Source organism: Paracholeplasma vituli, assembly GCF_025446935.1.
In the GTDB taxonomy this organism is placed as follows: domain Bacteria; phylum Bacillota_I; class Bacilli_A; order Acholeplasmatales; family UBA5453; genus Paracholeplasma; species Paracholeplasma vituli.
In genome coordinates, this window is the sequence record NZ_JAOEGN010000007.1 from 1 (window position 1) to 57671 (window position 57671).

At 37.8% G+C, this 57671-nt stretch carries 63 protein-coding genes, 1 other RNA gene and 1 riboswitch (1 of these 65 running past the window's edge); of the genes, 39 read left to right on the plus strand and 25 right to left on the minus strand.

The features are described from left to right. The 3 genes from N7603_RS04490 to N7603_RS04500 form a co-directional block, all read right to left on the minus strand. Positions 1–229, minus strand: a 229-nt coding sequence (locus tag N7603_RS04490; RefSeq protein WP_262096161.1) for a helix-turn-helix domain-containing protein, incomplete at its 3' end; no start/stop codon positions are given. Positions 230–444: 215 nt separating this feature from the next. Next, on the minus strand, positions 445–1053 hold the full coding sequence (locus N7603_RS04495; protein ID WP_262096162.1) for a hypothetical protein: 609 nt from the start codon (positions 1051–1053) through the stop codon (positions 445–447). Between the two features lie 123 nt (positions 1054–1176). Next, entirely contained in the window at positions 1177–1833 is a 657-nt protein-coding gene (locus tag N7603_RS04500) for a DUF975 family protein (protein ID WP_262096163.1), read from the minus strand. 218 nt (positions 1834–2051) lie between these two features. On the opposite strand from N7603_RS04500, the gene N7603_RS04505 reads away from it, so the two are divergent. From N7603_RS04505 to N7603_RS04515, 3 genes are read left to right on the plus strand one after another with little or no spacing between them, the layout of a single operon-like run. Beyond that, positions 2052–3050, plus strand: a complete 999-nt coding sequence (locus N7603_RS04505; RefSeq protein WP_373425368.1) for an ABC transporter ATP-binding protein — start codon at positions 2052–2054, stop codon at positions 3048–3050. A gap of 50 nt (positions 3051–3100) precedes the next feature. After that, positions 3101–3856, plus strand: coding sequence for an ABC transporter permease (locus tag N7603_RS04510; RefSeq protein ID WP_262096165.1), 756 nt, complete (start codon positions 3101–3103; stop codon positions 3854–3856). Position 3857: 1 nt separating this feature from the next. After that, entirely contained in the window at positions 3858–4643 is a 786-nt protein-coding gene (locus N7603_RS04515) for an ABC transporter permease (RefSeq protein ID WP_262096166.1), read from the plus strand. A gap of 29 nt (positions 4644–4672) precedes the next feature. Here N7603_RS04515 and N7603_RS04520 read toward each other — a convergent pair whose 3' ends face one another. Next, positions 4673–5707, minus strand: a complete 1035-nt coding sequence (locus N7603_RS04520) for a mechanosensitive ion channel family protein (RefSeq protein WP_262096167.1) — start codon at positions 5705–5707, stop codon at positions 4673–4675. 148 nt (positions 5708–5855) lie between these two features. Between N7603_RS04520 and N7603_RS04525 the strand changes: the two genes are divergently transcribed. From N7603_RS04525 to N7603_RS04535, 3 genes are all read left to right on the plus strand, one after another. Then, on the plus strand, positions 5856–6392 hold the full coding sequence (locus N7603_RS04525; RefSeq protein ID WP_262096169.1) for an NADPH-dependent FMN reductase: 537 nt from the start codon (positions 5856–5858) through the stop codon (positions 6390–6392). Between the two features lie 74 nt (positions 6393–6466). Continuing rightward, a complete protein-coding gene (locus N7603_RS04530; protein ID WP_262096170.1) occupies positions 6467–7987 on the plus strand; it encodes a sensor domain-containing diguanylate cyclase in 1521 nt (506 codons plus the stop codon). Between the two features lies 1 nt (position 7988). After that, positions 7989–9236 carry a ClbS/DfsB family four-helix bundle protein gene (locus N7603_RS04535; protein WP_262096171.1) on the plus strand — a complete coding sequence of 416 codons (1248 nt, stop codon included), beginning with the start codon at positions 7989–7991 and terminating at the stop codon, positions 9234–9236. Between the two features lie 73 nt (positions 9237–9309). On the opposite strand, the gene N7603_RS04540 is transcribed toward N7603_RS04535, so the two are convergent. From N7603_RS04540 to N7603_RS04550, 3 genes are read right to left on the minus strand one after another with little or no spacing between them, the layout of a single operon-like run. Next, positions 9310–10128, minus strand: coding sequence for a MetQ/NlpA family ABC transporter substrate-binding protein (locus N7603_RS04540; RefSeq protein WP_262096173.1), 819 nt, complete (start codon positions 10126–10128; stop codon positions 9310–9312). Positions 10129–10146: 18 nt separating this feature from the next. Beyond that, complete coding sequence (locus tag N7603_RS04545; RefSeq protein WP_262096174.1) at positions 10147–10812, minus strand: methionine ABC transporter permease; 666 nt, start codon at positions 10810–10812, stop codon at positions 10147–10149. Beyond that, positions 10802–11776, minus strand: coding sequence for a methionine ABC transporter ATP-binding protein (locus tag N7603_RS04550; RefSeq protein WP_262096175.1), 975 nt, complete (start codon positions 11774–11776; stop codon positions 10802–10804). Before N7603_RS04550 ends, N7603_RS04545 begins: the two co-directional genes overlap by 11 nt. 67 nt (positions 11777–11843) lie before the next feature. Next, a riboswitch (SAM riboswitch) is annotated at positions 11844–11930 on the minus strand. Between the two features lie 160 nt (positions 11931–12090). On the opposite strand from N7603_RS04550, the gene N7603_RS04555 reads away from it, so the two are divergent. From N7603_RS04555 to N7603_RS04580, 6 genes are all read left to right on the plus strand, one after another. Further along, on the plus strand, positions 12091–12645 hold the full coding sequence (locus N7603_RS04555; RefSeq protein WP_262096176.1) for a hypothetical protein: 555 nt from the start codon (positions 12091–12093) through the stop codon (positions 12643–12645). Positions 12646–12747: 102 nt separating this feature from the next. Further along, entirely contained in the window at positions 12748–13260 is a 513-nt protein-coding gene (locus tag N7603_RS04560) for a glutathione peroxidase (RefSeq protein WP_262096177.1), read from the plus strand. Further along, complete coding sequence (locus tag N7603_RS04565; RefSeq protein ID WP_262096178.1) at positions 13261–13695, plus strand: MarR family winged helix-turn-helix transcriptional regulator; 435 nt, start codon at positions 13261–13263, stop codon at positions 13693–13695. Further along, on the plus strand, positions 13692–14774 hold the full coding sequence (gene ribD / locus N7603_RS04570; protein ID WP_262096179.1) for a bifunctional diaminohydroxyphosphoribosylaminopyrimidine deaminase/5-amino-6-(5-phosphoribosylamino)uracil reductase RibD: 1083 nt from the start codon (positions 13692–13694) through the stop codon (positions 14772–14774). The genes N7603_RS04565 and ribD overlap by 4 nt, the downstream gene beginning before the upstream one ends. Position 14775: 1 nt before the next feature. Continuing rightward, positions 14776–15978 (plus strand): GTP cyclohydrolase II, encoded by a 1203-nt coding sequence (gene ribA, locus N7603_RS04575; RefSeq protein ID WP_262096180.1) that lies wholly within the window; start codon positions 14776–14778, stop codon positions 15976–15978. Positions 15979–15981: 3 nt separating this feature from the next. Next, the gene (locus N7603_RS04580) at positions 15982–16629 is read left to right on the plus strand and encodes an HAD family hydrolase (RefSeq protein WP_262096181.1); all 648 of its coding nucleotides are present in this window, start codon (positions 15982–15984) and stop codon (positions 16627–16629) included. Between the two features lie 38 nt (positions 16630–16667). Here N7603_RS04580 and N7603_RS04585 read toward each other — a convergent pair whose 3' ends face one another. The 3 genes from N7603_RS04585 to N7603_RS04595 are packed head-to-tail and all read right to left on the minus strand — an operon-like array spanning position 16668 to position 18879. Then, positions 16668–17402 (minus strand): alpha/beta hydrolase, encoded by a 735-nt coding sequence (locus tag N7603_RS04585; RefSeq protein WP_262096182.1) that lies wholly within the window; start codon positions 17400–17402, stop codon positions 16668–16670. 2 nt (positions 17403–17404) lie between these two features. Next, positions 17405–17905 carry a hypothetical protein gene (locus tag N7603_RS04590; RefSeq protein WP_262096183.1) on the minus strand — a complete coding sequence of 167 codons (501 nt, stop codon included), beginning with the start codon at positions 17903–17905 and terminating at the stop codon, positions 17405–17407. Beyond that, positions 17902–18879, minus strand: a complete 978-nt coding sequence (locus N7603_RS04595; protein WP_262096184.1) for a Gfo/Idh/MocA family protein — start codon at positions 18877–18879, stop codon at positions 17902–17904. The genes N7603_RS04590 and N7603_RS04595 overlap by 4 nt, the downstream gene beginning before the upstream one ends. A gap of 168 nt (positions 18880–19047) precedes the next feature. Here N7603_RS04595 and N7603_RS04600 point away from each other — a divergent pair, with 168 nt between their 5' ends. Further along, positions 19048–19296, plus strand: a complete 249-nt coding sequence (locus tag N7603_RS04600; protein WP_262096185.1) for a hypothetical protein — start codon at positions 19048–19050, stop codon at positions 19294–19296. A 20-nt stretch (positions 19297–19316) separates the two neighbouring features. On the opposite strand, the gene trhO is transcribed toward N7603_RS04600, so the two are convergent. Further along, positions 19317–20210, minus strand: coding sequence for an oxygen-dependent tRNA uridine(34) hydroxylase TrhO (trhO, locus tag N7603_RS04605; protein ID WP_262096186.1), 894 nt, complete (start codon positions 20208–20210; stop codon positions 19317–19319). Between the two features lie 235 nt (positions 20211–20445). On the opposite strand from trhO, the gene N7603_RS04610 reads away from it, so the two are divergent. Genes N7603_RS04610 through N7603_RS04625 form a run of 4 tightly spaced genes read left to right on the plus strand, consistent with a single transcriptional unit; the run spans position 20446 to position 23281 of the window. Next, a complete protein-coding gene (locus tag N7603_RS04610; protein WP_262096187.1) occupies positions 20446–21663 on the plus strand; it encodes a BaiN/RdsA family NAD(P)/FAD-dependent oxidoreductase in 1218 nt (405 codons plus the stop codon). Continuing rightward, complete coding sequence (locus N7603_RS04615; protein WP_262096188.1) at positions 21656–21979, plus strand: TfoX/Sxy family protein; 324 nt, start codon at positions 21656–21658, stop codon at positions 21977–21979. The genes N7603_RS04610 and N7603_RS04615 overlap by 8 nt, the downstream gene beginning before the upstream one ends. 19 nt (positions 21980–21998) lie before the next feature. Beyond that, positions 21999–23054 (plus strand): GGDEF domain-containing protein, encoded by a 1056-nt coding sequence (locus N7603_RS04620; RefSeq protein ID WP_262096189.1) that lies wholly within the window; start codon positions 21999–22001, stop codon positions 23052–23054. Next, positions 23051–23281, plus strand: coding sequence for a hypothetical protein (locus tag N7603_RS04625; RefSeq protein ID WP_262096190.1), 231 nt, complete (start codon positions 23051–23053; stop codon positions 23279–23281). Before N7603_RS04620 ends, N7603_RS04625 begins: the two co-directional genes overlap by 4 nt. Before the next feature lie 19 nt (positions 23282–23300). On the opposite strand, the gene N7603_RS04630 is transcribed toward N7603_RS04625, so the two are convergent. Continuing rightward, entirely contained in the window at positions 23301–24086 is a 786-nt protein-coding gene (locus N7603_RS04630; RefSeq protein ID WP_262096191.1) for a pseudouridine synthase, read from the minus strand. Between the two features lie 150 nt (positions 24087–24236). On the opposite strand from N7603_RS04630, the gene N7603_RS04635 reads away from it, so the two are divergent. From N7603_RS04635 to N7603_RS04660, 6 genes are all read left to right on the plus strand, one after another. Then, positions 24237–24650 carry an SRPBCC domain-containing protein gene (locus N7603_RS04635; protein WP_262096192.1) on the plus strand — a complete coding sequence of 138 codons (414 nt, stop codon included), beginning with the start codon at positions 24237–24239 and terminating at the stop codon, positions 24648–24650. A gap of 73 nt (positions 24651–24723) precedes the next feature. Then, entirely contained in the window at positions 24724–25137 is a 414-nt protein-coding gene (locus tag N7603_RS04640; protein WP_262096193.1) for a hypothetical protein, read from the plus strand. A 117-nt stretch (positions 25138–25254) separates the two neighbouring features. After that, the gene (locus tag N7603_RS04645) at positions 25255–26514 is read left to right on the plus strand and encodes an HlyC/CorC family transporter (RefSeq protein WP_262096194.1); all 1260 of its coding nucleotides are present in this window, start codon (positions 25255–25257) and stop codon (positions 26512–26514) included. 87 nt (positions 26515–26601) lie between these two features. Next, entirely contained in the window at positions 26602–28002 is a 1401-nt protein-coding gene (locus N7603_RS04650) for an MFS transporter (RefSeq protein ID WP_262096196.1), read from the plus strand. Beyond that, complete coding sequence (locus N7603_RS04655) at positions 27999–29159, plus strand: lysophospholipid acyltransferase family protein (RefSeq protein WP_262096197.1); 1161 nt, start codon at positions 27999–28001, stop codon at positions 29157–29159. The genes N7603_RS04650 and N7603_RS04655 overlap by 4 nt, the downstream gene beginning before the upstream one ends. Continuing rightward, positions 29122–29469 (plus strand): iron chaperone, encoded by a 348-nt coding sequence (locus N7603_RS04660; protein ID WP_262096198.1) that lies wholly within the window; start codon positions 29122–29124, stop codon positions 29467–29469. The genes N7603_RS04655 and N7603_RS04660 overlap by 38 nt, the downstream gene beginning before the upstream one ends. Positions 29470–29485: 16 nt before the next feature. Here the strand turns inward: N7603_RS04660 and N7603_RS04665 are convergent, their stop codons facing one another. Genes N7603_RS04665 through N7603_RS04675 form a run of 3 tightly spaced genes read right to left on the minus strand, consistent with a single transcriptional unit; the run spans position 29486 to position 32336 of the window. Further along, positions 29486–30187, minus strand: coding sequence for a hypothetical protein (locus N7603_RS04665; RefSeq protein ID WP_262096199.1), 702 nt, complete (start codon positions 30185–30187; stop codon positions 29486–29488). A 59-nt stretch (positions 30188–30246) separates the two neighbouring features. Then, positions 30247–31650 (minus strand): sensor histidine kinase, encoded by a 1404-nt coding sequence (locus N7603_RS04670; RefSeq protein WP_262096200.1) that lies wholly within the window; start codon positions 31648–31650, stop codon positions 30247–30249. A 17-nt stretch (positions 31651–31667) separates the two neighbouring features. Continuing rightward, a complete protein-coding gene (locus N7603_RS04675) occupies positions 31668–32336 on the minus strand; it encodes a response regulator transcription factor (RefSeq protein ID WP_262096201.1) in 669 nt (222 codons plus the stop codon). A gap of 154 nt (positions 32337–32490) precedes the next feature. Between N7603_RS04675 and N7603_RS04680 the strand changes: the two genes are divergently transcribed. The 9 genes from N7603_RS04680 (at position 32491) to N7603_RS04720 (ending at position 42598) form a co-directional block, all read left to right on the plus strand. Beyond that, the gene (locus N7603_RS04680; RefSeq protein ID WP_262096202.1) at positions 32491–33279 is read left to right on the plus strand and encodes a DUF4349 domain-containing protein; all 789 of its coding nucleotides are present in this window, start codon (positions 32491–32493) and stop codon (positions 33277–33279) included. 9 nt (positions 33280–33288) lie between these two features. Then, complete coding sequence (locus N7603_RS04685; RefSeq protein WP_262096203.1) at positions 33289–34803, plus strand: vWA domain-containing protein; 1515 nt, start codon at positions 33289–33291, stop codon at positions 34801–34803. A 121-nt stretch (positions 34804–34924) separates the two neighbouring features. Next, complete coding sequence (locus tag N7603_RS04690) at positions 34925–37276, plus strand: helicase C-terminal domain-containing protein (protein WP_262096204.1); 2352 nt, start codon at positions 34925–34927, stop codon at positions 37274–37276. Positions 37277–37336: 60 nt separating this feature from the next. Then, positions 37337–38809 carry a glycoside-pentoside-hexuronide (GPH):cation symporter gene (locus tag N7603_RS04695; protein ID WP_262096205.1) on the plus strand — a complete coding sequence of 491 codons (1473 nt, stop codon included), beginning with the start codon at positions 37337–37339 and terminating at the stop codon, positions 38807–38809. Further along, a complete protein-coding gene (locus tag N7603_RS04700; RefSeq protein ID WP_262096206.1) occupies positions 38806–39636 on the plus strand; it encodes an aldo/keto reductase in 831 nt (276 codons plus the stop codon). The genes N7603_RS04695 and N7603_RS04700 overlap by 4 nt, the downstream gene beginning before the upstream one ends. 366 nt (positions 39637–40002) lie before the next feature. Continuing rightward, positions 40003–41154 carry a cytochrome c biogenesis CcdA family protein gene (locus N7603_RS04705; protein WP_262096208.1) on the plus strand — a complete coding sequence of 384 codons (1152 nt, stop codon included), beginning with the start codon at positions 40003–40005 and terminating at the stop codon, positions 41152–41154. A 10-nt stretch (positions 41155–41164) separates the two neighbouring features. After that, positions 41165–41470, plus strand: coding sequence for a hypothetical protein (locus N7603_RS04710; protein WP_262096209.1), 306 nt, complete (start codon positions 41165–41167; stop codon positions 41468–41470). Next, entirely contained in the window at positions 41467–41967 is a 501-nt protein-coding gene (locus tag N7603_RS04715) for a cysteine desulfurase family protein (protein ID WP_262096210.1), read from the plus strand. The genes N7603_RS04710 and N7603_RS04715 overlap by 4 nt, the downstream gene beginning before the upstream one ends. Beyond that, positions 41948–42598, plus strand: coding sequence for a cysteine desulfurase family protein (locus N7603_RS04720; RefSeq protein ID WP_262096211.1), 651 nt, complete (start codon positions 41948–41950; stop codon positions 42596–42598). The genes N7603_RS04715 and N7603_RS04720 overlap by 20 nt, the downstream gene beginning before the upstream one ends. A gap of 29 nt (positions 42599–42627) precedes the next feature. Here the strand turns inward: N7603_RS04720 and N7603_RS04725 are convergent, their stop codons facing one another. Together N7603_RS04725 and N7603_RS04730 are read right to left on the minus strand one after the other, a co-directional pair. Beyond that, on the minus strand, positions 42628–43641 hold the full coding sequence (locus tag N7603_RS04725) for a threonine aldolase family protein (protein ID WP_262096212.1): 1014 nt from the start codon (positions 43639–43641) through the stop codon (positions 42628–42630). A 72-nt stretch (positions 43642–43713) separates the two neighbouring features. Further along, on the minus strand, positions 43714–44685 hold the full coding sequence (locus N7603_RS04730) for a sensor domain-containing diguanylate cyclase (protein WP_262096213.1): 972 nt from the start codon (positions 44683–44685) through the stop codon (positions 43714–43716). Positions 44686–44837: 152 nt separating this feature from the next. Between N7603_RS04730 and N7603_RS04735 the strand changes: the two genes are divergently transcribed. Further along, a complete protein-coding gene (locus N7603_RS04735; protein ID WP_262096214.1) occupies positions 44838–46001 on the plus strand; it encodes an MFS transporter in 1164 nt (387 codons plus the stop codon). Positions 46002–46024: 23 nt separating this feature from the next. Here N7603_RS04735 and rsmH read toward each other — a convergent pair whose 3' ends face one another. Beyond that, positions 46025–47059, minus strand: a complete 1035-nt coding sequence (gene rsmH / locus N7603_RS04740) for a 16S rRNA (cytosine(1402)-N(4))-methyltransferase RsmH (RefSeq protein ID WP_262096215.1) — start codon at positions 47057–47059, stop codon at positions 46025–46027. 89 nt (positions 47060–47148) lie between these two features. Further along, positions 47149–48789, minus strand: coding sequence for a hypothetical protein (locus tag N7603_RS04745; protein WP_262096216.1), 1641 nt, complete (start codon positions 48787–48789; stop codon positions 47149–47151). A gap of 188 nt (positions 48790–48977) precedes the next feature. Here N7603_RS04745 and N7603_RS04750 point away from each other — a divergent pair, with 188 nt between their 5' ends. From N7603_RS04750 to N7603_RS04770, 5 genes are all read left to right on the plus strand, one after another. Next, positions 48978–49205 (plus strand): PadR family transcriptional regulator, encoded by a 228-nt coding sequence (locus N7603_RS04750; RefSeq protein WP_262096217.1) that lies wholly within the window; start codon positions 48978–48980, stop codon positions 49203–49205. A 94-nt stretch (positions 49206–49299) separates the two neighbouring features. Further along, entirely contained in the window at positions 49300–50505 is a 1206-nt protein-coding gene (locus tag N7603_RS04755) for an MFS transporter (protein WP_262096218.1), read from the plus strand. Beyond that, positions 50506–51687, plus strand: coding sequence for a chromate efflux transporter (chrA, locus tag N7603_RS04760; RefSeq protein WP_262096219.1), 1182 nt, complete (start codon positions 50506–50508; stop codon positions 51685–51687). 21 nt (positions 51688–51708) lie between these two features. After that, positions 51709–52074, plus strand: coding sequence for a YkvA family protein (locus N7603_RS04765; protein ID WP_262096220.1), 366 nt, complete (start codon positions 51709–51711; stop codon positions 52072–52074). A 94-nt stretch (positions 52075–52168) separates the two neighbouring features. Next, positions 52169–52861 (plus strand): DsbA family oxidoreductase, encoded by a 693-nt coding sequence (locus N7603_RS04770; protein ID WP_262096221.1) that lies wholly within the window; start codon positions 52169–52171, stop codon positions 52859–52861. 698 nt (positions 52862–53559) lie between these two features. Here the strand turns inward: N7603_RS04770 and N7603_RS04775 are convergent. The 6 genes from N7603_RS04775 to N7603_RS04800 form a co-directional block, all read right to left on the minus strand. Then, a complete protein-coding gene (locus N7603_RS04775; protein ID WP_262096222.1) occupies positions 53560–54390 on the minus strand; it encodes a hypothetical protein in 831 nt (276 codons plus the stop codon). 112 nt (positions 54391–54502) lie between these two features. Then, positions 54503–54652, minus strand: coding sequence for a hypothetical protein (locus N7603_RS04780; RefSeq protein ID WP_262096223.1), 150 nt, complete (start codon positions 54650–54652; stop codon positions 54503–54505). Positions 54653–54719: 67 nt separating this feature from the next. After that, on the minus strand, positions 54720–54881 hold the full coding sequence (locus N7603_RS04785; protein WP_262096224.1) for a hypothetical protein: 162 nt from the start codon (positions 54879–54881) through the stop codon (positions 54720–54722). Positions 54882–54986: 105 nt separating this feature from the next. Beyond that, entirely contained in the window at positions 54987–55415 is a 429-nt protein-coding gene (locus N7603_RS04790) for a hypothetical protein (RefSeq protein ID WP_262096225.1), read from the minus strand. Positions 55416–55683: 268 nt separating this feature from the next. After that, positions 55684–56030, minus strand: a transfer-messenger RNA (tmRNA) gene (gene ssrA, locus N7603_RS04795). 35 nt (positions 56031–56065) lie between these two features. Then, entirely contained in the window at positions 56066–56773 is a 708-nt protein-coding gene (locus tag N7603_RS04800; RefSeq protein WP_262096226.1) for a DNA alkylation repair protein, read from the minus strand. 260 nt (positions 56774–57033) lie between these two features. On the opposite strand from N7603_RS04800, the gene N7603_RS04805 reads away from it, so the two are divergent. Further along, a protein-coding gene (locus tag N7603_RS04805; RefSeq protein WP_262096227.1) for an ABC transporter ATP-binding protein crosses the window boundary here: on the plus strand, positions 57034–57671 show its 5' portion. 421 nt of this gene lie beyond the right edge of the window; only the first 638 of its 1059 coding nucleotides appear in the window; it begins with the start codon at positions 57034–57036; its stop codon lies beyond the right edge, outside the window.

The window sequence follows — 57671 nt, forward strand, 5'->3', positions numbered from 1 at the left end:
GAATAACCATTTGAGCTTGAGTAGTACTTAAGTAACGATAATGCTCACTATCTTTTAGTAGCTTATAGTTTTCGTTATAGGGTAAGTATTTTTGGGTTTGGATGAAATGTTGTCTAACATTATAAAGGGCTTGATTGTATAAACTTCTAGAAGCACGCATTAGGGATAAGAGAAACTGATGTTGATTAGGATTCAAATAGAGTCTAGTTTTTAGGGCTTTATAAGGCATAAATCGTTTCCTCCTTTCTACTTAAATTATACCATAAATGACTCATAAAATGTATATTTTATATGAATATTTAATTATGTATAATTATTAGAAACAAGGTGGTTTATAGAACCAATTAGCATGAATTTTATAAAACTTATAGAGTCTATATTCGATAAGTGAACAATAAAAGACGAACTTTCCTAACAGATAAAAAAAGCGAACACAGGGTTCGCTTAGAAATCATCAAACTTCACTTCAGTTGGGGCGGAAACAGTTTTTTTAACTTCAGCGTTTATATGATAGACCATCACATAACCGATGGCGAGTAACGAAGCTAAAATGGAATCTACAGTTGATACGGTATTGGCTAAACCAATTACGGGGAATTGAGTGAATATTAATAGTGTATAGCTAGGTGTATTGATTAAACCTAGAAGGATCGAAATCCCTTGAATGATAATAATCGCGTACATCGCACTACGTTTCTTAATAAATATCCAAGAAATCAATAGCGCAACACTTAGGCCTAATCTAAATAGGTTTTGAATGATTGGCCAGATGTGTTGAGATAACTTAAACACGTTATCCAAATTTACGATACCTGATAATACAGATATACCGGATAGAATGATGTACCCAATCAGAATATGATTTTTATCCTCACGAAAGAATCCAATGGTGAAGAAGACCATGACTGCGAGGTTAATCAACAATCGAATAACATACCAAAAGTTTGTAAAGCTCGAGGAGTAGGTGAGGAATACCCAAATACTCATCAAAATCGAAAGAATCCCTGTAATTAAAACGACTATCGCACCAATCTTTAAAATGTCTTTGTTCATAGTTAACTCCTTATAATCTGTAATGTAATAATTTCATTTCTATCATATCACAATCACAAAGATTTATAACGAATTTTTACGAATTAAGTAAAAAAAGATGCTTTCGCACCTTTCTGAAACAATTTATTTTGCAGTTGGATTTGTTTCTTCTTCGTTAGGTTCTTTATCGATTTCGATTGCCTTTGGTAATTTGACGACTTTATGGGGTTCTTCATCTATCTTTTTGGGTGAGGTGATTTCCCTGAAGAACATCATATCCACGATCATAATTTCCGCGAAGATGAGTGGTGTGATGAGCATATAGATAAAACCGAATAGACCACCAATCACAGGTAAGAAACGTCCAATGATGGCGATGACCAAACTTAAGATCATCGGTACTAAAAGGCCTAATAATCTCAACAAAAACAAATTAATCTTGTTTCCATTCATAACCTCAAACGATTGTTTAAACGCTTCGGAAGTCGTAATCTCAGGATTTAAAGTAATAAGATAAAACAGTGGTGCAAGTGCAAATGCAAAATAGATCCCAGGAATGAAGAATAAGAAGAACCCAGCTGCAACCACAACCATTTGTAATAAAGAAGTAATCAATAATCTTAAATAACGGTCAGCAGTCATATCAATCCCACGTAGGGTTTCAAATAAATCGGCTTCCCCTTTTTCTAGGAAGGATTTAAAGAACGATACCGACGCAATCAACGCGATCGGTGTTAAGATCGGAATGAATAAACAGAGGATAAAAATCACAGAAAACAACATGAGTTTCAATAAGTTCATGAAACCCTTCTTAAAGACGAGCCTATAAGCCTCGATATGGTAATTCACTAAACGCATAATGCCCCTTTCTCCCTCAAAGGAAAACGTCTTTACGAGGACGTTCTTGTCAAGTATATTATAGCCTACTAAATTAAGTTTTACCAAAAATAATCCATCCTATTTAGAAATGATGATGTTATAATGGTTTTGGACTCGATAAAAGAGGTGTCGTTATGGAAATTATTAAAGTCGAACATTTAAAAAAGGATTTTATCATCTACGAAAAAGAACCCGGTCTTAAAGGGGTTATTAAAAGTTTTTACAACGCAAAGAAAATCATTAAAAAAGCAGTGGATGATGTCAGTTTTACCATCAATCAAGGTGAAATCATCGGGTACATTGGACCCAATGGCGCTGGTAAGTCAACTACGATTAAAATGCTTACAGGGATACTTACCCCTACCTCAGGAGAGGTAAAAGTAGATTCTGTCATTCCTTATCAAAAAAGAACATTAAATGCTAAGAAAATTGGGGTTGTCTTTGGTCAACGTACCCAGCTTTGGTGGGATTTACCCTTAATTGAGTCTTTTACAGTTTTAAAAGAAATTTATGAGATCAGCGATATCGATTACAAAGAACGCCTTTCGTACTTTAGCAATCTATTTGGTCTCGATGAATTCATCAAACAACCGGTTAGACAGCTTTCCCTCGGACAACGCATGAAAGCGGACATTGTCGCATCCTTATTACATAATCCAAAAATTCTATTTTTAGATGAACCCACCATTGGATTAGATGTGATTGCGAAAGAAAATATCCGAAAAACGCTAAAAGATATTCATGATAAATATCAAACCACCATCATCTTAACCACCCATGATCTAGCCGATATCGAAGAACTTTGTGACCGAATCATGATGATTGACCAAGGTAAGATCATTTACGATGGCAGTCTTGAAACCATCAAAGCGAAGTTTGGTTCAAAGAAAATTGTGTGTTTCACCCTAAAAGCGGATTCTATGATGGATTTAACCGTATTTGATCGTTTAAAGAAAAAAGACCCCGATTTGATAGCCTCTATCGAAGATTCTAAATTGACTGTAGTATTCAATAAACTCAAAATTAAAGTCGGGGATATCATCACACCTGTCCTCGCTCAAACCGATGTCTTAGATATTGATATTTCCGATGACCATCTCGAAAATATCATCAAAGCCATCTATAAGAATGGGTTTTAATGTCTAAAATTAGAAAGTATATACCGTTTTTTAGAACGAGTTTAATGAATATGCTCATATACCGGGGTAGCATCGTTTTATGGCTTTTACTCGATGTATTCCAGTTCTTCATGATGGTCTTTTTATGGATGAGTGTATACAACCACAGTGACAGTATTCAAGGGTTTACGCTTAATGAAATGTTACTGTATTACTTATTAACCAACTTGTTTTTTGTGTTTTCAGATACAGAAACCATGTATATGATGAATGAAGAGATTAGAGAAGGTCGAATCAGTATGATGCTGATCAAACCCATTTCATATAAAGCACGACTGTATTCAGAAGTATTCGGAAGAGTAATCGGGATTTTCTCGCTCACTCTGCCGATTGTCTTATTGACAGGCACCGTTATAGTACTCGCTTTTAATATGCCATTAGATATTCGTATTTTGAATGTTTTGATTGCCGTATTATTCATACCTTTAATTTTTATGATGATGTTTGAACTTTCCTATTTTTTCGGGACCATCTCCATCCACATCACCAATGTGTTTGGACTTGCCATTCTATTCAATGTCATGATTAGAGTCTTATCTGGTCAACTGATACCTTTAGCACTGTATCCAAAAAGTTTGCTAAACATACTATCTTATTTACCATTTAAGTACATGAGTTATCCTGTTTTAATTATTTTAAACAAAATTCCTCTAAGTGAAGCTTACACAGGCTTAGTCCTATTAGCCATTTGGGTCGGCATATTCTTTATGCTCAGTTCATTAACCTTTAAAGCCTCGATGAAGAAAATTGTGGTATTTGGAGGCTAATATGAGATATCTAAAAATATACAGTTTGTTCTTTAAACAATATTTAAAAGGTTTAATGGAATACCGTGTCGATTTTATCATCGGCATGGTTGGGTTCTTATTCACCCAAGGTACAGGTTTATTATTCTTATATGTTATTTTCCAAAACATTCCTAACTTAGATGGCTTTAGCATCCATGAAATCTTGTTGATGTATGGGTTATCCTTAATACCAAAAGGCATTGATCACTTGTTTTTTGATAACATTTGGCTACTGCCTCGCTATGTTAGACAAGGTGGAATGGACCGCTATTTATTAAGACCAATCAACGCCTTGTATGTGTTTTTAATTGAACGCTTTCAACCGGATGCGTTTGGAGAAATTATATTAGGGACTTTCTTAGTCATCACCACGCTATCGAACTTACAACTTCAAATTGGGCTAGTTCAAATCTTGGTAATTCTATTGACCTTGTTCCTAGGGATCATTATATATACGTCGTTAAAACTGGCTACCGCATCCACATCATTTTGGCTTAAAAACAGTTATCCACTCATTCAAGTAACCTATAATTTGAGTGATTTCATGAAATATCCGATTACGATATTCCCTAAAGTCATGCAGATTATATTAACCTTCATCATCCCATTCGCATTGGTTTCATTTTATCCAACGATGTATTTATTGGGTCGAATCCACATTATTGAAATGCTATCACATATTATTTTGATTACAGCAGGGATGATATCTTTAGGCTTATTTGTTTGGCATAAAGGTTTAAAACACTACGAATCAGCAGGCAGTTAAGGAAAGAAAAAAGGGAGTGTTCGCTCCCTTTATTTTTTTTGTGTAACTACTATTTGTGGAAATGGAATTTCAATGTTGTTCGCATCCAAGATTTCTTTGATCATTTTGCGCATGCCACGTTCGACAGCGTAGTGTTGTTCATTTTCTGTTTTCGCGATTGCCCTTAAAGTCACTTGAGAAGCTTCTAAAGCGGTCACACCAACCACCGTTGGGTCTTCAACAACTTGAGGAAAATCCTTTTTTAAGACTTGAAGTTCTTTGGATAATAAATCGATAACCTGTTGGACATTTTCTTTATAACCAATACCAAACTCAACAACAGCGACTGAAATATTTCTAGAATAGTTGATGAGATTGTTGACTTCACCATTTGATAAAATCATCACATCCCCTTTCCAGTTACGAATACGGGTTGTTTTGAGACCGATGTCTGATACTGTACCTTTAAAGCCTTTGACTTCAACAGTGTCTCCAACATCAAAGTGTTGTTCAAAAATGATGAAGAACCCAGCAATTAAATCATTGATGAACTTTTGAGCCCCTAAACCGATGACCAATCCCATGATCCCTAATCCAGCGAGAGCTGGCAAAACATTGACGCCCCAAATGGCTAAAACAATTAAAATTGTGAGTAACGCTACAGTGTAACGAATGATGCTTAAAGTGACTTTCGCAATCGTTTTTTTACGTTTTTGAGCGGGTGTTGGTTTAACCCAAACTTTCTTCAAAGCGACTTTCGCGATTCTTGTAATCATCATTGAAATGAAAATAATCAATAATGAACCAATGATGCGTGAGAGTGACGATTCAATTGTTTCGATGGCAGAAGTACTGAAGTCTTGAATGAGGGTGTTGTAGTCAAATGACCAAATCCATAGAATCAATAAAAGCCCAAAAGTCATCAAGAAGAATGAAAAAATATAAATCAATATAATGAGGTATTTATTTAAACGATCCTCGCGTTTCTTAATCCATTTGTTTTCTAGTATAAAGAACACGACTAAGAGTGCAATCACCCCTAGGCTTGCTCCAAGATTAAGATAGGTTGAATTGGATAGTAACATAGATATCCCGCCTTTCTAGAAATAGTATAACACAGTTATAAATAATTCGTAAACAAAGCTCATCGAAACTAATTTCGATTTCGAAGCAAATAGTTTGAAATCGAAATAGTTGTAGGGTATACTGTAGTTATTATGGAGGAAATTATATATGAACACATTAAACATCGGGATTATTACAGGATCGACAAGAGAAGGCAGAGTCTCCCCACAAGTTGCGAAATGGGTATTAGATTACGCAAACGCACAAGGCAAAGCGAACTTTGAAGTCATCGACATCAAAGACTACAATCTTCCATTTTTAGGTGAAGGCTTTAACGCAGGCGTTACAGAATTCCAAAACAAACTTAAAGCCATGGACGGCTTCATTTTCGTGGTTGCAGAATACAACCACTCGATCACTGGCGCATTGAAGAATGCATTAGACTGGGCTAGAGAAGAATGGAATAACAAATCTGCAGGGATCGTATCATACGGGTCTGTAGGTGGTGCAAGAGCAGCGGAACATTTAAGAGGCATCTTAGGTGAACTTCAAGTTGCTGACGTAAGAAGCCACGTTCTATTAAGCTTATTCACAGACTTTGATGGGCAAACCTTCAAACCACAAGCCCTTCACAAAGCAAACTTAGATGCGTTACTCGATCAAGTTGTATTGTGGGGAACCGCTTTAAAAACCGTTAGAAAATAACTACCTCCGGGTAGTTTTTTTTTGGCTTTTATTCAGAATAAGATATACTATATATAGACATTGGGGGTGTTCTTATGAGTTTCGATGTTAGAACACTGTTTTTAGCAAACTTGATCATTTATTTGGTGAATATGGTTGCCATTATTTTACTTTGGGTAAATAACCGAAAACGTTATAAAGGGATTTTCGAGTGGGTAGTTGCAATCGTATTGGTATTTATTGGGAATTACTTAATTTTATTTAGAGGTCAAATTCCCGATTTCATTTCCATCCTGGTCGCAAATATTCTGATTATGATTGGTTTTCAGTTTAATATTTATGGGATTGTCAAATTTTTTCACATCAAATACCACATCTTTTATCAATGCTTCTTTAGTTTCTTATATACAGCTTTATTCACCTACTATACCTTTGTTGAACCAGACCTCAATGCGCGAAACGCACTAGTTGGGTTATTAGGTTTATTCACATTTGGTAGTATATTTTATTATATTCACTTTCAGTTATCTGCCTACTTTAAGCGGTTAACCAGACAGTTTGAAGTGATGCTCGTGTTATTCATGGGTTCGAATTTATTCAGAATCGTTTATTCGATTGTGTACCCATCGAACCACGACGACCTGTTCTCCAATCACCCACGTGATGTCTTATCGAATGTGTTTGTAACGGTATTCGCGATTATACTGCCATTATCCTTAATAATATTAGTCAATAGAAGAGCACTGGATGAAGTCGATATTGAAGAAGATAAATTCAGAAATGCCTTCGAACAATCCCCAATTATGATGATCATCTCTAGACTTCAATCGGGTGAAATTTATGATGTTAATGAAGCTTTTCTAAATACATTTGGATATAAAAAAGATGAGATTATTGGTAAGACTACGAACCAACTAAAGATGTGGGGACCAGACTTACAAAGAAGAGACGAAATCATTAAACATGTTCAAACAAAAGAAGGCATTTTCAATATGGAGGTCACCTTCTATAAGCCAAATGGTGAATCTATTGATGCGGTCTATTCTGCGCGTATGATCAATATGTTTGGTGAAGACTTCTTGATTTCAACCGCTTCAGATACAACTCTCTTGGGTAGAGCGAAGCGTGAACTCATCTATATCGCTACCCACGATGCGTTAACAGGCTTACTGAATCGTCACGAACTCGAGCACTACTTTCAAGAACTTAAAGAGCAGTTTACGAAGAATCAAAAATCCTTCTCGCTCATTCTCATTGATTTAGACCGCTTCAAAGCAGTTAACGATACCTATGGACACAATGTCGGGGATAATTTATTAGTACTGATTGCGAGAAAGTTAAATCAGTTGTTTAAAGATCACTTTGTCGCTAGATTAGGTGGCGACGAATTCATCATCTTAATTAAGAATTTAAGTTCAGAAACCGAACTGATTAAATTCATCATCAAAGCGAGAAACGATATTACGAATATCAATAATATTGAGGGGAAACCCATTGATATTGGCGCTTCCATCGGGTTTTCTGTTTATCCAAAAGATGGTGTTTACTTAGAGGATTTGGTTCGTACAGCGGATAAGATGATGTACAATGAAAAGGATTCGAAACGGAGGGTTTAAGATGGAATACAGAAAAGAATCTCTAATTGAAGAAGCAAATAAAGTTTATCAAGAATTGATGAGTCTTGTTCGAGATACCGAAACTACACCCTTTTTATACAAGGGCAGAGACTTTAATCACCGTGACGTTTTATATCACCTCATCGCGTGGCACAAAATCTTATTAGATTTGTATAAAACCAATCCTAACCCACCCATTGAACTTAAAAAAGGGTATACCTGGGCGAATCTAGAAGCCCTCAACTATACGTTTTTAGATGAAGGTCGAATTTACCCACTTCATGAAGTTAAAAGGATGTTAGACCATAGTCATGAAAGTGTTATACAGTTAGTGATGACCCTTAGTGATGAAGACCTAAATCAAAAGAACCGCTATCCGTTTACAGGTTCATCTGTTTTAGGTGAATTTATTGATGAATGCTTAGCCCTGCATTATGGCTGGGCAATGCGTACGATCGGATTTCAATTAGGCGACCCAACTTTAAGACAACTATTTGATACCTTATCCAAGCGTAGTGAAATCGACGCATTGGTCCTAGGGGGTTCTCGTGGTAAAAATAAAGGTGACCAATGGTCGGATTACGATATTTATATTTACCTAAATAGTCCTTTAAAAGTAGAAGACCGTAAAACCCTTTTAGACCCTTATATGAGCTTAATGGAATATAACCATCAATTCTTTGAAACAGAAGACGATGGGGTACTCAAAAATGGTATCGGTATTGAATTCATTTATCGAAGTTTAAAGGATTTCACACAGTTAATCGAACAAAACTTAGCCTTAAAATTGAATAGGGGTTATAGCACGTGTTTTATCGATAATCTGCTCACATCGAAAATCATCTTTGACCGTGAAGGTCAGTATGAACGCCTTCAAACCCATGTAAGAGTCGCTGATAAGAAAGCTGTATACAAAAAAGTAGTCGAACAAAATGTCCCACTACTTTATGGCACACAACCGGCTTTATACGACCAAATTGTAAAAGCAGCGAAAAGACATGACTTAGTCGCGATTAATCACCGTTTAACTGAATTTCTAAGTTTATTCTTTGATACTTTATTCGCGATTAACCACGTCAATCATCCAGGTGAAAAACGCATGCTCGAACTTGCTAATCACTTACTATTTAAACCAAGGAAAATGGTTGAGACGATTGAAAGTGTATTAAAAGAACACGCATCACAAGAAAGTTTAATCGAACTAGAACGATTAACCAAGGATTTGATTGAACTATCCAAAAAGGTCTAAATTTATTTTGTTGTCTATAAATAATATATAAAAAGGAAATCACTCGTATAAAGATCGAGGATTTCCTTTATTTTTAGTTTGTATAAGGTATCACTGACCCACCATAAGTGGTAGTGATAAAGTCTTTTACAGCTTGGCTATTCAAAATTTCTGCGAGGGCTTTAATCTTATCTGAATTGAGTAAACTTGGTGTAACCGCTACGATATTCACATAAGGATTGTTACCAGTAGACTCAATAAAGATAGAATCGATAAGCGGGTTTAAATTGCCTTCTAAAGCATAGTTTGAGTTGATGATGTATAAATCTGCTTCTTTAGAGTTATACGCTGAAATTAAGAAGTCTGGGGACACATTCGCTTCAATGACTAAGTTCTTTGGATTGGATGTAATCACTTCACTGAAGTTAATGCTTGTAGATAAAATATCAAAATCTTCACTCAAGGCGATGAGTCCTGCTTGAGCGAGCAGATTTAATGCACGTCCATGGTCTGAGGTTGAGTTCGATAATAACACCTTGGACCCATTTGGAATCGCATCTAATGAGGCGATGGTATTCGCATAGAGTCCAATCGGTTCAATATGAACATAAGAAGCGATTTCTAGGGTTTTATTTGGGTTATCTAAGTTATACTTTGTTAAGAATGGAACGTGTTGGAAGAAATTCGCATCCGCGTCTCCAGCCGCAACAGCTGGGTTTGGGAAGTAGTAATCCGAGGTCACGATGACCTTTAAATCGTACCCGCGTGCTTTTAATAAAGGCTTCGCGAAATTAAGAATCTCAGCGTGTGGTTTTGAGGTCGCGATGACTTTAATGGTTTGTTTGTTATCCTGACAGCCAGCTAAAGTTAAAATAGTGGTTAGTAAGGTAATCAATGTAATGATTCGTTTCATAATAAACTCCTTTTTATGTTAATTGTGGTTTACAAGTTTTGATAAAGCATCACCCACAAGTTGGATGACTAATACAAGTAGTAATAAAGAAAATATCGCTACATACATGAGTGGGTAGTTGTTGCCAAACTTGCCATTTTCATAAGCAAGAAAAGCGAGACCACCAGCACCAATCACCGCTGCAGCAGACATGAAGCCAACCAACGTGACTAGGGTGAGTGTAAAACCCGAAACAAGTTGTGGGAAAGCTTCTTTGAAGATAATACGGACGAGTGTTGGTTTCGACGCACCCATGGACAATAAAGCTTCAATGGTTTCATTAGAAACGTTTTTTAAGGCGTTATGGACTACTCTCGCGAAAAATGGTGAAGCCGATACAATTAAAGCCGGTAAAGCCCCTTCCGCTCCAAGCATGGTGCCCATGATTGCACGGGTAACTGGGATCATCATAATGAGTAATAAGATAAACGGTATCGACCGTGCAACATCGTTAGTCACCGATAGTATACGATAGAATAGGCTTCTTTGCAAACTCGGCTTTACGAATGCGTCATTTTCTAAGATATAAAGTAAAAATCCAATTATTAATCCAAGTATTAAAACAAACGCCCCTGTACCAAACGTTAGGAAGAGTGTTTCCTTTAATGCGGATAGGTAATTTTCAATATCTTGATTAGAAAACATAAGGGTTCACCTCCACTTGATGTTGTTTCAAGTATTCGATGGCTTGAGCTTGATTCAAGCCTTCAATTTGTACATATAAGAACCCAATGGAATCTGTTTTGAGTTTCAGTGTTTTCGCATACTTGATATTCACGTCAATCCCATAAGTCTTAATACAATTCGATAAAATGGTTTCATCGGCATTTTTATGAGAGTAGATTAACTCATAAAGATTGGGTAGGTTCTGTTCGTATTTTTCTGCATATAATAACGATTTAGAAACACTCGATTGAGGACTCACAAAGAGGGACTTCACATCGGTATCCTCAACGATTGACCCTTGGTCCATGACAATGACTCGGTCACACAAGGCTTTGATGACTTCAATTTGGTGGGTTATGAAAACAATAGTAATATTGGTTTTCGAATGAATGTCTTTGAGTAAGTCCCAAATTTCTAAAGCGGTTTTAGAATCTAAAGCAGAAGTAGCTTCGTCACACAGTAATATCGATGGGTGATTCGCTAGGGCTCTACCAATACCCACACGTTGACGTTGTCCTCCCGATAGGGTTTTTGGATAACTATCCTTTTTATCAGATAAACCGACTAAGTCTAATAATTCGATGATGCGTGTATGTTTATCACTAGGATACTTCGCGATATCTAAGGCGAGTTTAATATTGTCATACACCGTCATCGAATGGATCAAATTGAAGTGTTGGAAAATCATCCCAATCGTGTGTCGCATTCGGTCAATTGCCTTTCGTTTGTCCGTCGAAAGACTTTCCTTGTTGACGATGATTTCACCTGATGTGGGTTGGATTAACCCATTGATCAATCTTACAAGGGTACTTTTACCTGCACCACTGTAGCCTAAAATACCCACAATCTCACCGTCGTGAATAGTAAGGTTGATGTCTCTTAGCGCAACTAATTTGGATTTTTTTTGATCAAATATTTTATTGACCGATTTGAACTCAATCATATGTGACTCCTTTACAAATAAAAATGCCTATCGGGTCGCGATAGGCAGGATGTTTATTGAAAACGTACGTCCATCGCTTATAGCTTTACCACCGTGATTGCTCTGGTTGGTAGACGTTCATCGAGCTATATCTCTCCCGTCTTCTTGATAGTCATATTAAATTAGTCTCATTCTATCACACCTGAGATTTCGTTGTACAGTGGAAAACATATGAAACCGTTTTTACCCATAATCCCCCATGATTTTAGTTATCTAAGTCAATCCTTTGATTAATGTGTTCATTTTTCTTATACTGTTTTTAGAGGTGAAATTGGATGAAAAAAATATTTACCATCGCGCATATAGTATTAGTAGTATACGCCATCATTCATTTAGTAACACAATTCCATATTACCAATGCCTTTAAGGAATTAATCCAGTTAGAAGCAGACCCTTATTTAATTTCTGTATTTAATTTGTTGGGATTATTTCCACTGGCGTTCTTGTTGTTTGGATTAAGATACATGAATATGACCAAACCGACTTGGATAGGTTTATCATTAGGGTTTATGCTCGGTGGGTTTGCATTAATCATTCCATTTACAAGACAAGAACTCAAGAAGAATACAGTATCTAGTAAGGTACATATAATAGCTTTGGTAGGTTTAATTGGGGCGATTCTCACGATTGGCTACGGACTCATTTTAGGTAATTTCTCAAATTATATGAGTGCCTTTACTAGTGATTCCTTTGTCCACATCATGACCATCGATTTTCTCTTCCTATATGGGCTATCCATCCTACTCAGTTTCAAGGTGTATAAGCAACCTTGGTTCTCAATGATCCCAGTGATTGGCTTTTTCTATCTCATATTCCAAGACGTTGACTAAGGACCGCTTTCGGTCTTTTTTCTTACTACGGTGTGAATCACTTGAATTTCAAAGTCTATTTGATAAAATTAAATTGAATACAATTAAATGGAGGGTTTGAATATGTCAATTTACAAGTTTGAGTTTAAAAAAGTGAATCAACAAAGCGTATCGATGGAACAATACAAAGGAAAAGTTCTATTGATATTTAACAGTGCTACGAAATGTGGCTATACCAAGCAGTATGACGCAATCGAAGCACTCTATGAAAAATACCACGATAAAGGCTTAGAAGTCTTGGACTTCCCATCCAATCAATTTATGAATCAAGCTCCAGGTTCGAGTAAAGAAATCGCATCGTTTTGTCAAATGAAGTTTGGTACGAAGTTTGAAACCTTCGATAAAATCGACGTCAATGGCAAACAAGCCCATCCATTATTTAAATTCTTACGCACGAAGAAAGCTGTCGATTATCCAAAAACAAAACCATCCTTAATCGATCGCTTACGTGGTATTGATTCCATTAAGTGGAATTTTACGAAATTCTTAGTTGACCGTAATGGTAACGTTGTTTACCGTTTTAGCCCAAGCTTTACCCCTGAAGAAATGGAGCGCTTCATCAAGGAGCTCATTTAGATGAACTGGAAACTCGATGAACAACTCTGCTTTTTACTGTATGCGAGTTCACGTAACGTCATTAAAGCGTATAAAGAAATATTGGATCCATTTGGGTTAACCTACACCCAATACATTACGATGATTGCTTTGTGGGAACAAGACCATCAACTCGTCTCTGAACTGGGTGATAAACTCCAACTCGATTCAGGTACACTCACACCACTTTTGAAGAAGTTGGAAAAAGACGGTCGTGTCACACGTATTCGTGACCACGCCGATCAACGAAAGGTCTACATCAGTTTAACCGATGCCGGAAAAGCCTTAGGGGAGGCTTGTAAGGTAGTACCTGAACGGTTATTACAATGTGTTCAAATAGATAAACAAAAAGCGAGAGAACTCTATTTTATTTTAAAAGATGTCTATAAAGACTATCTAGAGGATGACAAATCATGACCGAAACCGAAAAACAAAACTATATGAAAAGAGCCATTGAACTGGCTCAAAAAGGGGAAGGTTTTGTCAATCCAAACCCTCTAGTCGGCGCACTCATTGTTAAAGATGGGAAAATCATAGGGGAAGGCTATCATATGCAATATGGTGGGCCACACGCCGAGGTAAACGCCTTTAATCACGCAACAGAAGATGTCGAAGGGGCGACGATGTTTGTCACCTTAGAACCCTGTGCACACTATGGTAAAACGCCACCGTGTGCCTTAAAGATTATTGAAAAGAAAATCAAAAAAGTGATTGTTGCGAAAACAGACCCTAACCCACTGGTGAATATGAAAGGCATTAAAATGCTACAAGATGCTGGAATCGAAGTGGAATACGGTTTAATGAGCGACGAAGTTGAACTACAAAATGAAATCTTTTTAAAATACATTCAAACCAAAACACCGTTCGTATCGATTAAATACGCGATGACTTTAGATGGTAAAATCGCGACTCGAACAAAGGATTCCAAATGGATTTCGAACGAACAATCGAGAGCTTATGTCCACCAACTTAGAAACAAACACATGGCCATTATGGTTGGTATCAATACTGTAATCGAGGACGATGCCAAACTCAATACCCGACTCGATGGACCGCATCGCGATCCGATTCGAATCATCCTTGACCCTGAACTGAGATTGCCTAAAACCGCGTTTGTGGTTAGAACAGCGAAAACACAACCCACTTGGGTCGTATCCAAACGCTATGATCAAAGCTTAGTTGACTTAGGCGTCCGAATCATTCAAATGGCTGAAATCGATCTCAAGCAATTGATGAAACAATTGGGTGAAGAAAAAATCGACTCGGTCTTCATTGAAGGCGGGTCTTATACCCACGGTTTAGCCTTAGAATCTGGCATTGTCGATAAGGTCTACACCTTCATCGCCCCGAAACTCATTGGGGGAAAAGACGCACTTACACCTGTCGGTGGAAAAGGTGTAGCGCTCATGAGTCAAGCCTATCAAATAACAAATATCCGATATCGAGCTTTTGGTGAAGACCTCTTGATATCTGGAAACATACTAAAGGAGCAGTAATATGGATAACTTATTTAACACAATCGAAGAAGTACTAGAAGACATCAAAGCCGGTAAACCTGTGATTCTCGTCGATGATTATGATACAGACAACACAGGGGACTTTGTGGTGGCTGCCGAAAAAATCGATGAAAAAACATTGAAACTGATGGAAACGTATGCCCAAGGCATCATCAACATCACTACTGAAAAGGAACGTTTCCACGCGTTAGGTATTCAAGCGTTATATGAACAAACCATTACCGCTTACCAAACTGCAAAAGTCATGTCTGTAGAATTAAACAATCAAGCAGACCGCACCACCAAAACCCTACAAACCATTCAAGCGATTATTAACCCAACCACTCAACCCAATGTGTTCAAACAACCGGGTGTCATCTTCCCAATTCAATACCGTCAAGGCGGCGTATTGAAACGTGCTGGTAGACCGGAAGCCTCTGTCGACTTAGCGAAGCTTGCAGGCTTATACCCTGCTGGGGTTACTTCAATCATTCTAAAATCAAGTGGTGAACCGTATCGTTTATATGAACTTAGAAGCCTTGCTCAAGAATTAGGCTTAAAGTTCACAGCCGTTTCCTCATTAATCGAATTCCGTAAACGCAGCGAAAACTTCATTAAGCGTGCAGCGGAAGCGAACCTACCAACCAGTCACGGTGAGTTCAGAATGATCGGTTTTGAAAACGCCATCAGTGGTGAACACCACGTCGCTTTAGTTAAAGGCGATATTAAGCCTGGCGATGAAGTTTTAGTTCGCGTTCACTCTGAATGTTTAACCGGGGATGCGTTTGGTTCAATGAAGTGTGACTGTGGCGAACAACTCCAAGCCGCACTCGATAAGATTGAAGCTGCGGGCAAAGGCGTCCTCGTATACATGCGTCAAGAAGGTCGCGGGATTGGTTTAATCAATAAAATCAAAGCGTATAACCTTCAAGACCAAGGCATGGATACCGTCGAAGCGAATCTTGCATTAGGGTTCGCAGAAGACTTGCGCGATTACGGGATTGGCGCTCAAATCTTAAACGACTTAGGTGTAACCAAAGTCAAACTCATGACCAACAACCCACTCAAACTTTCAGGTTTAACAGGTTATGGTATTGAAATCAGTTCTCGTGAACCAATTCAACTGAACCACAATGAACGTAATGAGTTCTACATGAAGACTAAAAAAGACAAAATGGGCCATATGCTCAAATTCAAGGAATAAGGTATGCAGTATAAAACCATTTGTTTGGATTATGATGGCACCATTCACGACAGTATTCAAATCTACTATAAAGCGTTTCTAAAAGCCTATGAGTATTTAGTAAACAACAACTATCAACCCAAAAAGAACTGGACCAAAGATGAAGTGAAAAAGTTTTTAGGACAAAACCCACCTGAAATGTGGGCGTCTTTTAAACCAGCAATTCCAGACGAAGTAATCAAAGTGGTTTCAAAAATGATTGGTGAAGCGATGAAAGATGCGATTCTGAATCACGAAGGCGTCTTATTTGATGGGGCCTTAGATACCCTTGCGTATTTAAAGGATAAAGGGTATAAACTGGTCTATTTATCCAATTCAAAGAACTTGTACATGGAAATCAATAAAGCAGAGTTCAAACTCGATCGTTATTTCGATTTATTTGTCTCTTCAGAAATGTATCAATATATCCCTAAAAAAGACATCTTAGGACAATTAAAAGCAGATTTACCAGAACCCATTTTAATGGTGGGTGACCGTATTCACGATATGGAATCTGGACACGCGAACCAAATTGATACCGTAGCTTGTTTATATGGCTATGGCAGTGAAGCTGAATTTGTTAACGCAACCTACCGTATCGAAGACATCAACGAACTAAAAAAAATACTATAAAAAAGCCGTCTACCGAGAAATCAGTAGACGGCTTTCGCTTATTTATCAAATAAAAATGGCAATGCTTTTTGAAGGTTTCGGTCCCAATATTCCCAACTGTGTTCACCGGAATCAAATATAAACCTATGATCGACTTGGTGTTCATCTAAGAATTTTTTGAATGCTCGGTTATCTTCAACTAAGAAATCATCGGTACCACACGTAAACATCAACTTAGGTAGTTTACCGGATTTCAAATCCTTTAAGACTAAATGACGTAAATCGTTTTTGCCAGATACCTGTTTACCGAATATTTTATCAAATACCGGTAAGCGATGACTCATCCAAGGCAAACTACGAATGAAATCCGGGTTCATCACACCAGATAACGAAACCGCCTTAATGAATTTCTTTGGGTGTCCTAATGCGAATTTCATCGCGCCATAACCACCCATGGACAACCCTAAAATATAGGCTTCTTTTAACAGTGGAAGCACCGATTCCATATAAGGCACCAGTTCCTTCATAAAGTAGGTTTCATAGGCTAATCCCACTTGGTGGTCAGTGTAGTAAGCATTGAATCCACTAGGCATGATTACACAGGCACGGTAAGCCCACATGTAGCGTTCAATCGATGTAAAGCGACTCCAGTCTTGATGGTCGCCGTTATACCCATGTAAAACATAAAATGGTCTCAAGCGTTCGTTTTTTTCTAGTTTATCTGGAAGTAACACACTCACTGTGGTATTCATTTCGAGTGCTTGAGAGAAAAAGGTTAATTCGAGTTTAGCCATGGTTAATTCTCCTCATAATAAAAATACTTGATTTGTTCAGGTTCACCGTAGTTGCCATATCGAATCTCGATGTGAGTATCCGATATGTCGATCGAGCAAAAGGACATATCGTCAATGAATGCACAACTGAACCGTTCTTGGACGAATAGGTTATCTTTTTTATAGATTCGATAAGTACCATTGAAGAAGAAACTGTGTCTATATATAACCCAATCGCTGTTAGGTGTTTTAATCTCCTCAGGGATCATCAATAATGTGAGTGTCCAAAAGAAGGCCACAAATAAAAACATAAAAGCAGAACTCACAATTTTGATTGTCTTCGATTTATTGACCATCATATAACCGAAAAACGCCATAACACTCGTAAATATGAGATAAATATATATAGGGGTAGGGGTTAGGAAATCTAAGATAAAAAACGTATTAAGTATTCTATCCAGTAGGAAAAAAGTGAACCCTAGAAAAAATAAGATGACTGAAATAACTAAGATCGGTTTTTTCATAATAGACCTTCTTTCGGATAAATTAGACCAATACGTTTACGGATCGCATCCATTTGACTCAAAATTTCTAAAGTATCTTTGGTAGTCATATAGGGATTGGTATAGGTTTTAGTCTCTATGGCTTTTACAAAAGAACGAATCTCATACTCATAGCCATTGATAGCATAAGGGGTTTGAATATGTTTAATCTGTTTTTTGTTTAAATCGTAAATGAAGGCTTCATGGGCTCCCCAAAACTTAGGAATATGGATCGAACCTAACTCACAAATGAAATATGCGTCATCGCCATAAAAGGATAAGAAGGAAGCTTCTAAATGTGCTTTCGCGTTTGGATAATGATATGTAATATCTAACGTCCCGTCCACACCCGTTTCAGTCATTTGAGCGTTAACTTCAAACGATTCGGGTACTCCTAAAAAGATATTTGCATAGGTGATTGGATAAATTCCAATATCGAGTAGGGCACCTCCACCAAGATTGGGATTATATAAGCGGTTAGAAGGATCTTTTTCACCCACAAAGGTGAACTTCACAGCCATGTGTTTAATCGCCCCTAAATACCCACTGGATAATTCTTTTTTAAGTGTATAGATGAGTGGCAAGAACCTCGTCCACATCGCTTCCATGACATATACACCTTGTTTGTTCGCCTCATCAAATATGTGTTTGGCTTGGGCTTCATTTAAGGTAAAAGCTTTCTCGCATAGAATGTGTTTTTTATATTTTAATATCTCTAGCATTTGCTCATAATGTAACCCATGTGGGGTTGCAAGATATATCGCATCGACTTCAGGGTCTTGTAAAAGGGCTTCATAAGATCCATAGGCTTTTTGGTAACCATATTGCTTTTGATATTCTAAGGCTTTATCAAGTGAACGACTACCAACCGCTTCTAAGTGAATCCCACTTTCTTTAGCGGCTTTGGAGAAAGCATGGGCAATCGCGCCAGCACCGATTAATCCAAATTTGATCATAAAACCACCTCTTAAAATCATCTTAACATATTCATAAAGAAATAATAGAAAAAAATACGCAAACTTAAAAATAAAATTATTAGAGTTTGTTTCAAAAAATAGTGTAGCATTTCTTTCATTTAGCGATATAATATAGCAAAAGATACCAATTTTGAAGGGGGAATTCACATGAGAGCACTACTTAAACTTGTTTTACTGGTTTTATTGGCACTAACCACCATATTCTATTTTCTACCTTTGATTGAAAATGCAGATTCTTTAATCAATGTCGTTTCCAATTTTGAATTTAGTATGGCATGGGTCGAAAGTTTATATGTTGAGGTTGCAACCGTGTTAACGTTTGGCCGTGACTTAATGTTACTGATGATGTTTGAAGTGATGTGCATCATCGCACTTAAAAAAGAAAAAAAAGCATAAAAAATAAGACCTCGTTGGTCTTATTTTTCTACATAGCGATTTCTTGGGTGGATGCGACAAGCGTCACTACATGACCCACGGAATCGTTTTTCATTTTCTTCTGTGCATAAGAATTGTTTATTACATTCAGGGTTCGCACAGTTGATGTAGCGTTCACACGGTTCACCGGTAAAAAAGTCTCTACCAACCACACGCGGGTTGACCCTATTTACAGGGACGGCGATACGGTTATCAAAGACATAGCATTGACCATCCCAGTAAGCCCCTTGTGCAACCGGGTCTTTACCATAAGTCACGATACCGCCATGAAGCTGACCGACATCGTCGAAACCTTCACGTTTTAACCAACCACTGAACTTTTCACACCGTACGCCACCTGTACAATACGTAAGAATCTTTTTACCCTTAAAACGGTCTTTGTTTTCACGTATCCAGTTTGGGAGTTCTCTAAACGTTTTTATTTCGGGTTTAACAGCGCCTCTGAAATGACCTAAATCGAATTCATAATCGTTACGTGCGTCAATGATGATGGTATCGGGGTCTGAAATGCGTTCAAAAAACTCTTTCGGTTCGACATAACGTCCTGTAAGTTCTTTTGGATTAATATCGTCTTCAAGACTGAAGTTAACCAGTTCGTTTTTGACACGAACATGCATTTTCTTAAATGCGTGTGCATCTGCCTCATCGATTTTATAAGTAACCCCTTTGAAGTAGTGGTGGTTTTCCATCCAAGTGATATACGTATCGACATCTTGAGTTAGTCCAGAGACTGTACCGTTGATGCCTTCCTCTGAAATATAAATACGACCTAGTAGGTTGATGCTTTTACAAAAGGTTAAGTGTTCCTCTCTTGCAGCCTGTGGGTCTTCAATTTTAACATAATGATAATATAGTAATACGCGATAATCGTTCATAAAAGCCTCCAATTGCCTAGTTATACTATAAAGAAATTAAATAAGATATTCAAAGAATATGCCTAAATCAAAAAAGAAAAATTATAATATGAACCAATAAAAAGGTGTGATTCACACGTATATAAGGTGCTGGTCCACAAAAACCAGTCTCCCACAGTAAAAAGTGCAGACTTTTCTGCACTTTTTTTCTACGTAATCGGCTTTTACTGTATAATGAAGAATGAGGACTAAACGTATGAAAACATTAGACTGTATCGTCATCGGAGGCGGGCCGGCTGGGTTGATGGCCTGTAACGAATTAGGCGAAAGTGTAAACTATATATTATTAGAAAAAAACGATAAGGTCGGAAAGAAACTGCTCTTAACCGGTGGAAAACGTTGTAACATTACAAACAACCTACCTGTGAAGCTCTTTATCGATTCTTTAAACATAGCTCATAAACGATTCTTATATCCAGCGCTTACGCAGTTTGGACCTAAGGATGTCATCGCGTTTTTTAATACACGAGGACTCGAATTAGAACTTGAACAAAACTTCAAATACTTTCCAAAAACAGGCAAAAGCCAATCGGTTTTGGATGCTTTACTGTTAGGCATCCCAAAAGAACGTATTCATTATAAAGAACCCGTAAAGCGTATCACCAAAGTAGAGGATTTATACTTAGTAGAAACAGAATTAGAACAGTATCAGGCAAGAGATTTGATTATTGCAGTTGGATCGAATGCTTATCCAACCATGGGGTCAAGTGGGGATGTTCTTTTGTTTGCGAAACATTTGGGGATTCCTTATAAACCATTCACACCTGCGGAAACCTATTTATTTTCAGACAAAGTCAAAACCGATTACGCCGACTTACAAGGTGTCGCATTGACCACGAATTTACGTATCAACACCGATAAGAAATCGCACGAAGGGGATATTTTATTTACCCATTTTGGTGTATCAGGTCCCTTAATACTCCATTTATCTGAACTCATCTATGAGCGTATAGAACATGAAAAAGTGATCCTCTATATTGAACTTACAGAACAAGATCCCATCCAAATCTTTAATGAACGCAGAACTACTAAAGACACCATTCAAACGGTCCTAGAAGAACTCACCACAAAGCGATTAGCCAAAAAGATTTTAGAATTATCCCAAATTGAAAACAAACGGGTTTCAGACATGAAGAAATCAGAAATCCAAACCCTAAATCAATACCTAAAAGCATTTGATATCCCGATTGACGGTGTCGAAGTAAAGGAAAAGGCTTTTGTGAATGCTGGTGGTATTGATGTCAAGGCGTTATCCCCACAAACCATGGCCTGTTTAGAATACCCTGGACTACACTTTGTTGGCGAATCCACAGACCTTCAAGGACCGATTGGTGGATTCAATATCACGATTGCGTTATCTACAGGAAAGCTCGCTGCGAAAGATGTCAAAGAAAGGTTATCACATCATGGCTAGTTCGTTAGATTATGTACAATACCTAGAAGAGAAGTTAAGTCTTTTTTACCGTGTGACATACCGCAAAATGTTTGGCGAGTACATGATTTATATTGAAGACAAACCAACCATTTTAGTATGTGATGATCAAGCTTATTTGAAAATCCACCCTGTCACGACCCCGATTTTAGCTCAAAATGAAACGGGCTATCCGTATAAAGGTGCTAAATTGCATTACTTACTTGATATCGATGATTTAACAAGAACGAAAGAAGCCATTGATGCACTATGGCCAGAAATCGTTGTCAAACAAAAGAAGAAGAAAAACACCATTTAGGCGTTTAGAGGCCACTTTTATGCAACAAAAAATGAATTATGTGGATATTGAAACCAGACAATATTATCACCAAGCGAATTTAGTCTACTTATCGACCATCGCATTGGATTTCATCATTGTTCCAATACTATTTTTTACAGACAGTATGATTGCCTTTTATGGCAACCTCATCGGGATGGTAATCGCGCTACTCGCAGTTTACTTAAACAAGCGGAAACTTTACGGCATTTCATCCTTTTTATTCATATTGACCATTACACTATTAGGGGTCATCCAAGTTTTACTATTTGGATTAAACTCTGGATTTATGTACTATTTTTTCAATATGAGTGTGTTGATTGTTTATACAAAATGGCCCAAAAGATTGAAACTTTTGGGTGTAATCATGGAGATTGTGTTCTTTCTAGGCACATTTCTTTACGCGATCGGAAATCCACCTATACACCCATTAACCGATAACTGGATTACATTCTTACACATCTTAAACTTCCTCTTAAATATTACAGGGGTAGCCAACTCAGCGTATTACTATATTCGAATCGCGAGTGATGCCCAACAAGCACTATCCAAACTCGCGGCTACAGACTATTTAACTGGCGTTAACAATCGAATCTCATTTGATGCGTACATGAAGGCTAAGAAAACGTCTTTTCATAAAACAAAACGTCCCTTTGGTATCCTTATGATTGATGTGGACCATTTCAAAATGATCAATGACAAGTATGGCCACGAATGTGGAGATAGCGTTCTAGTTGGGGTTTCTAAACTCTTGAAAGAAGAACGTGGTAATCAAGATTACGTAGCCAGATATGGTGGCGAAGAATTCGTATATATGACCGATATTTTTCAAACCCATACTTTAAGTGAGATTGCGGAAAATCTAAGAAAACGCGTGGAATCTCATGTATTCATGTATCAAAACAAGGCAATCAAAGCAACCATATCGATTGGCGGTGTTTTCATTTCTAGAGACTCTAAAGCATCGGATGAAAACTGGCTATCGAGTGCGGATCAGTGTTTGTATCAAGCTAAATCAGAGGGTCGAAACCGTGTAATCGTGGAGGCGCTAGTATGAAATCTACATTTTATGTCTCAAAACTCACCTGTGAAGGGTGCACCTGTGGTCACTGTGCTCAAATGTTAATGATTGGATTGAAATGCCACATGGATATTCAAAAAGTAACCCCAAACTATAAAGAAAAAACCCTCGAAATCGAATTTGAAAAACCGATGAACAATCGTAAACTCATCAGCTTTGGTAGACAAAAAGGGTATGAGATGCAACTTCTAGAAAATGAATAAGGACGCCTGCTGGTGTCCTTTATTTTTGGATAGCGCGATTGAGTTCTTTCAATTCATCGTTGGTTAAATAGCGGTAGTACCCAAGTGGAAGGTCCTTTTTGGTAATGTGCATGATTCGAATGCGTTCAAGGGTAACCACTTCATACCCTAAAGCTGTTGTCATCCGTCTGATCTGACGATTCATTCCTTGTTTCAAAATGATTCTAAAATGGGTATCGTCTTCTTGGATAAGCTTACACGGTTCAGTTTGTTGGTATTTCTTTGTCTTGAGGTTAAATATAACAACCCCTTGTTCCATATAATCAATAAATGCTTTTGTTAAGGGTTTATCGACTTCTATAGAGTATTCTTTTTCATGACCATATTCAGCTCTTAGAATCTTATTTACGATATCCCCATCGTTGGTTAAGAGAATGAGACCTTTAGAGTCTTTATCTAAACGCCCAATAGGAAAAATGACTTCATCTAAGTTCATATAATCGACAATATTGTTTTCAATATGACGTTCTGTCGTACATACGATGCCTTCAGGCTTATTGAGAACGATATAGACTTTATCTTCAATGGGTTTGATTAGGGTATCGTTGACTTTCACAACATCGTTTTTTTCTACGCGCATCCCAAGGGTTGCTAATGACCCATTTAAAGTAACAATCCCAGATTGGATCAATTCATCGGCTTTACGGCGTGAACAGTAACCACTGTCTGCGATATATTTGTTGATGGATATCCCTTTATCTTTAATATGTTCAATTTTAATGTCTTCACTTTGAAAGACATGAGTTAATCGTTTTGCGTGTTCCATAGTATCACCAAAAGACATTATACTCGATTTACCCAAAGAATGCGAAACTTAAACTTAATTTAGAAATATAAACATAAAACCCTTATTTCAAAGCACATGATTTGGTAGATGTATACTTTTTGAATAAGATAAAGCCAAAAGAGGTGATTTATGATGAAAGTTTCGATTCACACAACGATTTCAAAACCGCTTGAAACGATTTGGAAAGCCTATATTACACCAAAGGATATTGACCAATGGAACCACGCTTCACTCGATTGGGAAACCGTAGGGTCAGTCAACGATTTTCGTGTAAATGGCTTCTTTAAGTACCCAATGCGAGCAAAAGATGGTTCATTTGGGTTTGACTTTGAAGGTCAGTACTTAGAAATTACACCACTCAAGTATATTAAGTATCGATTACTTGACGACCGTGTCGTTGAAACAAAGTTCAGTCAGCTCCCTAAAGGGGTCTATATCGAAGTCGTATTTGACGCAGAAAGTGAAAATCCAATCGAGATGCAACGCGGTGGGTGGCAAGACATTCTAGACGCCTTCAAAAACTACGTAGTAACCCTCAACTAATCTAAGTAATATCGGTTGTAAAATCGATTGAAATAGCATATAATGGACTGGATTACGAGAGGAAAATATACCCATGAAAATAACCGATGAAGCAAAATTAATGTTACAAGATATCTTAAAGAAGGAAAACTTTAACTGCGTAATTGCAGGTTTACACTACCACTGTTCATGTGGGGACTCGACCGTTCAATTCGGACTAGGAAACATCGAAGATGGCGATTTAGTCTACACCTTCAATGACATTCCAGTTGTGATGGAAGCGGAAACCTTACCGAGAACAGAACTCATCACCATTTATGTTGAAAATGGCGAATTGATGTTTTTAGACGAAGCAGAATTCGATGAAAACGAATCCAACTGTGGCTGTGGACATGATCACAATCATGACCATGACCATGCAGGCTGTGACTGTGGTCACGACCACGATCACGAAGGCGAATGCCAATGTGGTCAAAACGAAACTTGTAATTGCGGACACGAACACTAAACCTTAGGGTTTGGTGTTTTTTCTTAAAATACGCATAATATTCACATTTTTTCTCAATTATGATATAATACTACATGTCGTAAAAATACTTATTCAAGGAGAATATAAAGCCCATATATGGACAGTGACAGTAGTATCTATTTGATTTTAATTGTAATTAGCATCATCCTTTCCGGATTCTTTTCTGCTACAGAAACCGCCTTTTCAACGATGAATCGTATTCGTATGAAGAATCTCAGTGAAAAAGGGAATAAGAATGCCAGTCTTGCAATCAAGCTGCATGAACGTTATGACGTCTTCATTTCCACGATTTTAATTGGAAATAACATCGTCAATATTTTAAGTGCTTCCTTAGCAACCATCCTATTTGTTCAACTTTTAGGACAGGACTTAGGTGCCACGATTTCGACGATTGTTACCACCATTGTCGTCTTGATATTTGGTGAAGTAACCCCAAAATCGATTGCAAAAGAATACCCGGAAAAATTTGCGTTGTTTGCAGCACCGATTGTAAATGTATTAGAAAAGGTGTTCCTACCATTTAATTTTTTCTTCAAACAATGGAAAGTTTTGATGTCTAAAATCATTAAACCCAATGAAGATCGTAGCATTACCGAAGAAGAACTCTTAACCATCGTTGACGAAGCCCAAGAAGGTGGCGGTATCAACGAAACCGAAGGCACGCTCATCCGTAGCGCCATTGAGTTCTCAGAATTAGAAGCCATTGATATTTATACCCCACGTGTAGACATGGAATGCATTCCAGTGGATGCGACCAAAGAAGAAATTCAAAAAGTCTTCGTCGAAACCGGGTACTCGAGATTACCTGTTTACGAAGGCAATATCGATCATATCATCGGAATCATTAACCACAAAGATTTCTATAACTATGTATACAGCTCAAATAAAAATATAAATGAAATTATCAAACCTGCGTTATACATCACAAAGAATAAAAAGATTGATATGCTCTTAAAAGAACTTCAACTTAAGAAAATGCATATCGCCATCGTCTTAGATGAATTTGGTGGAACCGTTGGTCTCTTAACCTTAGAAGACATCCTAGAAGAACTGGTCGGTGAGATTTGGGACGAACACGATACCATCATTCATGAAATCGAAAAGATCAGTGACAACGAATACCTCGTTATGGGGAATGCGAACGTTGACAAGTTCTTTGAAGTGATTGGTAAAGACGAAGAATTAGACGTCTTAACCGTTAATGGATGGGTCGTTGAAACCTTAGGCCATATTCCAACTGAAAAAGAAGTGTATGAAGCCAACCAAATCCGATTCGAAGTTTTAAAGATGAATGGAAAACGTATCGAACAAGTGAAGATTACACTGATTCCAACCTCTGAAACACAATCCGAATAATTAACAAGCCGCTTGGCTTGTTTTTTCGTTTTTAAGTACGTTTTGTGCTAAAATGACAGTAATACTGTTATTCAATAAGGAGATACTATGCAACACACTTTGGGACGTAAACTGGCATTCGCATCTGCTGACATTTTTGGTGGAGGCTCGTTTAACATCATAAACTTTTTGTATCCAGGATTTCTTGCACTCACCGTCGGACTTAGCCCATACTGGATTGGCTTAGTCATGCTGATCGCACGTATTTGGGATGCGATTACTGACCCTTTGATGGGGTATATTTCAGACCGAACTCAATCCCGTTATGGCAAGCGTCGTGTCTATTTAATCTTTACAAGTCCACTTATTTTAGTTTCGATGTACTTACTCTTTTTCCCTTACAATATGTCTGATGTTAATTTGCGAATCATCGCCACTTTAGCATCCTACCTTTTATTCACCACCGTACAAACTGCGGTGATGATTCCGTATTACTCGTTATCCTCAGAAGTATCCTCAGATTATCAGCAACGCGCAAGTTATAACTCGTACCGTTTAGGCTTCTCGATTTTCGCTTCCATTCTCTGTGTCGCAGTTCCTGGCATCATCGTTGGCTTATTCGATGAAAAAGTCGGTTATCAAGTCATGAGCTTGTCCTTTGGCCTTTTATTCTTTCTATCCGTTTTATTCACGGGTCTATTTGTAAAAGAAGAAATCCAAACCAAACCACTCGAAAGCAAATTCAATGTGAAAGCATTGGTTAAACCCTTAGGTCTAAAACCATTTAGGCAATACTTAGGGATGTTTTTAGTCCTTCAAATGGCGATGGCCATCATGAGTGGGTTATTTTTCTTCTTTGTCGATTTCTATATTATTAAAGACCAAACTGCAAACCAAGAATCCACTATTGTAGGGCTAGTCGCAGCAGCCTTAATGTTCTCAATGCAAATCGTAGCTCTACCAGTCTACATCAAAATGATTGAGAAAAAAGGGAAGACCTATGCGTATCGTTTTGGGAGTCTCTTATGGATTGTGACTGCTTTATTTATTTTAGTCATGCCACCAAACGTAAACCCAATTTCCTTATACATACTCGCAGCCCTTATGGGCTTTGGTATTAGTGGCCCAGGTCTAGTACCACACACCATGTATGGCGATGTCGTAGATGCAGGGCAACTTTATTTCAATGACCGCTTAGACGGTCAAATGAGTGGGTTTACCAACTTCATCAATAAGGTAGCACAAGCAGTTGGGTTAGCCTTATTCATGGGTTTAATTGGGCTAGCTGGTTTTAATGAAAGACAACCCGGTGCAGACCCGATCTTATCTCAACCCGATCGTGCGATGATGGCGATTCAATGGATCATGGCTTTAGCACCACTTGTATTCATGAGCATTGGTATTTATATCTCGTTTAGATATCGGATTGATGCGAAAAAACAAGCTGAAATTAAACAAGCCATTACTGACCCTACCTTGAAGGCAGAGGTTCTAGATTCGATTCTATGAAAAAACCAAACGGGCTTCTCTTTTGGCCATTAGGGGCACTCTTGAAAGTATTTGCCTACTTCAAAGGTCAACGCATCGTTAAAAAAACAAAAATCAAAGGTCCAGCAATTACGCTATCTAACCATACTTCATTTTATGATTTTATATACACTACGACAGCCCTTTACCCTTACCGAATGAATTATTTAGCCGCGCACAAGATGTTCTTTGACCCACTTTTAGGACCCTTCCTAAGACTGTCTAAAGCCATTCCAAAAGCATTACTACAACCGGATGCTGTCGCAACCATGAAGTCTTTACGTGTCATCAAACGGGGGGGAATCCTCTCAATTTTTCCTGAGGGTCAAATCTCGAATACCGGTAAATTTATGTTGCCTGCATTCTCGATTGCGAAACTCATAAAGAAAGCCAAAGTCGATGTTTATACCGTGAAACATCAATTTCCCTATTTAGTGAATCCGCCATGGACAAAAAAGACGTTTAGAGGCAAAATGATCACCACAGTCGATAAACTCATCGATAAAAAACACATTTCAGAATTATCCGAAGAAGCGATTTATGATTTAGTGGTTATAGGCTTAACCCATAGCCCCTATCAAGACAACCTAGTTAAAAACTATACTTATAAGCTCAATGACATTCACGGTCTTGAATATGTTCTAACTGAATGTCCAAATTGTCACCAAGTCGGCATGAAATCCGAAAAATATGAACTGCACTGTCCACACTGTGACACCAAGCTCATCTATGACAAGTATGGTCGCCTAAATGGACAAGGTGTGGAAACCTATTATAAGGCACAACGCGAACGATTAATCGAAACTGTTATGAATAACCCAAACTATGCATTAGAAAGTCCAGTGAAACTCGAAGGTTACCAGGACAAACGGGTCAAAACCATTGGGGAAGGACACCTTAAACTTTCTCAAGCCGGTTACCATTTTGAAGGGGTTGTTCATGGACAACCCACTACGTATCACTTTGAAATCAAAGACGTGCCAACTTGCCCCTCAGACATTGGTCGAAACATCCAAATCTATGAAGGGTATCAACTCTATCAATTCGTATTTGAGAATCCGTATTTACCGACACAATTCGTATTACTAGGCGAGGTACTCCATGAAAATGAACGAAGCAGTACAAGACTACATCCTTAAACAACCTGAACCTCAACAATCCATACTACTAGAAATCGAGAGGCGTATTGGTTTGCTATTTCCTAACGCGACGGAAGTACTTTCGTATGGCGTTCCCGCTTTTAAAGGCGAGAGAGTATTCTTTTTCTATGGGGGATTTAAAGCCCATGTGAGTGTATTTCCACCACTGCCTTTAGACCATCCATTGTCAGAATCATTAAAACGGTATCGAAACGATAAGGGAAATCTCTTATTTAAAATCAAACAACCAATCCCTTATGATCTCATCGAAGGGGTTGCGAAAGCGTTATTTGAACTTTATCACAAATAAAAACCAGGGCCTATGACTATAGGTCCTGGTTTGCTATATAAAGGTTTTGGATGATGTCATAGGCGACTCTTAACTGATTGGTTCGGGCTTCATCTAGCGTAAATTGATTGGTCATGAGTGTGATGAAATCATCAACATTTAACGCTTTAAAATCGAGAGGCGCGTTTCCTCTCAAGTAAGATAAATAATAATCTTGCATGAGTTCTAGTGCGTTAATTTCATCTTGTGTTAAGTCGATGCCACGTCTTTGATTGATGTAGCTGATTTTACCAATACGTGGGGAAGTACCTTTTGATTCAAAGGATTCTATTTGAGTCTTAATCGAATTAAATAAGACGATTTCATTTAAGGTTAAAGTAAGCCCTTTGGATTCAAATAGAGTTTTTAATTCTGAGGATGTCTTTATGAAGAGTGTACGCATCGTAATTGAATCTGATAGTGAAATTGTATACAGTTTTTCCATGAAATCCTGATAACGTATGAGATCAGCTTCTGTTGGATTATCTTCTAAGAGCTTGTACAAAATGACAAAATCATCGGCGGGATTACCCGTATGATACAAAATATCTTCAGGGTCTGAATGTGTGAATGTCATGGTGTTCCCATCGAAATAAAGACTACCCTGAATCGTAGTTTCTTCAAAACGGTCGCCAGCTGCACAGCCAAATAGAGTGAATAAGGCGATTAGAAAGAGTCCTAATGTTAGATATTTTTTCATTTTGCACCTCCTTTACTGGTATATTACCAAACAGTTTTGACAAACTAATGACAAAACGCTTATTTACAATTTATATGAATCTTGATGACGACATCGTCGCCGTCATTGAAGAGTGTATAGGTGTATCCATAGAGTTCACAGATTTGTTTAACAATAAATAAACCAAGTCCGGAGCCCTTTTCGCTTTGTGTATTCATTCTGTAGAACGAATTGAATAATTTCTCGATTTCCGCTTCTGGAATGTGACCTGCGTTACGAACGGATAACACATAATGTGTACCACGCTGTTCACCTGTTACTTTGACCATGGCGTTCGTCGTATAGAGTAAGGCATTTTTAACGATGTTGGTTAATAAAATCGATAGAAGTTCTTCACTCATTAGGAGTTCACCCTTCTCAAAAGATTTAATCAACTTGATCTTACGCTGTTTCGCCAGTTCCATCATCGGGGTGAGTAAGGTTTCAAATACTTCGGTATTTACCACTTCATTTGGTCTCAACTTATCTTCAAGTTTCAAGGAATAAGTTAAATCCTGAGTAATCGTGTGGATGGTTTCGATTTGGACTAAGAGTTCTTTTAAGTATTTCTCTTTATCCTTATAACGTCCTACTCCATCAATCATTCCCTCAACCATGCCCTTCATGACGGCGAGTGGGGTTTTGATTTCATGATTGATGGTCATGATTAAGTGTTTTTTCTTTTGTTCTTGTTGTTTTTCATAATCGATATCGGAAGACAACTTTTGATTGGCTTCATTCAGTTCACTGAACGCTTTCTTTAAGTGAAACCCCATCTCATTTAGGGAAGAGGTTAACGTTCTAAACTCATCGTTTCGACGGATGTTTAAGGTTTTATTGAAATCAAGTTCAGATAAACCTTTCGCATACTTGCCAATTTGTTTGATTGGTTTTGAAATACTTCTCGAGATGAATACGGATAATAAGAGAATGACAACCAGAACCAACAGGGATTGGGTCATATTGAGTGAGTTTAAAACCTGGTCGACATTCCGTAAGGATTGAATTCGGGTTGAGACAATTAAATAATCCCCAATCTCAAATTGATAGATGTAGCTAATCGTGTAGATATCTTCAACCTGATCGACGAAATAATACAGATTACCGTCGACAATAGTAGCTTCATGGTCAAAGATCGAAATGACAAAATCTAAAATGTTCGTTTCATTTAAGAAGGTTGGACCAATCGAGGCTTTAATCGCGTCGTTTTGATAATGAATGAACGCGGTTTCACTCGATAAATCCATTAAACTGGTGTCTTCGAGTGGGGTTCCGTTTTGAATCGCACCCGCGTTTTCGACAATTGAGGATTTTACACTTTGGATGTTTTTATCGATATACATCGGTGAAAACTGGGTGTAACTATAATACATGCTACCGAGGTAGACCAAAGAAAAAGAGATCAGTAACATGAAGAATGTTTTGAAGAATATACTTATTTTCATGATGACCTCCTAATCGATTATTTTTCGAATTTATAGCCTGATTTATACACGGTGTGAATGTATTCGGCAGCTTGTCCTAACTTTTGTCTTAAGCGTTTGATGTGGGTGTCTACTGTTCGGTCATAACCAAAGTAGTCATACCCCCAAACGAGATTCAGTAAATCCTCACGTGTGAATACGCGTCCTATATTATGAATGAAGAGTGTGAAGAGTTCCCACTCTTTTTTATTTAGAGTCACGGGCTCGTGATCAACTTTTATCTTAAACGTATCGAGTTGGTATTCGATGATGCCATAACTCATATACCCTTCAATCGTTTCTTTTTGAATGCGAGCGAGTACCGCTTCGATTTTCTTAATGACGATTTTTGGACTATAAGGTTTTGACACGTAATCGTCAATCCCGATTTGATAGCCTTTCAATTGAGACTCTTCATCGGATAGTGCAGACAAGAAGATAATCGGTACTTTAGACGTTTTACGAATGACTTGTCCAATCTCAAACCCATTCACGTGGGGTAACATGACATCGAGTAAAACCAAATCGTAGGTAGCCTTTTGGAATTGTGAAATCGCATCCTGCCCGTCGTATACTTGATCGATGATGGCTTCTTTATAAGTGTCTATTATATAGTCATGGAGTAAATCATTTAAATGTTTTTCATCCTCAACAATTAAAAAACGCATCGTTTCACCTCCCAAAGATTCTATTTAAATCATAACACACTTACTGTTCATTTTTATCTACTGCAATTTACTTTGTCACAAGATTGTCATAACTTATTCAAAAGTTTGACACAACAATCCACTATACTGAAGGCACAAAAGTGAGGGATACAGGATGAAAAAACGATTCTTAGTAATGATTTTATTGGCACTCGCATTCCTAATGACTGGATGTGCTCAAGAAGGGTATATTGGGGATGAAACACCATCCAACGGACAAACTGAAATGACAACAACTTCCACCCGTAAAATTATCTATACTGTGGATATGGGCATTAAAGCGAAAAAACTTGTCCCGCTCTACGATGATCTCATCAGCCGTTTGAATGAAGATGAATGGATCGAATCCGATCAACTTGGCTACGAATCGGGGGAATTGGTCTTAAGGATCAAAACCACCCGTTTAGCCGCTTTCACAGACCAACTTCGAGATGACTTTGAAGTGACACACTTTAGAAGAACGTCAAGGGATGTCTCAATACAGTACTACGATAACGCCACTCGGATTGAATCTTTAGAAGCAGAACAAGCGCGACTAATTACCCTTTACGCAGAAGCGAACCTATACGATCAAATCGAAATCAATAAGCGCTTATCTCAAATCGAAACAGAACTTAGAAACTTAAACAATGAAAACAACCAAACCGACCAATGGATTGAGTACAGTGTCGTGCGAATTCGTTTAAACGCATCCGCCCCATACGATACACTTACATTCCCTGAAAAGATTAGACAAGCCTTTGATCAAGGGATTGACGCATTCACTGGCCTCATTGAATTCATCATCTTAGCACTCATTACCTTATTACCATTTGTTTTGGGGTTTGGTCCAATCGTTGTAGGTATTATATTCTTAAACAGACGCAGCTATCAAAAACGCATGAAAAAAAGAGAAACCAAATAGGAGGACTATATGAAAAAACTACTCAGTATAATCGCATTAGCTTTCGCATTAACCTTAGTTGGGTGTAGCACACCTTATGGACTAGACTACGAATCGGGATTACCACCAACCGGTGAAACGTATGCAGAAATCACCGATAACCCATTCATCCGAACGATAGACCGTTCGGTATCGACCTTTTCAGCCGATGTCGACACCGCGTCTTATTCCAACATCAGACGTTTCTTGAATCAAGGTATTTTACCGGAACGTGACGCTGTTCGAATCGAAGAAATGGTGAACTATTTCACCTACGACATCGATGCACCACAAGCAGGTGAAATCATAAACGTTCATAGTGAATACAGTGACGCCCCATGGCAATCTGGTCATAAATTACTCATGCTTGGACTAAAGACTGAAGACATTCAGTTTGATGAATCCGTCGGGATGAACTTAGTATTCTTAATCGACGTATCTGGTAGTATGTTTAGTTCCGACAAACTCCCCTTGCTTAAGCAGGCTTTATATTTGCTCATTGAAAACTTAAGACCGATTGACAGAATCTCGATTGTGACCTATGCAGGTTCAACAAAAGTCCTTTTAGAAGGTGGCGATAGTACGGATAAAGATGAGATCATTCAAGCCTTAGACCGCCTCCAAGCCTCAGGATCCACAGCCGGTGCGAGTGGGATTAACCTCGCTTATAAGGTTGCGAAAGAAAACTTCATTGAAGGGGGAAACAACCGAATCATTCTCGCCTCTGATGGCGACTTCAACGTGGGAGAATCTTCAGTTGGAGGGCTAAAAGCGCTCATTTCAGAAGAACGTGATCACGGGATTTTCTTAAGCGTCTTAGGGTTTGGAACCGGGAACTACCGTGATGACATCATGGAATCCCTAGCAGACCATGGAAATGGTGTATATTACTATATCGATTCCTTAAAAGAAGCCGAAAAAGTTTTAGTCCATGAGTTGGGCGGGACGATGATTACAGTGATGAAAGATGTCAAACTTCAAGTCGAGTTTAATCCAGCATCCGTCAAAGCATATCGTTTAATTGGTTATGAAAACCGAGTATTAGATTATGAAGACTACGAAGACGACACGAAGGATGCCGGTGACATTGGGTCTGGTCATGTAGTCATCGCGTTTTATGAAATTATCCCAGTCGGTAGTCCAACCGAAGTACTGACCATTGAATTTGATCCAATTGAGGACTTAAAATACGATTCTACCAACTACCTTGATGAACTTTTAACCCTATCGATTCGTTATAAAGAACCGACTGAAAATACCTCACAAGAAATCCAAAAAGTAATCTTGAATGAAGCCTATACGACCACACCATCCAAAGAATTTCAATTTGGCAGTGCTGTAGTTGAATTTGGCTTACTATTAAGAGAATCAAAGTATAAAGGCACCTCTAGCTTTGACGCCATTATCGAAAGAGCGACGAACGCACTAGAATTCGACCCTCACGAGTATCGAAGTGAATTTGTTAGACTTGTAGAAATGGCTAAAAATATCTCAACAGCGGATTAAGCACATTGAATATTATACATTTGCTTAATCCAGGATACATCAGCGCTCCCACACCCCAGGGAGCGCTCTTTTTTTCAAATTCACCTGAAATATACGTTATAATGAATATGGAAGTGATAACATGACACTCAAAATTGGTGTGGGCGAAATGGTCAGTTTTTTATACGCTTCAGGAGACCTCAGTTCTGAAACCTTTCAAAACGTTTCACAACTTGAAGGCATTAAAGCCCACCAATACGTTCAAAACAAATACGATTCAAAAGGTCAAAAAGAAGTATCAATCAAAGGTAATTACGATTTAAACGATAAAACATACCAAATTCAAGGTCGTATGGATGGCCTACTCGAAATCGATGGTGAAATCCACATTGAAGAGATCAAATCGACGCGTAGAGACATTCACGATTTTTTATTCACGCCGAATTTAGAACACGAAGCTCAACTTAAAATATATGCATTTTTATGGATGTATCTAGAAAACATCGGAACCGTTAAAGGGCGTTTAACTTATATCGAATTATCCAAATACCAAACTAAAACGTTTGATTATGTATTTACAAGAGCAGAACTCAAGCCGTTTTTTGAAACATCGATTGAAACTTACGGTGCTTGGATTACAGAATTAGAACTTCACCTAATTGAGAAAAAAGCCTCTTTACAAGCCTTAAAGTTTCCATTTGAGACTTACCGTAAAGGTCAGCGCGATTTGATGAAAGCGACTTACCATACGATGAAAGAAGACGAGGTCTTATTCGCCATCGCACCAACCGGGATTGGGAAAACGATGGCGACCCTATTCTCAACCTTAAAAGCCCTCGATGATGATCAAGAGAAAATCTTTTATTGTACCGCCAAAAACCAAGGTAAAAAAGTCGCGATTGATTCGATGGACACCTTACATACTCAAGGTTTAAAGACCAAAACGATTGAGATTACTTCTAAAGATGATATTTGTTTTTTAGAAAAAAGAGAATGTGACCCGGATAAATGTCCGTTTGCGAGAGGCTTTTTTGACCGTTTAACCGACGCCATGAAAGACATGTTTTTAAATGAATCGTTAATGACACGTGCGGTCGTTGAAAGCTATGCACGTAAACATACTGTATGCCCATTTGAGTTCTCGTTATTTATTTCTTATTACGTCGATGTTATCATTTGTGACTACAACTACGTCTTTGACCCAAGAATCCATCTGGTCCGCTACTTTGACGATGATACTTATAAACCAAAACTCTTAATTGATGAAGCCCACAACATGGTACCTCGGTCACGAGACATGTTTTCCGCGACTTTACTAAAAAGCGATTTAATTACCTTAAGAAAAGCGGGTTCTAAGCTCAAACCAAGTATAAGGCATTCTGTGAATAAACTGATTGAACGGTTTGACCACTTTGAAGCGGAACTTGAAGGTGAAAACTTTAAGAGTTATTTAAATGTCGATATGACTTACTTAGAACTCGTTTCGAATTTGATGATGAAAATCACGAATGCACTCAAAGAAAACCCCAAATACCCAAAAAAATCTGAAGTCATGGATGGGTATATGAAGCTTTTAACGCTTTCGGTGATTTCCCTTTATTACGATACCCCATTCCGATTTAATATCATTAGACAAACTGAAGATTTGGAAATCACTATCCAGTGTTTGGATGCGAGTAAGTATATTCAAGATACGTTAAAAAATAAATCCCACGGCGCGGTATTCTTCTCAGCGACCCTCTACCCAACCGATTATTACCAAACCTTAATCAGTAAGGGTTATGGACAAATCATTCAGATTACTTCACCGTTTGATCGTGAAAACTTAAAGATTATGACCAACGACCGTGTCGATACACGGTATAAATCAAGAGACCAATCTTTAGAACAAATCACTAAAGCGATTGAGACGGTTGTAAAGTCGAAAGTTGGAAACTACATCGCCTTTTTTCCATCTTATCAATATTTGAATCAAGTAAAAGACGCGTTAGATGCGAATCTAGATATCGACATCATTGTTCAATCTAGAGCGATGGAAGCTTATCAAAGAGAAGAAATCATGTCCTTATTCAAACGAGACCTTTCAAGATCCCAAATCGCTTTCTTCGTGATGGGCGGTGTCTTCGCCGAAGGCATCGATTATGTCGGAGACATGCTATCGGGGGTCATTATTGTTGGAGTAGGATTACCGATGGTCAATGAACCGAATCAACAGCTACGGGCTTACTACGATGACACCTTCAAACGGGGCTTTGATTACGCTTATACCTACCCAGGGATGAATAAGGTTATTCAAGCGGTTGGAAGAGTCATTCGAAAAGATGATGACTACGGGGTTGCGTTATTGATGGATGACCGCTTCGTAACGCCTTTATACAAACGCTTAATGCCGAAGGAATGGGATGCTAAACAAGTGGTGCGCACGGAGTCCCATTTAGAGGATACACTAAAGACCTTTTGGGAGAAGATGGCTGCAAAATACCCGAAATCTTAAAAGGGTATCTACACAACTTAATAATTCAAGTATAATGAACGTATATAGGGAGAAAAAACTATGACTGAAACTTTATCGAATCGTTCGAAGTGGACGTATGCCGCATCCGGTCTTGGCAGAGACATGATGTATGCGTTATACAGTACCTACTTACTGGTTTTCTTTACGGATGCGATTGGGGTATCCGACTGGGAGTTGTTAGCGATTGGGGTTGTCATCGCGGTTGCACGTATTTGGGATGCGATCAACGATACCTTAATGGGCATCATCATTGATAACACCAAGTCTAGATATGGTAAGTTCAAACCGTGGTTACTCATCGGAGCGATTACGTCTGCCATCATGTTTTTCTTATTATTCCAAGATTTTGGATTAACGGGCGGGCGGCTCGTCCTCGTATTCACAATCATTTATGTATTATCCGATATGACTTTCACCATGAATGACATCGCATATTGGTCGATGTATCCTACCTTTACAAGTGACCCGAAAGAACGCGAATCAATTGGTTCAAAAGCGCGTATCTTCGCGAATTTAGGGATGTTCATCACGATTGCTTTGGTACCGATTATTTATCAGAACTTCGCAGCTGGTCCAAAAGCCGCATTCTTCTGGATTGCGCTAGTGATTGCGAGTATTTATTTAATCTCTCAAATTCTGGTATTTTTCGTAGTAGAACCGCCTAAAAATCACCTCGTCATTGAAAATCAACCGAAAACAGCCTTTAAAGATGTTCTTAAAATCATTTTTAAAAATGACCAACTCGTGGTCATTATCATCGCTATTTTCTTATTCAATACAGGCTATTATGTAACAACCGCTTTAGGCATATATTTCTTCAACTATGATTTTAATAAGTATGGTGGCGCTGAGTTTACTATTTTCTCAGGCATTCTCGCTTTAAGTCAACTCGCATCGTTATCGTTATTCCCAGTAGTCGCGAAAAAGATCTCTAGAAAACAAATTTTCACCTACGCCATCGTATTCATCGCGATAGGTTATCTTTTATTCTTAATGGTGGGTAATCTTCTACCACTCAATATGGTTTTTGTAGGACTTGCTGGATTCTTTGTTTTCTTTGGGGAAGGCTTCATTCAGGTATCCGTTTTAGTCATGCTTGCAGATACCATCGAGTATGGACAGTGGAAGCTTAAAACCCGAAACGAATCGGTTATGTTTGCAATCAATCCGTTCGTGGTGAAACTCGCGACCTCAGTTCAAGTTTTAATCGTTACAGCGACTTTAGCCTGGTCTGGTTTAAACCAAAAGGTCATTGAACCCTTAACCAGTGCACGTGAACTCGCAGCGTCAGTTGGCCAAGTATTTACAACCGATCAAGCAAGATCGTTGATACAAGCAAATGTCACGGATGAAATGTTACTGTGGCTTCGAATTTCAATGGTTGTTTTACCAGCATTATTTATTTTAGGGGCATTCTTGGTTTATCGAACCCATTATAAGATTGATTATCAATTGTTCGATCAAATCAAAAAAGATATTGAAAAAGATTTACAAAAAGGAGACACACAATGAAAGTAATCAATCAAGCAGTCGTTTTAAAAAATGGCGTTAAACTCCCGAAAATTGGATTAGGGACCTGGCAAGTTAAAGACGGGGATGAATGTTATCATTCCGTATTGGCAGCTTTAAAGAATGGCTACCGTCACATCGATACCGCTGAAGGCTATCAAAATGAAGAATCGGTGGGTAGAGCCGTTAGAGATTCTGGATTAAAACGAGAAGACGTCTTTGTTACTTCTAAACTAGAATCACACATTAAAACTTATCAAGGCGCGTTAGATGCCTTTGAAAAAACCTTAAAAGCATTGCAGTTTGAATACTTAGACTTATTCTTAATCCACGCCCCATGGCCATGGAGCGAAATAGGTAAGGATTGTAGCAGTGGGAATGTCGAAGCTTGGAAAGCGATGGAATCCCTATACCGTGCAGGTAAGATTCGTGCGATTGGGGTATCTAACTTTGACCCTAGTCACATTGAAAATATTCTTAAGCATTGTGAAATTATTCCACATGTCAATCAGATTGGCTATTTCATTGGTTTAGATCAACAAAAAACCTTGGATTACTGTGCATCTAAAGGCATTGTCGTCGAAGCTTACTCCCCACTTGGAATTGGGTATCTCTTAAGCAATCCAATCATTGGTGAGGTTGCGAAGAAGTACCAAGTTTCACCAGCTCAAATTTGTATTCGTTACTGCTTAGAGAAGAATACGGTACCACTACCGAAATCGACACACGAAGCGAGAATCATTCAAAATACCCAAGTAGACTTTGAGATTAAACCTGAAGATATGAAAGTATTAGAAGCGATTAAGGGCGACCCTAGACGTTGGAACTAAACTAGTAAAACGATATCAAAAAAGAAATCCTTTAGGCGATATGAATCAACCAGAAGGATTTCTTTGTTTTTGGAGTGATTTGTTCGTTTTAGGTTCACAATTGTGAACATTTTCTTTAAAAATGTTTACTAAAGTGAACATGAATTTGGACGCACTCTAGAATAGAACACTCGTGTAACCTTACTGTAATCATCCAAATCTGACTTACTTTTTTCATATAGATTAATTATTAGGCTTCTTAGTAATTCATAAAAGGTATATATTGAGTAGATACTTTTTTTCAATATTAACGTGATTTTAGACGTCACTTCATTTTTGTGTTATCATATAGATACGAATATTTTTGTTTATATGAAGGAGCAATTTATGAATACATTTACAAAATGGCTTTTAGCCAGTGGACTCATCCTTTTTTCTGTGATTATTTATGGTACACGAATCCAAGCAGATAGCCAAGTAGACGCGATTTATTTCGGGTCTTTAACCTGTTCAAACTGTCAACAAGTTGCGTCCTCTGGGGTTTTAGATGATCTTGAAGACGAAGGCTATATCGTCACTAAGTACATCAGTGAAGTCGATTACGACTTATTTGAAGAAATGTTTGCGCGTTACGCTAGAACCTACGATGTCCCGAAAAATAAGAACCTAGTCCCGATTCTTTATGTAGGGGATACCTATTTTGATGGTGCGGATCGAATCATTCAAGGCATTCAAAATGGGGATGTCCAAGCGATTATGGATCAACAAGCCCCATTAGACCCCATTGAATTCGTCTATGGCGATATCACATTCAATGATTTATGGGTATTGTTAGGATCGACCGCTGTCTTAGGCATCCTAGACGCCTTTAATCCTTGCGCCATCGCGATGCTTTTGATGTTCTTATCCTTCTTAACAGATAAGAAACGCACAAAACCAATCTTTTATATTTGTTTGTCCTATATCCTTGCGATATTTGTGACATACTTCATTTTAGGAACTTTCTTATCGAAAGCCCTAGCCTTACTCGCACCTTATATGATTGTGTTCTATACAATCATCATCGTATTAGCACTATTCATTTCGGCTTTAAACTTCATGGATTTCTTCGCAGCCAGAAGAAAAGCGTATGGTGAAATTAAAAACCAATTGCCCAGACGTTTCTTCGCTGTAACCAAGAAACTCATGAATAACTTCGCTGAAAGCATTGAATCGGGCGACATCACGGTATACTTAATTGCGTTTTTAATCGGGATGTTTGTCGCGATTGTCGAATTCCCATGTAGTGGTCAAGCGTTTGTCGCGTGGACAGCAATCATTGTCGACCGCACCGCACACGTCGCCTTATTCAACATTTTATTATTTGTTTATGTCTTATTATTTGTTTCCCCACTCATCGTCATTAGTGCCATTACATTAAAATCTCAAAATATCCACGTGGTTTCAAACTTTGTAAGAAACCGATTAGATATCATTAAACTCGTGAACGCTCTTGTATTCTTAGGGGTTGCGATATACTATATTATTAGAGTCATCTAAGGGGATTATTATGCACATCAAACGTATTTATGTCATCGACAACAAAGGTAAAACCGTATTTAAAGGTCCGGTTTCCAATTTAAAATTTAAACCCGAAAGCGTCAAACAAATGTCCATTAAACTGTTTAACGATGAGAATCCATGTATCATTCATGAATCCTACGCAATTGAACAGTTAGCGACTGAAGTAGAACATATTTTGTTGTCGAAACAAACCTTAGAAATCCGAATTGATGTGAAACTTCAAACTGAATTACCAGAGTTAGAACTCATGAATTATTTAAACCATACTTTTAAACTGGACGTGAAATCATGAAAATCTTTGATTTAGACCACGCAGCTACGACCCCAATTCACCCTTTAGTACTGGACGCCATGTGGCCTTTTTTAAAGTTATCTTATGGGAATCCATCCTCGATTCACGAACTCGGTATGACCGCTAAAAGAGCGATTGAACAATCGAGAAAACAGATTGCAAGTATTCTAAACTGTGAGCCCAATGAACTCATTTTTACAGGTTCAGGTACTGAAGCAACCAATCTAGCAATCAAAGGCTACGCTTCAAAACACCCAAATAAAAAAGAAATCATCACCACTCAAATTGAACATGCAGCAACTCTAAGAACCGTTCAGTATTTGGAAAAACAAGGTTATAAAGTTCACTATTTAAAGGTAGATCATGAAGGGTTTATTGACCTAGTTGAACTTAGATCTTTAACCAATCCAAACACCCTTGTAGTCAGTATTATTTGGGGAAATAACGAAATCGGAACGATCCAAGATTTAGAATCCATTGAAAAAAATCGTCCATGAACAGGGCAGTATACTACATGTGGACGCAGTTCAAATGCTCGCCCACATTCCAATCGATTTAAAAGCTTTAAATGTCGATATGATGACCTTATCCGGTCATAAAATCGAAGGCCCTAAAGGCATTGGATTACTCTATAAAAAGAGTACCATTGAACTTGAACCCATCATTCATGGTGGTGGCCAGGAAACACATCTGCGTGCCGGGACGGAATCGGTGATTGGTATCGTCGGGTTTGAAAAGGCACTCGAAGTACTCTCTCTTAAGTACGACCAAAAACATAAACACTTAAGTGAACTATCGAAAGCGTTTATCCACCAACTTAAAGAGAAAATGCCGTTTCAATTATTGGGTCCTGAAATTGGGCCTAACCGTATTCCGGGATTATTATCTTTATCTATTCCTGATGTTGTCGGTTTGAAGATTCAATTTAAACTCAATCAAAAACACATTTATGTATCCACAGGCAGTGCGTGTCATACCCATGAAGTTGGGGTCTCTCACGTCATTGAAGCGATCCAAGCGCCTTATAAAGAAGGCATTATTCGTGTGAGCTTTGGAATGGATACCGTGATTGAAGATATCCCTTATTTGGTGGAACAATTTTACGAAGCTTACGATCAACTCATATAAAAAAAGTTCAGAAATTCTGAACTTTTTGTTTATAGTAGGTGTTTTAAATTGGTTAACAAAGACTCAATCATCTCTGGTTTTGTAAACCAGGAAGTCACCAAACGAATGGTTTTAATAGAACCTTTATCGGTCCATATCTCAAAGGCATAGGATTTTAATAATTGATCAACTACATTCGATTTTAAGTCAATAAAGATTTGATTGGTTAGGACCGGATATAACGGTTGAATCCCTAAGGCATTTAACCCTTTGGTTAATTGAATCGCCATTTGATTGGCGTGATTGCCTAACTCAAAGAAGAGATTGTCTTGAAATAAGGCTTCAAATTGTAGTGCAGCGATAAACCCTTTCGCAAGCAATCCGCCACTTTGTTTAATCGAATAGCGGATGTGCGGTTTCAATATGTCGTTTTTAACGACTAAAGCTTCACCAAGCATCGCGCCATTTTTAGTGCCGCCTATATAAAAGACATCTGTATATAAGGCGATATCTTCTAAAGTGAGTTTCGAAGCTGCTAACGCAACCCCTAATCTCGCACCATCTAGAAATAAATATAAACCTTTACTTTGACAGTAGTGATATAAAACCGAAAGTTCTGCTTTGGAGTAATACGTCCCGGTTTCGGTTGCGTTAGAGATATATACCATCTTGGGGATGACACGGTGTTCATCGGTATAGGTTTGATAAATGGGATCAATCGTTTCTGGGGATAACTTACCAGATTCATTTGGAACTAAAATAATTTGATGACCCGTCGATTCAATCGCCCCGGTTTCATGGACAAATATATGACCCGTATCGGCGGAAATTACCGCTTCATATGGTTTTAAGACGTGGCTGATCAAGACTTTGTTTGTGATCGTTCCGCCAACTAAAAAATGGATATCCACTGGGGTTTTTAAAAGGGCTTGAATACGATTTTTAACCTGATTGGATAAAACATCTAAACCATAACCATTAAACTGGGTTTCACTGTATTTTTGGAGTAATTCAAGAATCCTCGGGTGACCTATTTCACTGTAGTCGTTTTTAAAAGAAATCATGATTGCATACCTCACTCATAGAATCATTATAATCGATAATGTATAAAAAAAGATGTGGTAATCCACACCCCTTTAGACGATTTTGTTTTTACCGCGTTTTTTCGCTTCATATAAATTGATGTCAGCTTGATGAATAAAATCATATAAGGAAGACCCTGGATACTCAAACACACCCCCACTGATGGTGACTGGTTTTTGATCAATGGAAACCGTTTGTTCAACCTCTTTACGAATACGGTTGGATATTTCGATGGCTTGAATTCTACCCGTGTTTCTAAACACAACTAAGAACTCTTCACCACCATAGCGACCTACAGAATCAGTCTTTCTTAAGTTCTTTTGAATCACAGTAGCGATGGTTTTTAAAATCTCATCACCCTTAATATGACCATACGTGTCGTTTACCTGTTTAAAATCATCAATATCGAGCATGAGTATTGACAAATTATCCTGATAATCGAGGTCTTGAATCGCTTGTTTTAAGTCATCGATAATACCGCGGTAATTGAACACTTTGGTAAGTTCGTCTGTGATTGAACGCTTCAGTAGACGTTCTTTTTCTTCGAGTAATTGGTGTTCGTTTTGTTTTCGTTCGGTGATATCAAACACGATTCCAGAAAGCAGTAATGGTCGATTTAAAGCGTCCCGTTTTGTTACGACCCCGCGGTCATAAAAGAAGCGATATTCGCCGTTTTTGGCTTTAATGCGGTACTCGACATCATACACATGCGTTTCCCCATAAAGATGTTTACGCATATTATCCATCACAGGTTCATAGTCATCTGGATGTAGTTTGGATGTGAAAAAGTCAAAACCAATCGGTTGTTTCAACTCACTGAGTTTATACCCTAATGCCTGTGCTTTGAGTGGGTTAAACGTGACTGTGTTGGTCGGTACGTCCCAATACCAACGACCCAAATTGCCTGTCCAAGAATAGTCTAGCGTGTCACCTTTGTTTTGTTCGTCTAGTAAATGGTCAATTAGACGTTGTTGAGCCTCGATTTGTTTCTCCAAATCTAGAATCTTTTTTTCAATCGTTGTCATAGGAACACCTCACTGTTATTCTATCACAAAACACTTGTAAAATGTCGTAATAGACCGATTTATTTATAATTATTTGAACATCAAAGAAAAATCGTTTGGATTATATTTTTTCTGTGATATAATGAAAAAAAACTAAAAAAGGACGAATCGTTATGAAACCTAAACATATTTTATGGGTACTATCTTGTATCACGATGATGTTACTGATGGGAACCGTTTATGCCTATAGTGTATTAAGATACCACATTGAATCAATCTATCAAACCTCAACCTTAGAAAGTGGGTTACCTTACATGACAGCCCTCTTTTTTTACGCACTTTCGATGATGGTTACAGGACGTTACTTAAAACCTAAACGTCTTCGTAAAATTGTATTTTATGGTACTTTACTGATCATACTTGGGTATTTTCTATCCGGTATTACTACCCATATTTATGCATTAACGTTAACGTATGGGGTACTAATCGGTACTGGTGTAGGGATGGTGTATGGCGTACCAATCTATATGGTTCAAATTCTATTTCCTAAGAAAAGTGGTCAAATGACCGGACTGATTTTATTAGGGTTTGGGATGTCTCCTCTAATTACAGCACCGTTATCTAGAATACTCATAGAAACATGGAGTTTAAGGGAGACCTTCTTTGTTTTAGGATTCATATTCTTGATGATTCAATTGCCTTTATCCTATCTATTCATTGTAAAAGAAAAGAAAACATTTAATGCTCAAAAAGAAGAGGATTCGACCAAAATCAAATTAAAACCATTTAAAATAATCTATGCGTTATTTGTTATCGCGACGACTATTGGTTTAATGATGATTGGGTTAACCTATACCATCGGTGTTGACTTTTATGATTTAAATCCCAATCAAGTAACTCTAATGATCTCTCTTTTCGCAATCCTAAACGGTATCGCTAGGCCCTTGTTTGGATGGGTCATGGATCAAACGTCAACACGGGTTTCTGGACTCATCAGCGTAGGTTTAATGATATTAGCGAGTTTGGTTGGTATCCTTAACCAAGGGACTTCCGCGATTCTATTTGGTATTACCTTCGGTTTGTTCTGGTTTAACTTAGGGGCTTGGTTAGCCATCATCCCCGCTACTGTTAAAGCGTATTATGGGGTTAGACAGTATGCGAAAACGTATGGGAAACTCTTTACCGCTTATGGGGTAGGCGCGATCCTAGGCACACTCATCTCTGGGTTTATATTAGACTTTTTTGACCATACGTTATACCTATATTCAAGTCTATTGGTTTTAATGGTAGTTTCAATTGTACTCTTAATGAAACTACCCAATAAAAGTCTAAACTAAAAGAAAAAGGACATCAATTGTCCTTAAGCTTTAATCGCACATCTGAGTTTCGCAGAACGGGCTCTAGAGTTATTGAAAACCTCGGTTTGCGTGGGTAGTGTCGGTCCGAAGACAGCACCGTATATACCCGTTCTTTGATAGTGTTGAAAGGCTTTTTTAACGAGTCGGTCTTCACCAGAGTGGAACGTTAGAATCGCGACACGTCCACCTTTTTTGAGTAGAAGTGGTAATTTTTCTAAAAGATCATATAAAGCTTCATATTCTTGATTGACATCGATACGAAGTGCTTGGAAGGTGCGTTGGGCAGCTTTCTTAATAGAATCCTCTTGAATCGATTTTGGAAGATTCTTTAAGGCTATTTGGATGACTTTAAATAAGTCTTTCGTGGTTAGAATCAACTCACCACGAGCTTTTGTTAACGTGATTTCATGGGCGATTTCTTTCGCATACGTCTCATCGGCGTTTTCGATGAGCATCCCTTCAAGTTCGTCTTCGGTAAGTTCTAATAAACGAATGCTTGCGGGAATACCGGTATGCGGGTTCATGCGTAAGTCGAGCGGCCCATCAAACTTATAGGTAAAGCCTCTCGATGGGTCATCGATTTGCATTGAGGAGACTCCAAGGTCAGCTAAGACAAAATCAAACCCATCAACAGGGATTTGATCTAAGTCGCGGAAGTTGATGTTATGAAGTGTGAAATCATTTGATGTAAATCCTGAATCCAATAATCTCTGTTCAGTTTTAGGCAGTTCAATCGGGTCTAAATCGGTTGCGTGAAGATGACCGGTATGGTTGAGTTTTGTAAGCATGTGTTTCGTGTGACCACCAAACCCAAGCGTACAATCTAAGCCGATTTCCCCGGGTTGAATCGCTAAAAACTCCAAGATTTCATCGATCATGATCGACCGGTGCATCCCAGCTGGAGTATTCCCTTTTTCCATGACGTGTTCAATCACGTCTTGGTACTTATCGGGTTGTTGTTCTTTATACTTTTCTTCAAATGTTTTTGGATATTTTCCTGAGTAGCGTTTACGGCGCTTTGGTTTGTTTTCTTCCATGTTAATCACCCTTACCTTAGTATCGTAACAAATTCGATTCTAATAAGCAAATTGAAAAGAAAATGGCTATTGAAATTAGCCATTTGTCCTTATATCTTTGTGTAATTGAGTTTGAAAATACTGTTAGCTCTACCGTCTACTTCAAGAATGTAGGTTCCTTTTTGAAGTTCGTAGGTTTCATATCCCGTAATCTTAGCGATTAAATTACCTTCAAGTGTAGTTAAATTCCCTATCTTTATGTATACATCATTATGATCAGTACCAAATTTGTATAATCCATCCGAATCTATGACGACTTTTATATATTGAACGGGGACATTATTATATCCATAAAACGGGTCTTCATGGTACGTATCAGTCAGTGTGTTTAGCACATCTAGTGATCGAACAACAGATTGTTTGATTGGAAATAGTTCGAATCTAAGCGTTATTAATCCGTTACTATCTGAGAAAATATAGACTGGATCAGAATCTTTTGACAGGATGAAACTGGTTTGATAAACTTCCTGTTTTAAAAAGAAACCTAAGTTGTAGGTATTCTCAATCAAGTTTGTCCAACTGCTAGAACTGTACCTTACATAGTATAACTCCTCTAAGTCTGTGGAAACCTTGAAAAAATCAGCGTTTGATTCAAAATCAACTTTGACTTCTGTATTCTCGTTAAGTACCAAACTCAAGTTTTCATCTGGAAATCTATCGGAGTCCACTTTTACAAACTCTAATTGGTGCCCACTACTAGAGTAAGGGTAATCGATGTATAAATCGTGTATACCAGCTTCAACAACATCGAAGTAGAAGATAGTATCCATCACGGTATCCCCTTTATGGAATCGATTACGAACTACACCCTTTGAATCTTTTAAAACAACAGTTGGCTTTTCATTAATAAGTCTATTTGTGAGTAAGGTATAAGTGCCTCTTTCTAATGGAATTTGATAATGAACTGTGTGTGAGGTTCTGGCAGCCGCGTAATAAAAAACTTCATTGGGTTCGATTGAAATAATATCTTTAGGGTCTGGTAATACAAAATACCGATTCGTATCTTTAAAATTGTATGGGGTAAATGCTTCAGCAATTATATCGCTGCTGATTTCGATTTGCATGCGATAATCGTCGGTATTAAAGGTAAAGCCAACCGACATATTAACAGCATTTTCTGTAAACTTAAATTCAAAAACGGCGTATTTTTCATCTAAATAGGATTTAGATATATCAATCTCTTTTAAAGTATCCACCAACATTTCGTAATCTCTTTCTGAAAAGAAGTTCGGAAATAAACCTGTCAATACATAATGGTTTTCATCCGCTTTTTCTACCTTAATATCTTTGATTACATACCCTGTAGTAGTATCTAAATCGACCAATGAAGGTTCATCTATTTTCATGATTTCGACTGCTTCTCGAGGACCATAAATAGATTGATCTAGTCTTGCAAAATAGAATTGACCATTTTCTTCATATTCAGTGACCGTATACCCATAATGCGAGACTTGAACGTAAAAGGGTTCTTTTTGATAATAATATTCTTGTTTTGCATACCCATTAAATGTACCGCCTCTAACCGTACCTTTAACGGAAACGTCTAATAAATAGTGAAATTGATTGTTAGATTCTTCAAACTGTTTTAAGGCTTTGGATAATTCACGGCTTTCTGGACTCGTTTGGATAAAATCACAGCCGGTTAATAGGAAAGCACAGGTGAGGATGTAAAGGATTAGGAATCGTTTCATGAGTAGTTACCTCGTTTGAGTTCATTCTAGCATATAGTTAACGGATATGAAATAACTAAGAGTATATATTTATGAAATGTTATTCGTTTTAAAATCAAAAAAAATACCCTAAGCTCTACTTTTTGACATGGATCTAATCTTATAATATAATGATATCATAAATTGATATGATGAAAGGTGGGCTCACTATGAACAGTCGTTATGAAAAGAAACTGTATCTTGGATTTTTAAATATGCATATTCTCTACCACGCTTCGAAAGAACCCATTTATGGGGTTTGGATGATTGAAGAACTCAATCACCACGGTTACCATGTGGGACCTTCTCATATTTATCCAATTCTAAAAGAAATGGTTAAAGAAGGGCTACTTGAGGTTTATGAAAATTCCGAATCAGGTAGAATGCGTAAGTATTAACAGATTACCGAAAGAGGTAAAAAGGTATTAAACGCCTTAAATGCTAAACTGAAGGAATTAACTGGAGAAGTTAGAAAGAAAGAAGCCAACTAACATGACAAAAGAACCGATTGTAAAAAAAGCATTTTTGTTCTTACTACTCTTAGGATTCATTAGCCTCTTATCTGACTTTACCCACGAAGGAGCGAGAAGTATATACGGTCCTTACTTAGGTCTATTAGGCGTATCCGCCTTTATGGTTTCATTCACCTCAGGCTTAGGTGAATTCGTCGGACAAGCGTTTCGGTTAATCACAGGTCCAATCGCAGATAAAACCAAGAAGTATTGGTTGATGATGTTTATTGGATACGCCCTCAATTTGTTGGTGATACCATTACTCATGTTCGTTCAGCCTAACATCTATGTAGTCGCGATTATCCTCATATTATTAGAACGTGTGGGTAAAGGGATTCGTGCACCGGCTAAAAGTGCACTCACATCCTTTACAACCCCACATTTAGGGGCAGGTAAATCTTTCGCAATCCAAGAAGCGATGGATCAGTTCGGTGCGTTTCTAGGTCCAATCTTCGTCTTTACAGTTTTAAACTTAAATAAAGGCAGCGAACTCAATGGGTATCAGCTCGCCTTTGGTTTATTAGGCATCTTCGCTATCTTGACCTTACTCATTTTGGTGATTGCGAGAGTGAAGTATCCAAAACCAGATGCGTTTGAAAAACAAACCGAGAAGAAGACGATTAAAGGGAACAAAGCCTTTATTTACTATATGGTTGGGATCGCGCTTATCGGGTTCGGGTTTATCGATTACCCAGTGCTTGCGTTTCATATGAGCCAAGTGATTTTAATCGATGTCACCTGGGTACCTTTACTCTACGCATTGGCCATGGGTGTAGACGCGATTGCGGCATTATTCTTTGGATTCCTTTATGATAAAAAGGGTTTGTTATCCTTAATTTTAGCCATCAGTATATCCCTATGGTCAGCCCCAGTATTTTTTCTCATTTCAAACGAAATAGGTCTTATTCTAGGTGTCATCCTATGGGGCATCGGCATGGGCGCTCAAGAATCGATATTAAAAGCAGTCATTTCGAATTTAGTATCTAAAGACAAACGCGCGACCGCTTATGGGATTTTCTATACCGTATTTGGTGTAGCTTGGTTTTTAGGTTCAATGGTCGTTGGCGCTCTTTATGAAGTTAATATATTATATATTGTTTTACTGTCAAGCTTCATTGAAGCATCAGCCGTTATATTACTCATTATCTTTAACAAAAAATATCCAACATTAAAAGGTGGCATTTAAATGGAACACACACATAAAGTAAAATGGTCAACATTCTTAAAGGATGTATTCTTATGTTCAATTGGATCGTACGGTGGACCAGAAGCCCATTATGGGATTTTCTCATCGATTCTGGTTGATAAGAGGCAATACATTAAAGAAGAAGAACTCACGGAAATGATTGGGCTTTATGCACTAGTCCCAGGACCGAGCAGTTCTCAAACGATTACAGCGATAGGGTATTACGTTGGGGGACCAATCCTCGCGTTATTAACGTTCTTGGTTTGGGCATTACCAGCGATTCTAACAATGAGTTTGATTGGAGTATTCTTTAGTCAAATCGATAAGAACGAATCGTGGAAACCGATCATTACATTCTTACCGGCGGTTGCTGTCGCGTTCATCATTTATGCAGCCTTTACATTATCTAAAAAAGTCTTAAAGAAACGTCAAGACTGGATTCTATATAGCCTGATGTTGATTGTGGGACTTACATTGGTGTCCTATTCGATGTGGGTCGTACCTTTAATGTTAGTTATGGGTGGTCTCATTTGTCTACTCCCCCATTGGAAAGATCGAAAACCAACCGAGATTAAATTAAAGCCAAGATGGTGGGTTTTAGGGATTGTAGTTGGTTTAGCTTTATTCAATGAAGGGTTAAGAATTTGGATTACAGCACCCTGGGTCACACTCTATACATCCTTCTACCGATATGGGTATTCCGTAATTGGCGGCGGACAAATCGTTATCCCTTTAATGATTCAAGATTTGGTGGAGTCGCAGTCTTTAATCTCACTACACGATTTTCTTTCTGGGTACGCCATTGACCAAGCGATTCCGGGGCCGCTCTTTAGTTTCGCAGCCTTTGTCAGTTCAAGGTCATTCGCCGATACCGGCTTCGCATTCCTCGCCGGAATCATTGGTGGACTGAGCATTTTCTTACCAGGCATTTTACTCATATTCTTTATATTCCCACTTTGGCGTAACGCACGCAAGATGGTGTTGATGAAACACTTCTTAAAAGGGGTGACTGTGGTCGCGGCGAGTCTCATCTTAATGACCGCGATTACACAGTCGATTAAGTTACCCGTCGATTTTATCGTCTATGGGGTAGTATTGGTGTCTACTTTAATGTTATTATCTAAAAAGGTACCAGCACCACTCATTGTCATCCTCGCAGCGGCATTTGGATTCTTAGTATAAAACTAAGTTTAAGGAGACCCTATGGGCTTAAAAGAACGTGCAAAACAACTTAAAGTCGATATTCCAGCGGTGTTCATCGCCTTAAAAGCGAAAGAAACCCCATTTCTAGCTAAAATATTTGCTGGACTGACTGTCCTCTACGCACTTTCTCCCATCGATTTGATTCCAGATTTCATTCCTTTTTTTGGGATGCTAGATGACCTCATTTTGTTACCCCTATTCATCACACTTACAATCAAATGGATTCCCAAGGCTCAATTCGAACTATACCGGGAACAATCCCGTAATTTATGGTTAGGTGGTAGACCTAAAAAGTGGTATTATGCCCTACCATTTGTCTTGGTTTGGGTTCTCTTGATTACCCTCATTCTAAGATTAATTTTCTAAAATAGCGGCTCATTGTGAGCCGTTTTATTATAAGCAAATAACCGTATGAAAACAAATACCTTTGATATAATCCTAGTACAAAGTAGGTGAAATGATGATAATCGAAATATGGTCTGACTATGTATGCCCATTTTGTTATATCGGAAAACGAAAACTTGAAAAAGCCTTAGAGAACTATACAGGCGATTATGAAATTGTGTATAAGGCGTATCAACTGGATCCGAATGCAAAAACAGAAGCACAGTTATCGACCAACGACGTTTTAGCAAAAAAATACAACCTCACTCCTGAAAAAGTGAGACAAATGAATGAAAGTGTGAGACAGCACGCGCTAACCGTCGGATTACACTATAAGTTTGATGGGATGCATTATCCAAACACTTTCAACGCGCACCGTTTAGTCAGTTATGCAAAAACAAAAGGCTTGGATCAAGCACTATCTGAACGTTTATTTAAAGCTCACTTCATTGAAGGGCTCAATATCGGTTTAAATGAAACACTTCTAGAACTTGCTTCAGATATTGGTTTAAATGACGTAGAAGCCGTCCTTAATTCAAACGCTTATACAGAAGCAGTTCAAACCGATATTAAAGAAGCAAGAGAGATTCAAATCCAAGGTGTACCATTCTTCGTATTTAACCGTAAATACGCCATTTCTGGAGCTCAACCTTTGGAAGTATTTGAAAACACCATTCAAAAAATCATCTCAGAACAACCTAAAAAATCCCCATTTCAAACCTTAGGCGACCAAGGAAATGTCTGTGGCGATGACGGCTGTGAACGTTAATAAAAAGTCTAGCGATTGCTAGGCTTTTTTCGTTCTTAGAAGGGTTGATTCAAACAGGTTTTGAACTGATATCAAAAACATGTACTTAGTGTAAACTAGAATATATGCAGGAGGCAACCAATGAAAGAAAAAGAGAAAAAGCACCCTAAAGGTGCAATTTCTTCGCTTTATAAGGCTGTTTTATGCCTTAATCAAAGATTATTTTGGTGTCTCTATAGACTAAAAAGGTAGTGTTTTTTAGCCTAGCAATAACGTAACAGCAAGTTAAAGTCCGTTTTTGAGTAAATAAGGGTAACTGTGGGTACTGGTGCGTAAATAGTGGAAAAACAGGTTGTTTTTTTTACTGGTAGTTAGAGGACGTTTTTGGGTAAATAACGGGAAAATCAGGAAAATAGTTGCCTATTCATTCAAGAAAATGTTTATAAACTTAATTTTCAATTTCAAAAAGAATATCAAATTTAAGTTTACTAAATAGCATTACTGAGTCTTCACTTTCACTAGGAGAATTTAGTTTCTGCAATGAATTATCAAAACATGTCTTCAAATCGCAAATCTCAATTTTGATTGTAAGTGGAATGATTAGAATTTCATTTTTTATATTTGATACTTTGCAATTAAGTGTTTCAGCAATACTTCTCTTAAATAACTCGTTCAAATCATTTCTTATTCTCTTAACATTCTTTGAAGAATACAATATTTTACTTGACTGTGATTTCGCAACTTACACCGTCAAAATCAACTATTACTTTACCTGACTTTATTCCTCTTATAACCGCAGAAGGGGCCCCCCCGTAATTCGTTGATTCAAAAATAGCAATCGTGGAGTCTGAAATGTTCCATACTGGCGGAATTATGCTAATTAAGTCTCTATCTGGCATTACACTCTTGATTGTAGACAATCTTGATAAAGTATCTATCGCTTTAATTACCTCGAAGTATCCTTCAGATGTTAACTCTAAGTAGAGCCATCCGTTATCCCTCTCCACAACCGACTTTAGGTCAACATGCGGAAAATCTGCAACTGTATAGGTTTTACTTATCATAGGTTTTATTAGAAAACCCTCACGGTTAAAAGGTTGGACATAGTAATCAATATTCCCTTTTGCTTCTAATATCAATGTTTCACCAACTGCGATAGTATCTTTCACTTTATCTATGTGTCGGTTATCAACAGTATCAAAAGGTAAATCACGGCTCTTTCTTGCATGACTTATCCTTGAGTCTTTATTCAAAAGATCAATAAAGTCTTGCTGTTTTTCTGATCCGTTATCTTCTAAAACAAAGAGAAGTTCAAGTGGTGTTGAAGCATCTATTTGCTTTTGTACAACATAGACTTTTTCAAAACTAAGTGAACCGAATGCAGCTTCAACATTATTTATTATTTCGGTTACATGACCAGCTTTAACGTAAGCATAAATCGCATTTTCATTTGTCCATTCAAAAGTTTCGCGCTCTTCAAGTTGATTGCAAGCCGCTAACGAAAATAGTAGTAACACCCCTATCATTAACCCCATAGTTTTTTTGACCATTCTTAAAATTCCTCCTTATTATCTAATCTTTTTTATGCTTTTTTCTCCTAGATTGCTCTTTCGTTTTCATTTTCAATTCCAAAACTAATTGTTCCCTTCTAAATTCTCATAACTAACTTTTTGTATCAAAGCTTGTTATATTTTTAATGTCGCTTTTTGCAACCACAACAATAAAAGAAGCAAAACCCTCCGCATCAAACATCTCATCGCCGTAATGCTGCCCTACAAGATATATTTTCAGGTTGTCGCCTACTATTTGCATATCATCCAACACATATGAAACGCTAACGCCTGGTGTAATAGCAAAATGAAGAATAAATATCTTATTCTTAAAAAAACTCAACACCAAAATCCATCCATCTGTTAGGTTCTACTGATAGCCATTCATTTCCCGCAAGTAGTGTCGTTAACGCTTCTGCCGATTTTATTATAATCGACAAATTTTTGCCAACTTCAAAAGACATTGATACTTCCTCAAATGAAATGCTCACTCTAACCTCCTTTGACACTCCGTCAAAAAAAGTGTAAATGCAGATATCACCAAGATAAAAACTTGTTTATAAACCTTTTCATGAGTAATTTTATTTTTTGTTAAGCTAATTTTTCGTATATCGTGTGCGATTTTGTATCGATAAAGTTGCTAGAATTACTATGTATAGTGCTATTACAAAAAATAACAACACTAGCAAAATTGATGAGTTTGCTACATAGTTTGTATTCTTAAATAATAAAATCGTAAGTACTATTTCTAAAATGATTGCTAAAACAAGTGTTACTATTAAAATAAACCCCCACCACTTCTTTTTGGGAGCCAAATAATTAAGAACCGCAACAGTAACAAAAACTGCACCAAGAACCATCGCAATCGCTGTCCATGCCTGGAATGCTTCGAGTTCTGGTATAAAAACAGTCATTATCGGCGGTACAAAGGTTGTATAAAAAACTATTCCTGCAACTAATCTGAACACACCCGCTATAATTGCCATTGTCGCAAGTTTCAAGTCAAATTTTTTGATCATTTTCACAAACCCTCTTTATTCTTCGATTTATTTTTATGATTTTTTATCCTATGTTGTTATTACATTTTAATTATATAGGTAAACCGTTGTTTTTGCCAATGTTATCATAAAAAAACAAGCGAATCGATTGACTTTTATATACTTTTTGCGTTTACAAATATTTTTTTGAAGATTAATGTATAAAGTCATTTTCCACAATATAACGAAAAAGCACCATATAGGTGCAATTTCTTCGCTTTATAAGGCTGTTTTATGCCTTAATCAAAGATTATTTTGGTGGAGATGAGGGGAGTTGAACCCCTGTGCATGATTTTTCCTGTGATACTTTCTACATGTTTAGTCAATCAGTTGTTTTCATCAAGTAATCATAGATTGACATATTATGACTTGACTAACCTTGTTAGTTCGTTTAGTTGCTTAAGGTGGCAACAACTAAATATATCTTACTGTTTTGTGCCTTAGACTAAGTCGTAAGAAAACCTAGCGTTGGCTCGCACTTTTTCTTAAGCAGCGAATTGTAAATTTTGGTTTCCGGTTATTAATAACCTCGGTGTTTTTACTTGCACAACCAAGACATGCTTATATCACATTTAAAACCCTGACGAATCCAAGAACATCCCCATGCGCATACATTATATATGAAATGCTTAAGTAAATCAAGATTGATGTATTTTCGCAACCCTTGAATACTTAGCATTATCCTTGTAACGAATAAGGTAATCGGTAGCGCTTTGGATGTTGCAGCTATTCTTGGCTTTAAGCGGTAAAATATAGCCAATTTTAGCTGCGACTTCATACGCTTTTTCTACTAATTTAGGTACGTGTAAGCCTGCCATAACGACGGCGTTATTCATCGCGTTTTGAATGGTCAAGGGCTTATTGATGATGGTATTACTGATACGGTCTAACCAAGTCAAACTGAGTTTTATATCGATTTCATCCAAAGGGGCTTGTCTAAAGTAAGTCGACAGTAATGAAAAGAATCCATATTCTAAATTGGGGGATAGGCTATCCGATAAGGTACTGAGTAGTTCTTGATAGTTTGGTACATCAAAAAAGAAGTGTGAAATACCTTGGTCAATGATGACACTTTGATGCGCATCCTCAATCCAAGTAAGAACTAGATTTGGGTCTACCGTTTTAGGGTCTACAAGTAGGGTAGAAAGCAGTTTGGTCTCAAAATAGTTTAGTTCAAACCACGCTTTCGCATCCAGATTACTCATCGGTAATTTCTGTCCAAATGCGCGAATATCGCCCATTTTTATCCCTAAGTATTCAAAGGGTTTTGGATCTTTTAACAAACGTTTTAAAGTGCCTTCATCCTTTTTAGATGAGAATTCTTGAAACAATTTTTCGATAGACATTAGACACACCACCTATAGAATAATCATATCATAACTTGGTTTTGATTATGGATATTGAACATCCCTTTTGAACCTGTTTTGAAATATTTTTAGTTAATGAGTTGACAAACGATTCGATTACTATATAATAGTATTGAATTTGGTTTATTATTGCTTAACCCAAAGTTTAAATATACTAAACTTTCGCGACAGATAGATAAAAATCTTCACAGGTTGGAATTTCTCTGTTAAAACTCATAATGGCATATTGGGGGTATTTTATGAATAAACTGATTGAATTAAAGGGGATCACCAAGGCATTTGGAGGTCAAGTGGTATTAAAAGGGATTGATTTAGACATTTATGAAAATGAGTTCGTCACCCTGTTAGGCCCTTCGGGTTGTGGAAAAACGACCACACTTCGCATCATTGGCGGGTTTGAAAAACCGTCCTCTGGCGAAGTGTTATTTAATGGTGTATCCGTGGCGGATCTTCCGCCACACAAACGTCCAACCAATACCGTATTTCAGCGATACGCTTTATTTCCACATCTAGACGTTTTTGAAAACGTCGCATTTGGATTACGATTAAAAAAAGAATATCAAAAGATGCCTAAAGGTGAACGTGAGGCATTGATTCAAGAAAAAGTCACGAAGTACTTACAAATGGTCGGTTTAGTCGGCTATGAAAATAGAAGTGTCAATAAAATGTCTGGGGGACAACAACAACGCGTCGCGATTGCGAGAGCGCTCATCAATGAACCACAAGTGTTGTTATTAGATGAACCGCTAGCGGCTTTAGACCTTAAGCTCCGTCAGGAGATGCAATACGAATTGAAACAAATTCAACTTAATGCGGGCATTACATTCATCTTCGTCACCCACGACCAAGAAGAAGCTCTTACGATGAGCGATAAGAT

What these genes read in the sequence shown, in the direction of transcription:
- N7603_RS04495 (WP_262096162.1), bottom strand. Translation starts at nt 1,053, where the DNA reads ATGAACAAAGACATTTTAAAGATTGGTGCGATAGTCGTTTTAATTACA.
- N7603_RS04500 (WP_262096163.1), bottom strand. Translation starts at nt 1,833, where the DNA reads ATGAACTTATTGAAACTCATGTTGTTTTCTGTGATTTTTATCCTCTGT.
- N7603_RS04510 (WP_262096165.1), top strand. Translation starts at nt 3,101, where the DNA reads ATGCTCATATACCGGGGTAGCATCGTTTTATGGCTTTTACTCGATGTA.
- N7603_RS04515 (WP_262096166.1), top strand. Translation starts at nt 3,858, where the DNA reads ATGAGATATCTAAAAATATACAGTTTGTTCTTTAAACAATATTTAAAA.
- N7603_RS04520 (WP_262096167.1), bottom strand. Translation starts at nt 5,707, where the DNA reads ATGTTACTATCCAATTCAACCTATCTTAATCTTGGAGCAAGCCTAGGG.
- N7603_RS04525 (WP_262096169.1), top strand. Translation starts at nt 5,856, where the DNA reads ATGAACACATTAAACATCGGGATTATTACAGGATCGACAAGAGAAGGC.
- N7603_RS04530 (WP_262096170.1), top strand. Translation starts at nt 6,467, where the DNA reads ATGAGTTTCGATGTTAGAACACTGTTTTTAGCAAACTTGATCATTTAT.
- N7603_RS04535 (WP_262096171.1), top strand. Translation starts at nt 7,989, where the DNA reads ATGGAATACAGAAAAGAATCTCTAATTGAAGAAGCAAATAAAGTTTAT.
- N7603_RS04540 (WP_262096173.1), bottom strand. Translation starts at nt 10,128, where the DNA reads ATGAAACGAATCATTACATTGATTACCTTACTAACCACTATTTTAACT.
- N7603_RS04545 (WP_262096174.1), bottom strand. Translation starts at nt 10,812, where the DNA reads ATGTTTTCTAATCAAGATATTGAAAATTACCTATCCGCATTAAAGGAA.
- N7603_RS04550 (WP_262096175.1), bottom strand. Translation starts at nt 11,776, where the DNA reads ATGATTGAGTTCAAATCGGTCAATAAAATATTTGATCAAAAAAAATCC.
- N7603_RS04555 (WP_262096176.1), top strand. Translation starts at nt 12,091, where the DNA reads ATGAAAAAAATATTTACCATCGCGCATATAGTATTAGTAGTATACGCC.
- N7603_RS04560 (WP_262096177.1), top strand. Translation starts at nt 12,748, where the DNA reads ATGTCAATTTACAAGTTTGAGTTTAAAAAAGTGAATCAACAAAGCGTA.
- N7603_RS04565 (WP_262096178.1), top strand. Translation starts at nt 13,261, where the DNA reads ATGAACTGGAAACTCGATGAACAACTCTGCTTTTTACTGTATGCGAGT.
- ribD (WP_262096179.1), top strand. Translation starts at nt 13,692, where the DNA reads ATGACCGAAACCGAAAAACAAAACTATATGAAAAGAGCCATTGAACTG.
- ribA (WP_262096180.1), top strand. Translation starts at nt 14,776, where the DNA reads ATGGATAACTTATTTAACACAATCGAAGAAGTACTAGAAGACATCAAA.
- N7603_RS04580 (WP_262096181.1), top strand. Translation starts at nt 15,982, where the DNA reads ATGCAGTATAAAACCATTTGTTTGGATTATGATGGCACCATTCACGAC.
- N7603_RS04585 (WP_262096182.1), bottom strand. Translation starts at nt 17,402, where the DNA reads ATGGCTAAACTCGAATTAACCTTTTTCTCTCAAGCACTCGAAATGAAT.
- N7603_RS04590 (WP_262096183.1), bottom strand. Translation starts at nt 17,905, where the DNA reads ATGAAAAAACCGATCTTAGTTATTTCAGTCATCTTATTTTTTCTAGGG.
- N7603_RS04595 (WP_262096184.1), bottom strand. Translation starts at nt 18,879, where the DNA reads ATGATCAAATTTGGATTAATCGGTGCTGGCGCGATTGCCCATGCTTTC.
- N7603_RS04600 (WP_262096185.1), top strand. Translation starts at nt 19,048, where the DNA reads ATGAGAGCACTACTTAAACTTGTTTTACTGGTTTTATTGGCACTAACC.
- trhO (WP_262096186.1), bottom strand. Translation starts at nt 20,210, where the DNA reads ATGAACGATTATCGCGTATTACTATATTATCATTATGTTAAAATTGAA.
- N7603_RS04610 (WP_262096187.1), top strand. Translation starts at nt 20,446, where the DNA reads ATGAAAACATTAGACTGTATCGTCATCGGAGGCGGGCCGGCTGGGTTG.
- N7603_RS04615 (WP_262096188.1), top strand. Translation starts at nt 21,656, where the DNA reads ATGGCTAGTTCGTTAGATTATGTACAATACCTAGAAGAGAAGTTAAGT.
- N7603_RS04620 (WP_262096189.1), top strand. Translation starts at nt 21,999, where the DNA reads ATGCAACAAAAAATGAATTATGTGGATATTGAAACCAGACAATATTAT.
- N7603_RS04625 (WP_262096190.1), top strand. Translation starts at nt 23,051, where the DNA reads ATGAAATCTACATTTTATGTCTCAAAACTCACCTGTGAAGGGTGCACC.
- N7603_RS04630 (WP_262096191.1), bottom strand. Translation starts at nt 24,086, where the DNA reads ATGGAACACGCAAAACGATTAACTCATGTCTTTCAAAGTGAAGACATT.
- N7603_RS04635 (WP_262096192.1), top strand. Translation starts at nt 24,237, where the DNA reads ATGATGAAAGTTTCGATTCACACAACGATTTCAAAACCGCTTGAAACG.
- N7603_RS04640 (WP_262096193.1), top strand. Translation starts at nt 24,724, where the DNA reads ATGAAAATAACCGATGAAGCAAAATTAATGTTACAAGATATCTTAAAG.
- N7603_RS04645 (WP_262096194.1), top strand. Translation starts at nt 25,255, where the DNA reads ATGGACAGTGACAGTAGTATCTATTTGATTTTAATTGTAATTAGCATC.
- N7603_RS04650 (WP_262096196.1), top strand. Translation starts at nt 26,602, where the DNA reads ATGCAACACACTTTGGGACGTAAACTGGCATTCGCATCTGCTGACATT.
- N7603_RS04655 (WP_262096197.1), top strand. Translation starts at nt 27,999, where the DNA reads ATGAAAAAACCAAACGGGCTTCTCTTTTGGCCATTAGGGGCACTCTTG.
- N7603_RS04660 (WP_262096198.1), top strand. Translation starts at nt 29,122, where the DNA reads ATGAAAATGAACGAAGCAGTACAAGACTACATCCTTAAACAACCTGAA.
- N7603_RS04665 (WP_262096199.1), bottom strand. Translation starts at nt 30,187, where the DNA reads ATGAAAAAATATCTAACATTAGGACTCTTTCTAATCGCCTTATTCACT.
- N7603_RS04670 (WP_262096200.1), bottom strand. Translation starts at nt 31,650, where the DNA reads ATGAAAATAAGTATATTCTTCAAAACATTCTTCATGTTACTGATCTCT.
- N7603_RS04675 (WP_262096201.1), bottom strand. Translation starts at nt 32,336, where the DNA reads ATGCGTTTTTTAATTGTTGAGGATGAAAAACATTTAAATGATTTACTC.
- N7603_RS04680 (WP_262096202.1), top strand. Translation starts at nt 32,491, where the DNA reads ATGAAAAAACGATTCTTAGTAATGATTTTATTGGCACTCGCATTCCTA.
- N7603_RS04685 (WP_262096203.1), top strand. Translation starts at nt 33,289, where the DNA reads ATGAAAAAACTACTCAGTATAATCGCATTAGCTTTCGCATTAACCTTA.
- N7603_RS04690 (WP_262096204.1), top strand. Translation starts at nt 34,925, where the DNA reads ATGACACTCAAAATTGGTGTGGGCGAAATGGTCAGTTTTTTATACGCT.
- N7603_RS04695 (WP_262096205.1), top strand. Translation starts at nt 37,337, where the DNA reads ATGACTGAAACTTTATCGAATCGTTCGAAGTGGACGTATGCCGCATCC.
- N7603_RS04700 (WP_262096206.1), top strand. Translation starts at nt 38,806, where the DNA reads ATGAAAGTAATCAATCAAGCAGTCGTTTTAAAAAATGGCGTTAAACTC.
- N7603_RS04705 (WP_262096208.1), top strand. Translation starts at nt 40,003, where the DNA reads ATGAATACATTTACAAAATGGCTTTTAGCCAGTGGACTCATCCTTTTT.
- N7603_RS04710 (WP_262096209.1), top strand. Translation starts at nt 41,165, where the DNA reads ATGCACATCAAACGTATTTATGTCATCGACAACAAAGGTAAAACCGTA.
- N7603_RS04715 (WP_262096210.1), top strand. Translation starts at nt 41,467, where the DNA reads ATGAAAATCTTTGATTTAGACCACGCAGCTACGACCCCAATTCACCCT.
- N7603_RS04725 (WP_262096212.1), bottom strand. Translation starts at nt 43,641, where the DNA reads ATGATTTCTTTTAAAAACGACTACAGTGAAATAGGTCACCCGAGGATT.
- N7603_RS04730 (WP_262096213.1), bottom strand. Translation starts at nt 44,685, where the DNA reads ATGACAACGATTGAAAAAAAGATTCTAGATTTGGAGAAACAAATCGAG.
- N7603_RS04735 (WP_262096214.1), top strand. Translation starts at nt 44,838, where the DNA reads ATGAAACCTAAACATATTTTATGGGTACTATCTTGTATCACGATGATG.
- rsmH (WP_262096215.1), bottom strand. Translation starts at nt 47,059, where the DNA reads ATGGAAGAAAACAAACCAAAGCGCCGTAAACGCTACTCAGGAAAATAT.
- N7603_RS04745 (WP_262096216.1), bottom strand. Translation starts at nt 48,789, where the DNA reads ATGAAACGATTCCTAATCCTTTACATCCTCACCTGTGCTTTCCTATTA.
- N7603_RS04750 (WP_262096217.1), top strand. Translation starts at nt 48,978, where the DNA reads ATGAACAGTCGTTATGAAAAGAAACTGTATCTTGGATTTTTAAATATG.
- N7603_RS04755 (WP_262096218.1), top strand. Translation starts at nt 49,300, where the DNA reads ATGACAAAAGAACCGATTGTAAAAAAAGCATTTTTGTTCTTACTACTC.
- chrA (WP_262096219.1), top strand. Translation starts at nt 50,506, where the DNA reads ATGGAACACACACATAAAGTAAAATGGTCAACATTCTTAAAGGATGTA.
- N7603_RS04765 (WP_262096220.1), top strand. Translation starts at nt 51,709, where the DNA reads ATGGGCTTAAAAGAACGTGCAAAACAACTTAAAGTCGATATTCCAGCG.
- N7603_RS04770 (WP_262096221.1), top strand. Translation starts at nt 52,169, where the DNA reads ATGATAATCGAAATATGGTCTGACTATGTATGCCCATTTTGTTATATC.
- N7603_RS04775 (WP_262096222.1), bottom strand. Translation starts at nt 54,390, where the DNA reads ATGGTCAAAAAAACTATGGGGTTAATGATAGGGGTGTTACTACTATTT.
- N7603_RS04780 (WP_262096223.1), bottom strand. Translation starts at nt 54,652, where the DNA reads ATGCAAATAGTAGGCGACAACCTGAAAATATATCTTGTAGGGCAGCAT.
- N7603_RS04800 (WP_262096226.1), bottom strand. Translation starts at nt 56,773, where the DNA reads ATGTCTATCGAAAAATTGTTTCAAGAATTCTCATCTAAAAAGGATGAA.